We start from the raw sequence: 57671 nt of genomic DNA on the forward strand, positions 1-57671 counted from the left end.
GTGACCACTTAAAAAGGGAGAAACCCTGTACTTTGAAAAAAGCACAGGGTTTCTCGACAATCTGAGCGCTCCGAAATTTTCGGAGCGCTTTTCCTTCTTTAATGCATCGATCATGTTTTACTTCTTACTTTCGCGCTGGAATATAACATGGCGGAGTTTAGCTCCTTCTTGCCGGAATTAATGTGAACCAATTCGAATCCCCATTAAATACACCGTATACTGTGTATACAGGCTGATAGAAGTTTTTCGTGTCATATATGAACAAAAGCTCAATTCCTGTTATATCCAGTTGGTCACCCTTTTTAATAACGAGTTGATCCTGCGTTAATATTGCATTTCTTTTGATTTGAGGAAATTCACCATTCTGGATACGCTCATATACCTCTGCAGGAGACAGTATATCTACTTCCTTAATAAATTGATTCTCCTGTAGCCCATTATTTATCGAATAGATACTGCCATCTTGTTTAAGACCGAGTAACAGTTCTCCAGTCCAGTAATTTTCGTTTACCCCCGCTTTATCCGGAAGGGACCATTGAAATTCTCCGTCCTCCAATGTTGTTAAATCGGCGTCTTGGGGAAGTAGGCCAAGATCGGCCATCATGGTTTTCGCCTTTGCGAGCATCGGTTCTTGGTCAGCGAATGATATATTACGCTCTGGTATATCATTATCCTCAGTTAACGACCAGTTTCCCTCTTTGGATTGATAGAATGTAAATGGTGTTCCTGATTTGTCTTCCAATAGAACCTCACGATCGCCATCCCGATCCTTAACCTTCAACTCAGATAATCCTAATTTCTGCTGCAGCAGCGCTTCTACTCCATCCCGTTGTGTGATTTTCTTGTATACGGGGGCGACTGCAGGGGCTGAACTTGGCTCAAGGGATGTTGTCAAATGAACATCTGTCATATTCCATTTGGTATATGAGTTTATAGCCAGATTGCCGAACTCCTGTTGGGAATACACAATGTTCATACCGACAAAAAACAAACCCATGATAAGAGGTATGGAAAGGTTTCCCAGTAGACTTTTCATTCCGACTTTTTTGTTATGAACAATGGAAGCTACCAGTCTGTATAACTGGTATCCCATAATACCACCAAGCGTGTTGTTCATGATATCAGCAAGCTCAAACAGTCCTGCGCCTGAAAGCGTCTGATAGGTTTCAATAAAGAGCGTAGAACTCACAACGACAAGAAGAAGCCACTTGAATGCTTTGAATTTTCGGCTGATGAAGGGCAGCAATATTCCCATCGGGATAAACATGATGATATTAAATATACCGTTCTGAAGATCACGTAAGGAATACTTGTTCCATGCTTCAACATAATCGCTGAATGGGTGGAGATTCATCTGCAAGAAATGAGAATTGCCGCGGCCGAACATAGTTAACTCGAGCACAAAAACAACATATCCGATGAACAATGCACCAAGAAAAAGCTTTTTCATGTGAATCCGCGGCTTTCCCTTTGATTGTTGTTTTCTATAATAAAGGTAATAATAGAGCCCTATTAGAACGAATTCGATCCCGATAATTAATATGACCGGCAGCATTAAAAAACGTAGATTCGTATAGATTGCATCGATCCCCAAGACGAGGTCCTCCTTATGACTTTATTCTAATGATGGTTGATACTGTCTTTCCTTGCAGCTACAAGTCAGAGCCGGTCACTTTTATATACTCTCCTGCTTTAACGCATCGATAATGTTTTCCTTTTTTACTTTCGCGCTGGAATATAGCATGGCAGAACCGACAATGACAAATACGGCGGCAATGACAGATAGAATACTCATCCAGGGAAGGACGAATCCGTAGCTAAATTTGTTCGCAAATGCCATATAGATCAAATACATCACGACGAAGCTGATAGGAAGCCCGAACAGCAGCGATTTGGTACCATAAAAAACACTTTCGTAGTTCATCATTTTCGCAAAGCCTTTTGGCGTCATTCCAACGGATTTCAGCATCGCAAATTCCCGCTTTCTAAGAGCGATGCTCGTTGAGATCGTATTAAATATATTCGCAATCGAAATCACTGAAATTAATACGATAAAGCCATAAGAAAAGACGGACATTAAGAGTATCATCTGTTCTTCCTGTTTTCTGGATTGGTACAAATTATACACATACAGATTAGGCTCTTTCATTTCTTCGATTTCCTGCTGCGTTTTCAGCGGGTCCGCACTTTTCAGATAGAGAAAGGTTTGAACGAACTCCCCGCTCTTATCATCTGACAGTTGATTCATGACTCGTTCCGAGACGACGATATTTAACCCGCCTGTTCCGACTAAGTTCATCCCCATCGGAGATCGATCCGTCAACGCCACAATGTACACTTTACTTACATCCGTCTCTTTTTCCGTATCCTCATGGATCGTTGTCAAATCGAGACTTTGCCCGACATTCGCATGAATAGCCTTCGTTTGGACGTATTTTCCCGTATCCATATCTTTATAATCGATGGTATCGATCACGATGGCGGCGGGATGATTCGGATCCGTCAGTAACTCGTAATCTGCTCCGACTGCTTTGGCATAAGCCTGCAGGTTCGAATCGTTTAATGCAGCGATTTTAATATCATAAGGATATTTCCCGTCCTTCAGCATACTCTTATCCTTCTTGACCGCCTCCTGCAATTCATCGGCGATGGACGCTTCTTCGATCCAAGCATTCCTATACAACTCATGAATCACGCTGTATTCCGATACATCCGAAAGGGATGCAATGGATTGAACCAACCGATCGTCTATTCTTTTTCCATTGCCGTAAGATAGTTCAATATCATAGTTGACGCCTTCCTGCGACATGGCCAAGGTTTGTTTCAGATTACCGGTAAAAAATGATACCGTTAGAAACAAAACGATGCTGATCACGAGCGAAAATACGGTGGCATGGTATCTCCGCTTGTTCCTTTTTAAGTTTTTCAATCCGATCTCCGCTTCGATTCCGAAGAACTTTCGAATCCATTTCGACGTTTCCACGCTTTTGCCCGTAAGCTTCACATCGGTTGTTTGACGAATCGCATCCATAGCGGAAATCCGGGATGCTTTAACGGCCGGGTAATACGTTGAAATGAAAATCGTCAACATTGAAACAGCACAGGCAATTAAAAGCGATAACGGCGTGACGATTACCGTTAGCCTTTCAGTAATTCCTAAAGCCCCTTGAATTATAGCGTTAATGAACTGAAAGGTAATACCGATCCCGGCAAGACCGCATAGGATTCCAACCGGAATGCTGATCAAGCCAATAATGACACCCTCAAAAAACACCGAATTTCTCTTCTGCCTTTTCGTAGCCCCCACGCTTGCAAGCATCCCTAAATGGCGGGAACGTTCCGAGACGGAAATCGCAAAAGCATTATAGATGAGCGAAACCGAGCCGATCATAATGACCGCCATAAGGATCACCGATAATGAGAACATCGTGCTGTACGAGGCTTCGCTTTTAGAGACGCCATAATAATGAAGCAAATCGTGATGGTATTGGACCGTTTCGATATGGTTGTTCTCTGCCAGGTTTTCCGCATGAGCGAACAAGGACTGATTGACTTTTTGCAAGACTACAGCCGCATTGACTCGATCGTTTGCCCCGATGAGGTTTTCATCGACATAGCTAATGGTTGTATACCCTGGGGCCCACGCCGGTTCCCATACGGGATGCTTGATGAAACCTACGACCGTGTAATCCCTTGTCGTTATATGTTGCAGCGTTTCGTTCTTTTCGTTATCTACGATACGCAGCGATTCGGTTTGACCCAGCGGTTGATCATTCCCTACCTCGAATCGTTTGCCGACACGAAGAGTGAGACGATCCCCGATTTCATATTTTACCTTGGCGTTTGTTGCAACGGCTTCAGAAATCACAACTTCCTTGTCTGTTTGCGGCAGACGCCCCTTGCTCAATTCAATTGGAAATTGCGCTAAACCTTGTGCATCATATTCCTTGATGAACAAATACGGCTTATTTGTATTTTGTCCCCCTTCTAATGGGGCATAGCCAAGATCGTTTGTAATCGCAAGGTTCTTGGTTGCGTCATCGTTTTTTATCGCTGCAAGCTGTTCCTTGTTTACATCTTGGTATAGGACATGCCATTCCCCTTCATCCGCAATGGTTTGCCTTTTCATTAAATCCAAGTAAGAAAAACCAAGCGTTGCAACAGCCGTCACCATGGAAACTGACAAAATGACACCCAGGATGGTTACAAGCGTTCGTCTCTTGTTTTGTCTCAAATGTCTGACGGTGAGTTTATTGACAATATTCAAGGGCGAATCACCTCGTCTTTGGCAATCCTTCCGTCCTCAATCGAAATGACCCTGTCAGCTTGCAAAGCGATTCGTTCGTCATGCGTGATCACGATCAATGTCTGGTGATAGGTTTTATTCAACATTTGTAATAAGTCGATGATCTCGCTGCTATTCTTGCTGTCCAAATTCCCGGTGGGCTCGTCCGCCAGCATAATGGCAGGATTACTAATGAGCGCTCTGCCGATCGACACCCTTTGCTGTTGTCCGCCTGATAATTGATTGGGTAGATGGTTTAAACGATGTTGCAGATTCAGAGTCTTCACGAGACCATCCAACTGCTTCTTATCTACCTTTTGGTTATCAAGCAAGAGCGGGAGCGTAATATTCTCTTCCACCGTCAGGACGGGAATCAGATTAAAAAACTGGTAGATCAGGCCGATTTGTCTGCGCCTGAAGATGGCCAGCTGCGTTTCATCCAAGTTATACATATCCGTATCCTCTACGAGGACTTTGCCGCTCGTCGGCCGATCCACACCGCCCAGCATATGCAGCAGCGTGGATTTCCCCGATCCGGACGGGCCGATGATCGCGACAAATTCACCTTTTCGAACCGAAAAGGAAACATCGTCAAGTGCCTTTACCGCCGATTCGCCTTTACCGTATATTTTAGACAGATGATCTATTTTTAAAATTTCCAATGTAAACCCTCCATCTCTTTGCTGATGGATATCATTCTATCTGACCAAAATGACTTTCAAGTGACTGCGAAGATGACAATTTAGTCACTTACGATTAAATTACTTGTTTATAAAACTTAATTCGAAACTGCGTACCCTTGTCGCTGCTGCTCGTCACATCGATCACTCCGTTCTGACTAGCAATAATGCTGTAAGCCATCGCAAGACCAATGCCGATGCTCCCCTCGCTGGCATTTTTCCCTTTATAAAAACGTTTAAAAATATAAGGTAAATCTTCTTTTGGAATTCCTTTTCCATTATCAGCAATGATAATTTCCGTAAATAGCGCGTTTTCGGAAAAGGAAATGGCGATGACTCCGCCTTCCTGCGTGTGCTCCACGCCGTTTTTCAAAATATTGATGACCGCTTCAGCAGTCCAATTGAAATCACCGACAAAAGAGACGTTGTCATCGCCCTTGATGCAAACCGTTTGTTCCTTAATATCCATCGGAATCAAAACCGGTTCAAGTGCCTTTTGTATTAGCTTTTTTACCTCTATTTGATCTTTTTTGAACTGGATTGTCTTTGCCTCGATTTTCGATAGCTTTAATAAGGAAGAAACAAGCCAATCGATTCGTTCAAGCTGAATACGAATATTACGGGTGAACTCCGTTCTTTTCGCTGAAGGTAGGTCAGGTTTGCTTAATAAATCCGCCATCACCGTCATGGAGGTAAGCGGCGTTTTAAGCTGATGAGAGATATCGGAAATCGCATCCGTTAGCCCCGTTTTGTCTCGCTCCAGAAGCGATCGCTGCTCTGATAGCATGAGCGTCACTTTATAAATATCATTCTTTAAAATGCTAAGTTCGCCTTCTTGATTATCGCGAGCGTCAAGTGAATAATTGCCGCTGCTAATTTCACGTAAATAGACGGACAGCTTTTCAAGTTCGCGATATCTCCATCTCGTGAATAATAGACTGCTTCCAATAAGTAAAATAGACATGATGAAAACGAGCACCGCAGCAGCAGACGAAATGAAAGCAGCGGCAACGAGCGCCGTTAAACTGATGGAACCCATAATAAACAATAAAATCTGAATCTCTCGATTGCGCAGCATCTAATCACCAACCTTATATCCTAAACCGCGTACCGTCTTGATCATCGTGGGATGCTGCGGATCATCCTCCAGCTTTTCCCTTAGCCTTTTGATATATACTGTTAGCGTATTGTCGTTCACGAAGTCACCTGCCGCGTCCCAAATCTGCTCTAACATCTGATTTCTTGAGAGAACTTGTCCAATATGGTTGCCAAAGATCAACAATAAGCGATACTCCAAAGCGGTCAATGATATTTCGGCGCCGTTTTTGTACACTTTTCCTTCTAGCGTATTCATTCGGACATTGTCAATGTTAATAATCGCTTGGGTCTGAGACGGCTTATGGTATCTCCGCAAGACGGACTTGATCCGCGAGAGAAGCTCGCGAATACGAAAAGGCTTTGTAATATAATCATCGGCTCCCATGTCAAGCCCCATCACGACATTGACCTCATCGTCGATCGCCGTTAAAAAAATGACCGGAATATCTCGTCGCTCTTTCACCATTTTGCACAATTCATAACCGCTTCCATCCGGAAGCGATAAATCAAACAAGCATAAAGCGAATTGATCTATATCTTCAGTCAGCACTTTTTTTGCAGATGCGACGTCATGGCAAAGAACGGTAGAAAATTGATCTTGCTCCAGCGAATATTCCAGACCGGACGCGATCGTTTTATCATCTTCCACTAACAATATTTTCATCTGCAGATCATCTTTACGAACGACCATGAGAGAATAAGCCTCCTACATTTAAATGTCCGCTAGTTCAAGATTAGCGGTCGTCAGGCATTTTCAAAGTATACCCAACATTAACACGTTATCAGGAATCCATGCAAAAAGCGATGGAATTGAAACCAGCCATATCATGAACCGACCTTATGCTGATGTCTGACAAGGAAGAAATTAGCATATAAAAAAACGCTAAGCCAGTCAAGATTGAAGGCTTAGCGTTTATATTCGTTCAAAGTGTGTTTCCAAGATCAAAGCAAGATGCTTACCCAAGAACCAAACGATCATCCGACAGCTTATGGCCGCTAATCTGCTCAAATTCCCCGAGCAGCTGCTCGACCGTCAGGGATTTCTTGCGCTCTTCGTCCACATCCAGAATGATGCGCCCCTTATCCATCATAATGAGGCGATTGCCGAGACGGATGGCTTGCTCCATATTATGCGTGACCATAAGGGTGGTCAGCTTCATATCCCGTACGATCTCATCGGTTATTCGGGTGATCAGCTCCGCACGCGCCGGATCGAGCGCTGCCGTATGCTCATCCAGCAGCAGGATTTGCGGCTGCGTGAAGGTCGCCATCAGCAAACTAAGCGCTTGACGCTCCCCGCCCGACAGCATCCCTACTTTGGCTCTGAGCCGATCCTCAAGTCCAATGCCGAGCCGTGCTAAATGCTTACGGAAGTTGGAGCGCTTGCCAGCTGTAACGCCAATGCTTAGCCCACGAGACTGACCGCGGCGATGAGCCATCGCGAGATTCTCTTCAATGGTCATATGCGGCGCGGTTCCCGCCATCGGGTCCTGAAATACCCGGCCGATCCAGCGGCTGCGACGAAATTCCGGCAGATGACCGATCGAAGTGCCGTCAATGCGCACTTCACCCGCGTCCGGCTTCATTACCCCGGAAATGATATTCATCAGCGTGGATTTTCCTGCACCATTACTTCCGATAACCGTTACGAAATCCCCCGGCTTCAAATGAAGATTGACATCCATCAAGGCAATCTTCTCATCCACCGTCCCCGGGTTAAACAGCTTGGACACATGGTTCATTTCCAGCATCAGAGCGCACCTCCTTTGGTCTTCCCTTGCGTAGCTAACAGTTCGGTTGAGCGCCTCCGTGCCTGTGAACGCTGTTTCATCGCCCGATTGATGGTCGGAACCACAAGAGCGAAAATGACGATGATCGCGGTGATAAATTTCAAATCCGACGCTTCCAGCCATGGAATCTCATAAGCAGCGGCAACAACAATCCGATAGATAATCGAACCGCAGACCACTGCCAGCGTCGTCCGGAATACCGAACCGGTCCCAAGGACGGCTTCGCCAATGATAACGGAAGCCAAACCGATCACAATCATCCCGATACCGGAGCCGATGTCCGCAAAACTGGATTGCTGGGCAACAACGGCACCGGATAAAGCTACCAGTCCGTTCGAGATGCTGAGTCCCAGAATGGTTGTTGTGTCCGTGTTCGCACCAAAGCTGCGGATCATCCGCTTGTTATCGCCTGTCGCCCGCAGCGCAAGGCCAAGATCCGTGCGGAAGAATGCATCCAGCAGCAGCTTTCCGATAATAACGATTACCAACATAATATAGATCGGATCAATAGTTCCGAAGATAATTTTTTCCTGGCTTAGTGAGATGTTAGGCTTGCCCATAATTCTCATATTAATCGAGTACAGCGCAATCATCATAATAATACCGGAGAGCAAGCCATTGATCTTACCCTTGGTGTGCAGCAAGCCTGTACAGATACCGGCTAACGTCCCTCCGGCAAATGCAGCCAGCGTAGCAAGCCATGGATTTACGCCGTTTGTGATCAGAATCGCTGCAATCGCTGCGCCTGTCGTAAAACTTCCATCCACTGTCAAATCCGGAAAATCCAATATTCGGAACGTGATATATACACCGAGTGCCATCAGCGCATACAGCAGCCCCAATTCAATCGGACCATCCAGCTTCATCACAAAATCCAGCATGTCTTTGACCTCCTTAAGGATTAAGCAAGGCGCGGGCTGTTATCTCCGCGCCTTACAGTTACTCAATGATGTTGTTGTCCGGGTCTTTGACTTCCTGTTTCATGGCGTCGGTCACTTCAATTCCATATTCAGCCGCAACTTTCGTGTTCAAGATCAGATCCAGCTTATCCGGCTTCGTGATTTCCATGTCCCCCGGATTCTTGCCGTCCTTCAGGATCTCTACAGCCATCTGTCCCACTTGATATCCATGATCGTAGTACTTGAATCCAACCGTTGCAAAAGCTCCCTTCTCCACCGTATCGCGGTCACTGGAGAAGAACGGTATTTTATTTTTTTGTGCTGTCTGAATAATTGTCTCGACTCCACTTACTACAGTATTATCTAGCGTGATATAAAAGGCATCGACTTTACCGACTAGCGATTCCGCTGCTTGCTTCACTTCCGAAGTATTAGTAACGGCAGCTTTCACAAGCTCGATTCCGTGCTCCGAAAGTACCTCTTCAGCCGTCTTGGCCATAACAACCGCATTCGCTTCTCCTTCATCTAAGACCAAACCAATTCTCTTAACATTTGGAAAATGATTACTAACAAAATTCATCAACTCTTTGGTTGCTTCCGGGTTCGTATCGGATGCCCCGGTGATGTTGCCTCCTGGTTTCTTCAAATCGCTGACCAGCTTTGCATCGAGCGGATCTGTCACCGCTGCGAACAAGACCGGCTTCTCCTTCACATTCTGTGCCACAGCCTGTGCCGAATCCGTTGCAATTGCGATCACCAGATCCGATTTCGTATCCTTCAACTTCTGTCCGATCGACAAATTGTTCGCCGGATCGCCTTGCGCATTGTTGTAATCAATTTTCAGCGTTTTGTCATCCTCCGAGATTCCAGCGTCCTTCAGAGCTGCCAGAATGCCTTCCCGCGTTGCATCCAAGGATGGATGTTCCACAATCTGCGAAATAGCAATACTATACGATTTCTTCTCCGCTTCTCCGCCGCTGCCCGTTTGAGTCGTACCGCTGCCTTCCGGCTTGTCCCCGCATCCTACCGCTGTAACCAGCAAGGCGGAGAGTGTAAGTGATAACCACATTTTTCTCTTCATCATGATTCCCCTCTCATTTGTTAACCGCTTCGTTCTTAAACCATAATTTTCTACATAAAGCGACAACGCTTCCCCGCTTTCATCGAAGAAAGCATTAAAGTCAAAAAATAGGTTGTTCCTATTGAACAACGGTCTATTATGAACATTTTATATGTACCCAATTGTTTTCGTCAATCAAGATTTTATAAAGTTTATAATGGTTTACATAAAGAACATCCCCGGATGTCACACGCTTCCGGGGATGTCAACCAAACGAAGTATTTATTTATATAGTAGAAAAAATCCGGAACGTCTACAAAATGGATCGACCCTGCATCGTCGCTAACCACGCTTCTGCCATGAGCGCATGACCTGCCGGGGAAGGATGTACACCGTCAGATGCCCAATAACCCATCTCAATCTTGGAGCTGGCTGCAGCAAAAATGCCGTCGAGCGGGACGTACAACGTCTCAAATTCTCGCGATAATTCGCGAACGGCCTGAATTTTAGGATCCAGATCCTCTCGCCATTCCTTTTTCGCTTCCGTAACAGGCAGCAAGAACGGCTCCATAAGAATGAAATTCGCACCGGTTAACTCGCGGGTTTGGATAAGCAGCTCACGATACCCTTCATAGTAGGCTTCCACGGACGTTGCTTCCCCGCGGTTATACTTCCTGCCGGTCTCATTAATACCGACCAGGATGGATACCCATGTCGGATCCAGATTAATGCAATCTTCCTCCCAGCGCCCCCGCAGATCGACGACCCGGTTACCGCTGATTCCGCGGTTTAAAAAACGCAGCCTTTTCAAAGGCAGCTCCATGCTTAGCCGGGCAGCAGCCATCAGCGCATATCCGTTCCCCAAACTGTCCGACTCCTCGTAATTTCGACCGCAATCGGTAATACTGTCGCCCTGAAACAATACGAGTGCATTTTGTTCGATATGTACCATGCTGTTCAACGCCTCCAATAATGAAAGTGTTCTCCTGCTCACCCCTTCATCATAACCGCTTTCATGTGTTCATGAAACCCCTTAAATTCACATTTCATGGCAAACTTTCTATACATTTAAGTTGACTATGTGGAATGAATTCACTACAATTCTATAGGTACACGTATGGCTGAATATATAAAAAGAACAGGTGATTAAATCATGTCAGAGCAACAGAACTATCAGATCCTTCTCTATTATAAATTTGTTCAAATCCCGGACCCTGAAGCGTTCAAAGACGAGCATCTGCAATACTGCAAAGATCTCGGACTCAAAGGACGGATTTTGGTTGCCTCAGAAGGCATCAATGGCACGGTATCCGGTACAATTGAACAAACCGAACAATATATGCAGGATATGCACGCCAACCCGCTCTTTGCGGACATGGTGTTTAAGATTGACCCTTCCGAAGGGCACGCATTCAAAAAGATGTTTGTTCGTCATCGCGAAGAACTCGTTACCTTCCGGGTGGAAGATGAGCTCGACCCTAACGAGATCAGCGGAACCCGCTTAGCACCGCAAGAATTCTATGAATACTTGCAGCGTGATGATGTGATCGTCATCGACGGCCGGAATGACTACGAATACGATATTGGTCACTTCCGCAATGCGATACGTCCAGAGGTTCAATCCTTCCGAGAGTTTCCGGATTGGATTCGCGAGAACCTGAGCGAGCACAAGGATAAAACCATCCTGACTTACTGCACAGGAGGCATTCGCTGCGAGAAGCTGACCGGCTTCATGCTGAAGGAAGGCTTCAAGGACGTTGCCCAGCTTGAGGGCGGCATTGTCACCTACGGTAAAGACCCTGAAGTACAGGGCCGTCTGTTCGACGGGAAATGTTATGTATTTGATGAGCGTATTGCCGTGCCGATCAATCAAACGGACGAGGATGTCATCGTTGGTAAATGCCACCATTGCGGAAAACCCGAAGACCGGTATATCAACTGCGATAATGACGCTTGCCACCTGCAGCATGTATGCTGCGAAGATTGTGAGGAGCTTCATCATGGCTGCTGTTCCGCGGAGTGTGAAGAGATTGTTGCTGCAAGCCACAATGCTTCCTAAGCCAACCCACCATAAATAGTTATAACTAAACGAAAGGGCAAAGTGCGAACTACTCGCACCTTGCCCTTTTATACATACGATCTATACGATCTCCTCTGCATTCAAACAATAGGAGCGACTCGCCCCTATCGTTCCATTAAATTTTGAATGATAGAGTTAATTTGCGAGAGATTGTTTCTCTAACCAGTTACTTTAACTATTATGTTATCAAACAATTTCTCTTCAATATAAATATTGATTTTCCATATTCCCGCTGAAGGAAAATTCAATGTAGAGGGCAAAACTGCATTTCCTGCAGGAGATTTTTGTGTTCTCAATTTACTTTCAAACAATTCAATTTCTTCTTTAGTTTGCTGTTCAATTGCAGAAAATTTAACTGTGCCATTTAATTCATCCGCTTCACCCCAAAAGTACCATAGATATTTTTTAGGCTTATTCACAACAAAATTCGATACATTTTCAGTGTAGGTAAAGACAACTCGGTTTTCTTTCCCAATTACGGTACGAGTAATCGGGCTACCCTTATTATCTTTAATTGTTATAGCGAACTTTTTACTCAATTCCCAATCCTCATGTTCAGGTTGTGTAGAGGCGGGCAGTTTTTGTTGTGCACACCCCGAACAGATTAATATCATAAGGCAACAAAGATACAAAGTCACCCTCATGTTGGTTCTCCCTCCATGAATTAGAAGATTAATTGTACTATAAACAATAATCGGTACAGTTTTCACTGCACCGAAAGGATGAAATGGACTATTAGGAAAATCAAAAATAGCATTGAAGAAATACCATTAGCGAATTTGAAAAATCCATTCTTCTTCTTATACAGGCTCTTGATTTTCTCCATTTCAAGCTCTGTTCTGTTTATAGAAAAAAGTATAGTAGGTACCGCCCGGGAAAACCCATAAACTAGTCCAAAGAGCATGCCGAATGTAGGATCCTTAAAAAGACCAACATAAATGTATACTAAATAAAAAGTCATATAGGGTAAATAAGTAAAAATACCAGCACCCAGAATACTTCCCCAAACCCACATATTTCTTACTGAGGATCCGCTAACCCAAGTAGCGGGGATTTGCCATTTTCTTTGAGGGACTTTTAAATTTATAATCTTATAGTCATGCATCATATATAGTCCCACAATTATTATCATGAATACCATTTTTAAAGTATACGGCAGCCATGAGAAAACTACGAAAATCAATAAAGTATACAAGAAACCTGCTAAAGCTCCTGATAAAGAAGATGCAGTCAAATAATTTATCCAACATTTTATTCTTGTTTTGTAATTCTCCTCACCGAGGAGACTGACCTCCAGGGTCACATTTAATCCTCAGTTGGTACTTACTTTAGTTACACCCGCTACAGATGCTAGGAGTGCTAATAAAATTATCTCAACCAGCTCTAAATGCATTTTTTATATCTCCTTTTTTTCCTTTACTATCTTACTGTTACAGCACAACCACAATCATTTACATTTGCTGTGTATACATCTGGATTACTGTTTGGAGTGCAATCGCAGCAAGCAATTGCCCCCCAACTATAACCAACACACCAGCATCCGGTGGATCCCCAATATGCGTATGTTGTTTTATAACCAGTCGGGCATTTGGAAGATTGTGAGCTTTGGCATCCTGAACAGGTTTTCCTGTTTGGGAAATTACATGCTGTTTCATATTCCCAGGCCTCACACCAGGTTGAGGATCCGTCGGCAAATGCAGGTCGTGCCGAAAACGAAACAAATGATAAGAACGCAGTAGAAAGAACTGTTTTTAAGAACGTAGATCGAGTAACTCTTCTTTCTAAATTTTCAGCAATGATTTTTGTAAATCTATCCACCGACTCGAATAATTTAAGCATTTACTTCACGGTCCTTTCAAATAGATTTATTCCTTCAACTGACTCTGATTTTCCTTCAAGAGACGATATCAGCCCAATAATGTGTTCCATTCCGTTACACAACCCTTTACCTTTAACCGTTCCTTTTTCATCTAAAATAAAAGCAAATGGTGTTACTCTAACTTTGCATAAGGTTAACACCGCTCTCTCCTCATCTAATAGCAATTCACCACTTAAGGATTTATTTTCTAAAACTCTAGAAAATCCACTTCTGTCACCAAGACCCACAAATAGAAAATTAATTTTTTCATTATATTTCATGAAGGCTTTATTCCATTCAGGTATTAATTCTTGACACGGTTTGCAGCCCGGTGAAATAAATGTAATCAACGTTGGTTTTCCATAGAAAGATTCAATTGAAATCTGTTCATTGGAAAAGTACGATTTCCCTGAAAATTCAGGTATTTTATCACCAATTGATATACCATCTCTGGTAATTGCTTCACGTGAACTTAAGTAGACTGAACCAAACTGCCTAAAAATAAGAAATATAGTGAACATCATAAATATAACGGCAATCCATAAAAGCAAATTAGAATAGAATAATATCTCCATATATCCTCCCGTATTATGTTTCTAAAAGCTTTATGTTTTTCCTGTATTCATTCCATATTATTTGTGAAAGCAAGTAAATTAGCACTAAAACCACACTAAACATTAACGAAGTTGCAGAAAAATTTGAGTTATACAAAATCGATAAAATTATTGCTAAAACATTTAATACGATTAATGCGCCAATTCTATATATACTAAAAAGATCCACTTTACTGTCTAAAAAGTTTCCGAAGCAAGAGCAAGTAATTACTCTTTTGGATTTAATGACCTTTGAAACCGCGATAAAAAAGCTTACCAGCATTAATAAAGTAAGAGATAATCCATAGTAGGAGCTTTTATGAAAAAAAATCATGACGGATGACACTAACTCTATAAACGGCAGCGAATATCCATAGAAACGAGAGAGATTCCTTGGTACTACGTTATACTCAATGACACCATTCACAAAATTTTTCAAATTAGACAGTTTAGTTATGGATGAGATTAAGAAAATTAAGATAAGAGTTAATTTCATTACATTAGTCAAAAACTCGAGCATCAAAAGCTCCCCTTCTCTTTTCATCTTCAGTCTTCACCATCTTTTTGTTGTTTACCTGTCACCCCCTCCTTAAATTCTTTCACAGCTGATCCTAAAGACCTTCCCATCATGGGTAAATTTTTTGCACCAAACACAATAAATGCCAATACCAATAAAATGATGATCCCTGGAACGCCAATTTGGTTAAACATACCTGTGTCAGCCTCCTCTTAATTTTTCTGTTTTCTTCTCCATAACACCGCAAATAACCAATCCAATTTCAAAAATAGATATCAGTAAGATAATTGCAGTTATGTCGGAAATGAAATCAGGTGGTGTGAGGATAACAGCGACTATACAAAAGATTGGATATAGAATCTTTCGAAGCTTCTTAAGTGTATTGGAGGATATAACTCCAAGTTGTGTTAACAAAACCATAAGAGCGGGAATTTCCAAAACTAATCCTGCCAGTAAACAGATCATAAACACAAATTGGAAATAATCGGAGAAGTTATACATGGTATTCATACTAAGTTCTTCAGTAACTCCAAGAAAAAAAGAAAATAATAATGGTGTGAGGAAATAGTATCCTAGAACTACCCCTAATAAAAAGAGTATCGATACAACAGAGGAAAATACTAACAGTATTTTTTTGAGTTTATTATTAATCGTAGGTTTTATGAATAAATAAATTTGCATGATTAATATGGGAAATGAAATGCACACACTTTGAAGCAGCATGGTCTTTGCGTAAATGGATACAGATTCAGTAACCTTAAACACGTTGAGCTCAATTTCATAATGTAAAGCGGACGATTTTAACAAATTTACAAAATAAGGAGCGGTAAAATAAGTAACGATTAAACAAAAGATAAATGCAGTAGCAAAATAAAATATCCTTCTACGAAGTTCATAAAAATGTTCGAGAAAATTCATCGTAGTGTTGCCATCAACCGATTGCTCTTCAAACACTCTTACTTTTTCGATTTCATTTGACATCACGATCTCCTAAGTGTTTCGAGTCGAGGAAACATTATTCTAAATTGAATAATACATATTTATTTACACTACTTGGTTTTAATTACATGAGAATATAAAATAAATGAATTCTCAGTAATCCTGGTTGTCTCCCTTCACTTTGAAGAAGCATAAATATGTAGGTCCTTTTGAATCCCCTCCTTATATAACATTCTGGTTTAACATTAAGATAAAGTTTCCGAAATTAAGTTATTGATTCCAATTATTTACTTGGTATTATTTATTATAAGTAATCAAAAAAATGTTTGGAATAGGACTTCCGACTTAATCCATTTTTTACATAGGAGCCTGCTTTCAAAATGGCCTACATTATGCTTATAAAACACTACATATAAAAGTTCTCAAAGTAAAAAAGCGCAGGGCTACTTCCTTTTAAGGGAAGTGAACGACGAGTAATCCTTGCTATCCGTTTTGTTTGTTAAAATAATACTCTTCAAAATTTCATCCTTGTATGTGAATAAATGTAATTATATAATGAAGGTCTAATTGGTAATTCGGGGCTGGCTGAGGTACTGGTGTCCTTCTAGGTCTTCAAAACCTTTTGGGAGACGTCTCGCGTCTCCGGTGGGTTCGATTCCCACACAGTCTCGCCATATACAATTCATTTTTATTACATGATCCACTGTCTTTTATCGTTCTCTCTACGAGTAATTTGTAAATAATCTAACAACTCGAGAAACATAATCAGTTTTTTTCTTGAACCATTCAAAATGCCCTTTGCATCCTGTATACAAAATGCTTGATTGTTTGTTTTAACATATAACAATCTTAATTCTTCCTCAAAAGTTTGATGATGGATTAGATGCTTATCATCTAATCGATAGGCAAGTTTGCTGTTAACAACATAATGAGTCAATTCAATATGAAGCTGTTCGGGTATACTTGCACCTCCCAAGTATTCACTCCATTCCAAAACTTCCAACTTATCATATTCTAATTTCTCCAACGCTTTTTCAAATCTAGAATTCCATTCCTCAGGTACATGAGGTGCGAACTCAGGTATATGAATAAAATGATTCCTTCTCAACAATAACCCTTCTTCTATTTCCTTGTTAATCACTATTTCACCTAACTTTTTAGGGATATTTCGTTGTAGTACTTGAATACATTCAGCTTTACTTATTCCAATACGGAGGGGAAATGATTTATGGTATTTCTGTATTTCCATTTTAACCTGTGATCTAACATTATCGTAAACCATACTAGACGTAAATAGATTGGGTTCGATAACAAAAATTTGATGACTTTGAATCATTCCCTCCAATATTTCATTTAATTTATCTCCGTATAATGATATCAATTTACTTAATTCGTTTGTGCTTAACATTTTATGTATTGCCAATGCGTCTAATATCCTGTCTTCCGGGCTTGCTTCTTTTTTATGTAACAGTTTTTCGATCGTTTTTTGACCATATCGATATTTTTCACTTGATGCACTAATAATCCATCCTCCACCTATCGTTTCGACAGGCGAAGGTCGTCTTACAATAAAACGATCTCCACGTTTAACAACAATCGGTTTCTTCAATAAGATTTGGCACAGAACTTCAGAGTTATTATGTAATTCATTGCGATCGAAGAAGACAATATTTCCCGAGGTTTCATTTGTACCAGAGTAAAAATTAATAGTAGTACGTTGTTTTACAGGGTATTCAAGACCCTTTACTGTCTTAAGTGTAACATCAATCATGTTGCTAATTTCAAAGTCCGTTGATGAAACGATAACGTCTCCCCTTCTTATTTTTTGTTTTTGAACCCCGCCAATGTTAATAGCTGCTCTCTGACCTGCCGTAGCTTTGTTCTTAACCTTGTTATGTATTTGAACTTCCTTAGCCTTTACTGGAATATGTTGAGGAAGTATGGTAAGAGAATCCCCACTTTCTAGAGTACCTTCATAAATCGTACCTCTTACAACTACTCCCTGACCATGAATTGTAAAAACTTGATCAATAGGCAGCCTCAAAATTCCATTTGAAATTCGTAGTGGGATCTTTTTTAACTTCTGAACAAGCATGTACTTAAGATTATCCAATCCCTCTCCACTTATGCTCTCCACATATAAAATTTCAACACCTTCAAATAAGGATCCTTCTACTGCCGATTTTATATCTTCTTCTATTATTTCTAAAAATTCATATTCCACCCGATTTATTTTGGTCACAACAATAATTCCATGTTCTATCCCCAAGAGAGTTAGAATTTCGATATGTTCTTTAGTTTGGGGCATAACACCTTCATCTGCCGCGACAACTAAAATGACAAGATCTATACCAGCAACCCCAGCAATCATTTTCCGAATAAATTTTTCATGCCCTGGGACATCAATGATTGATGTTTCGAATCCGTATAATGAGAGTGGCGCATATCCGAGTTCAATGGAAATATTCCGCTCTTTTTCAACGATCAGACGGTCAGTATCAATATTAGTTAATGCCTTTGTTAATGTCGTCTTACCGTGGTTGATATGACCAGCGATTCCAATTGTATAATACCGATGCGTCATAGTTATCACCTTTGCAGATTAATTGTTTTTTATTTAAATATACGGTTTATCCCTTCCGCTACAAGTTCAATTTCGTCATTCTGTATCGTTCTGGCATCTAATAAAAGAGTGTTTTTTTGAATACGGGCGATGATTGGCGGATTACACTTTCGCAACTTCCGCTCTAACCATTGCACTTCAAACTTATCAGACCCCAGTGAGATTGCGAACGATGGCAATTTTACTTCAGGCATCGTCCCACCACCAATTTCCGAATAAACTTGAACGACTTCGACATATGATTTAACTTCGTCCGTTAGTAAGCAATAAAGTTCTTCCGCCTTTATTTTAATAACCTGTGGAGAAGCTAGAATATCTCGAAGTGTTGGCAGTTCTTTTACAACCAATTCCTCATTAAGATAGAGTAAGAGAGTGGATTCTAGAGCCGACAGAGTCAATTTATCAGGTCGTAAGGCTCTAGCAAGTGGATTTTTTTTTAGTCTATTTATCAACTCATGTGATCCAATGATAATACCCGCTTGAGGGCCTCCTAAAAGTTTATCGCCACTAAAGCTAATGAGATCTACTTTTTTTTCAACAACCTCTTTAATAGAAGGTTCGTTTCCTATACCATGTTTTTTCAAATCGTATAACACGCCGCTACCAAGATCTTCGTATACAGGAATATTATACTTATTCCCTAGCTTGACCAGATCCTTAGTATCTACTGACTGTGTATATCCATTAATTACAAAATTACTTTTGTGGACTTTAAGTAATAGAGCAGTATTTTCATTTATTGCTCCTTCATAGTCATGTGTATGAGTGCGGTTTGTAGTACCGACTTCGTTAAGAATTGCTCCACTTTCTTTCATTATGTCAGAAATTCGAAATGATCCACCGATTTCGATTATTTCTCCTCTGGATACAACTACCTCTCTTTTTGCAGCGAGCACTAGCAGGATTAGAAATACAGCTGAAGCATTGTTATTAACAACCATGGCTGACTCTGCACCAGTCAAAGTCTTAATAATATGTTCGACTATGTCGTGTCTCGATCCACGTGTTCCGGTTTCAAGATTGTACTCTAGATTTGAATAACTTCCAGCTATTTTCATCAAATGCTTGTTTACTGCAACCGGAAGTAAAGACCGTCCTAAATTAGTATGTAGAACAATTCCCGTCGCATTAATTACTGGTATCATATTAGGATTTAAACTCTGTGAAATAAATGTTCTAAGATCCTTAATCAATTCTTCTTCCGATAAAACGTTTACACTTCCTAACACACTTTCACTTCTCAATTTCTCAAGATATTGTTTAATTAATAAAGTTACATAGTTAGTAGATACAGAGTAATCCTTTATTGTGCTCTTGATGTCAGGATTTTTTAATATATTTGTCACTGAGGGAATTGAACGAAGCTTCATGTGATTCTCCTTTACTACAGGGATAATATACTCTACATTGAATTCCCATGATATTACAGTATAAGCATTATTTATTGTTCGAGCAACCTCTAGAGACGTTTAATTAAAAATTTCCTGTTTAATAGGAAGACAATAGATTCCGGAGCATCATAAATCAAAAGTCTAATATTAAAAATGTAGAAGTTCAGTTAGCACCTCGAACAAGCAGTTGAAAGCCTCGTGATTCAGGAAAGCAACTAATTGCTTTCATAAAAAATCCCTTTCAGCTAACAAGGTTACGTCCATCAAAATCAGATGTACTAAAACTCTTGCCTACCAAAAGGGAGGATATCTAAATACTATATTAGTGTCTCGTTAATTTATTCCTCAAGGAAAACAGCCAGTTCAGCTTCGATAGCAGCTTTGATCTTCTCGACGCATTCTTCCGTCGTTGCCGCGAATACACGTTTACCATTCACCAGTGCATATGGCCGCAGCTTGCACAGACCGCAAAGATTCATGCAATCGGCCCGCAGGACAGCGATTTCGGGATACAATTCCTCAAGATGCTCAAGTTCCAAAGCACTCATCAAGTTGCTGTCGCATATTTCCACAACAACAATCCCCATCCCCATCTTTATCACCACTATTCCATTTGACAATATGTTCATTCATTATGAGGAAAACGCCCGGTTTTGTCAAATCGGTCTTCGTGGAAGATCAATGAATGAGGGATTCCGCTCCGTCGATATAGATTTCCGTACCGGTAATATGGGAAGCGTCATCGGATGCAAGAAATGCTACAAGCTGAGCAACCTGTGCAGGTTGCCCCGGTCCATCCGCCAATGGCTGGTCCCCTTCCGGATATTCAATCGGGATCGTCACCTCGTCGAGTTCTGGCTTCGCGATCGTGCTCTCATCGATGTTAGTTGCAATCGCGCCGGGGCAGATGGCGTTCACCCGGATTTTATAACGTGCGAGCTCCAGAGCCGCCATCTTCATGAAAGCAACCTGTCCGGCCTTCGTGGTGCTGTATGCAGAGAAACCAAAACCGGTAAACACCCGATTACCGTTAATGGAGCTGGTAATGATGATGCTGCCGCCACGCTCCTTCAAATATGGAATCGCATATTTTACCGTGGCAAACGTTCCTCTTAGATTGGTATTGATCGTAGCATCCCATTCATCAAGCTCCATGATCTCGATCGGAGCCTTGGTCCCATTGATCCCGGCATTGGCAAACACGATATCCATCTTTCCCCACTTCTCGGCAGCTTGGCTAAAGCAATCCTTCAGCGATTCCGCTTTGGAAATATCGCAGTTGCCGGTCAGTGCTTCGCCGCCGCCTTGCTCAATCGTTTGCTTCACCTTCTCTACGCGTTCACGATCAATATCGATCAACAGCAGTTTAGCTCCTTGCTCCGCCAAAAGAAGGGCTGCGGCCTGGCCGATTCCGGAACCAGCACCGGTAACGATGGCTACTTTACCATCCAAACGTTGATTTGTTGACATTGCCACAACCTCCTCGTTTAAGTTTTCCTGATTATAGATAACCCAACGAGTCGGTGTCTGAATCTTGGCTGCCTAAAGCTGGAACACCGCTGGTTTTACACATACCGGTTTGGATTGCGAGACCGTATATCCTGTAAAGGCAAGCTTACCGTCTTCCGGATTCACATTAAATAGTACAAGGTTATTCCCGTCTCTATTAGCGACAACCAGGAACTTGCCCCCAGGCATCAGCGTAAAGTGACGCGGGTGACCACCTTCTGTCGAAATATATTGAACCGGGCTTAAGCGACCGGTATCTTCATGCACGGAGAATACCACAATGCTGTCATGTCCGCGATTGGACCCGTATACCGTTTTGCCATCCGCCGACACGGCAATCTCGGCGCAGTAACTCTCTCCGTCAAAATCCGCAGGAAGTGTCGATATCGTTTCCAGTATTTCTAAACGACCTTCGTTCGGGATGTAACGAAGCACCGTGACGCTGGAATTCAACTCGTTGATGACATAAGCGTAAGCACCGCTTGGGTGGAACGCCAGATGACGAGGGCCTACACCTGCTTCCAGCTGGGTTTCGCCATGAAAGCTCAATTCTTGGGTATTCTCATTTACCGTATAAGCGAGAATTTTGTCCAGTCCCAAGTCCTGTACGAACACGTATTTACCATCCGGACTGTAAAACGCCGAATGCGCTCTGGATTGCTGATCTTCGCGTACAGACACGAGATCCGCATGTTTCTTCTCATCCAGCAGTTCACCGGCTTGTCCATCCTTACCGATCGGATGAAGGCCTACCAAGCCTCCATGATAACTCGAAACAATCAGATACTTACTCGCTTCATCACGCTGGATATGGCAAGTCGAGCTGCTCACACTGCGAACACGGTTCCGTTCGGTCAGCTTGCCGGCCATAGGGTCAATCTCAAAGCTGATGATCTCGCCAGCCTTACCGCCATCCTCTGAAATTTCGCCAATGGCATATAAACGTCTGGCTTCCGGGTCCACGTTCAGGAAGGTCGGATTCTTAATACCGGATACCTCTTCAAGCAGCTTCAGTTCGCCGCTATCCTCGTTAAATTCATATACGCATACTCCGCTTTGGTTGTCTTCCGCATACGCACCTGTAAACAGCAGCGTACGCTGTGATGGATTCGCCATAATGTCTATCTCTCCTCTCATTTATCTATACTTATCATGTTTTATGTAGTGTACTTTCAGTTACCATGTTAACTTCAACCCCAATGAAAATCAAATGACTTGACGTCTGATGCCTGTTTGTCTTTTGTCATACCGGGTATGTATGTATTATATCGACTGAAGGAGGTATTCCCATGAAACAACCGAACAGCGAGGAAGTACGCAATCAGCAGAATACGGAGAATGACTCTCAGGAACAAAGGGACAAGGTGAAGAAACATCAGGATGTGGAGCCTCAGGCTGAGAATTGGAATCCTCGGGATCTTCCGGATCCAAACGATAAAAAATCTCAATCATAATCGTTTATATAAGAAGGCCGCATGGCAATGTCCATGCGGCCTTCAGGCTGTCGAGAACCCCTCTGTTTTTTGCAGGTGGTAAGTTTTTTCTTAATAGTCTCAAAACTAGGGGCCTCAGATCGTATTAAATCTATTATTGTATTAAAAGATGAGTTTCCCCCATATAAAAAATCAAGTGTCGAAAAGTCCCCTGGACTTTCTCGAAACTCTGAAGACAGTCACTAAAGACTGTCTTATTTGTCTATAAAACTCTCAGCCTAATTATATAGGATTAGCTAGCTGTGGCAAGAAAGTAGATAATAATAAACAAAGCAACAACTCCTAAGATAATCCACAAAGCTTTATTGTTCTTCATTTCACCCATCAACTCCTCCACGCAAAATATTAAAATGTTTGAATTTACCAAATAAAAGGTAATATATACCATAAAGGCACCAGCATATAACATATATACCCATAGGAGGACAGATTTATGAGGTTCGGGTTCGCTATTGCCGATTGCGCGGGCTGCAAAACGTCAAGGAACAAGCCTTGATGACAGCAGACGCGCAGTACATGGAGAAGATGGCGATCCACCTGGATCACCAGGAAAAACGGGGGAGTCCCCTTCCTCTCATCGATTGATTTCTACCTGAATGCAAAAAAGAAACCCATGGTCGTAAAATGACCTGGGTTTCTGGATACTTTGAAGGCCTCATGGTTATATCCATGCGGCCTTCTTATTTATGCACATCTCTGGGCGGATATTAACCTTCCAATAGCAGCGACTCTGGATCTTCAAGGAGCTCTTTAACCGTAACCAGGAAGCGAACCGCTTCGGAACCATCAACGATCCGATGATCATAAGACAGTGCGATGTACATCATAGGACGATTCTCCATACGCTCTGCATCAATGGCTACCGGACGAAGCTGGATTTTGTGCATGCCGAGGATACCCACCTGAGGCGTATTCAGGATCGGCGTAGACAACAGCGAGCCGAACACGCCGCCATTCGTAATCGTAAATGTACCGCCTTGCAGCTCAGACAAGGACAGGGCATTATTACGAGCTTTCGCAGCAAGATTGCCGATTTCCTTCTCAATCTCGGCAAAGCCAAGACGATCTGCATCGCGAACGACTGGAACAACAAGTCCTTCTTTCGCGGATACCGCGATACCGATATCATAGAATTTCTTCACAACAATATCATCGCCATCGATCTCGGCATTAAGATGCGGGAATCTCTTCAACGCACCCACAACCGCTTTGGTGAAGAAGGACATGAAGCCGAGGCCTACGTCATGCTTCTCTTGGAAAGCTTGCTTACGACGCTTACGAACATCCAGGATCGCTGTCATATCTACTTCATTAAAGGTAGTCAGCATGGCAGCCGTATGCTGCGCTTCGACCAAACGATTCGCAATCGTTTGACGACGACGAGACATACGAGTGCGTTCTACCGGCTTTCCATACTCAGCAGCCGGAGCCTGTGCTGCCGGAGCAGCTGTGGAAGCTGCAGGCTTGCTTGGTGCTGCAGGCTGCTTGGCTTCATTATGATTCTTCACATCATCATGGTAAATCCGACCGATCGGGTCGCGGCCCTGTACCTGGTCCAGATCAATCCCGCGTTCACGAGCCAGTTTGCGTGCGGATGGCGATGCAGTCAGACCCGCTCCTTCCTCGTTCTGAGCCGGTACCGGAGCTTGCGGCTTCGGTGCTTCTGCCGCGGGTGCCGGAGCAGTCTCCGTTTGCGCGGATGCAGGAGCTTCAACAGCCTTCGGTGCCGGTGCGCTTGCAACGCCTTCCTGTGGAGAAATTTGACCGAGCACTTCACCGATCGTTACATTCTCCCCTTCTTGACGAAGGATTTTTTCCACAACGCCTTCAGACTCTGCGCTAATTTCAAGATTAACCTTATCCGTTTCTAACTCGAGCAGCACATCACCGATGTTAACGCTATCCCCTTCTTTAACGTGCCATTTGAATATTGTTCCTTCGGTGATGGATTCGCCCATAGCTGGTACAGTAATTTCGCTCACAGCCGCTACCTCCCCAATGAGATCTGTTGATTTATAGTTTTACGATTAAGGGCAAAAGAAATGATGGTCTGTTGCTCATAAGCATGAACATCCTGATAGCCGCTAGCAGGGCTCGAACGCTCAGGACGTCCGCTGTAACGGACCTCTGTGCCTTTAGGTGCAATTTCACGAATTCTTGGTTCCATGAAGCTCCAGCTGCCCATGTTCTGAGGTTCTTCCTGAACCCACAGAATCTCTTTCAGGTTCGGATACTTCTGCATCACACGGGAAATTTCTTCTTTCGGGAATGGATACAGCTGTTCCACACGAAGAATATGAAGCCAGGACTGATCCTGATCCTTCTGCTTATCCAGTGCGTCCTCTAAATCGATTGCAACTTTCCCCGAGCAAAGAACAAGGCGTTCCACCTTCTTCGGTGATTGACCAAGACCCGGCTGCTCCATCACTTTCTGGAAACCGCCCTCACTGAACGCGTTCACAGGCGATGCCACGCGCGGATTACGAATCAAGCTCTTCGGAGCCATGATCACCAGCGGTCTGGCATCTTCCGTTTCGGTCAAGGAAGCCTGTTTGCGCAGCAGATGGAAATACTGGGCAGCGGAAGTCAGATTCGCAACCGTCCAGTTATCTTCACCACTCAGCTGGAGGAAGCGTTCCAGTCTTGCACTGGAGTGCTCAGGACCATTCCCTTCATACCCGTGAGGTAACAGCATGACCAAGCTGGACTTCTGTCTCCACTTCGAGCGGCCGGCTGTGATGAACTGGTCAATGATAACCTGGGCACAGTTAACGAAATCGCCATACTGCGCTTCCCAGATAACCAAAGTCTCAGGAGAGTACACGTTGTAGCCATATTCAAATCCAACAACGGCTGCTTCAGTCAACGGGCTGTTATGGATCGCGAACGAAGCCTTAGCTTGCGGCAACCGGTGCAGCGGGCAGAAGGTCTCTCCATTAACCGCATCGTGAAGCACGAGGTTACGATGGGCAAATGTTGCACGCTCGGCATCCTGTCCCGTAATCCGGATTGGCTTGCCGTCTGCAAGAATCGTAGCGAAAGCCAGCGTTTCGGCATGGCCCCAGTCCACCTTCTCGCCTTCGTCGAGCGAATTGCTGCGCCGCTCAAGAATACGTTGAAGCTTCGGATATACCGTAAAGCCTTCCGGCCACTGCAGGAGCTCGCGATTAATCCCGCGCAGCACTTGTGCAGATACATTCGTAGCTACTTCCGTCTTGGATTTACCGTCGGTCGCGTTCAGACCAAGCAGGATCTGATCAACAGGATCCTTCGACTTCACGCTCTCGTAGGAATTCTTCAAGACCTCCAGAACGCTATTCTTCAAACCGTCCACTTGTTCTTGGGTCAGAATGTTTCCATCCACCAGTTTCTTCATATAAATCGTGCTGACAGTTGGATGGTTCTTCACCTTCTGATAAATAAGCGGCTGGGTGGTTTCCGGATCATCAGTTTCGTTATGGCCATATTTCCGGTAGCCAACAAGGTCAATCAGAATGCTCTTCTTGAACTTGTTCCGATAATCGCTTGCAAGACGAGCAACCGCGATACATGCTTCCGGATCATCGGCATTCACGTGGATAATCGGAATTTCATATCCTTTCGCCAAATCACTCGCATAATGAGTCGATCTGGAATCCTTGCCTTCTGTCGTAAATCCGATACGGTTGTTCACGATAATGTGAATCGATCCACCCGTACGGAACGCTGGCAGTTTATTAAAGTTCAGGGTTTCCGGAACGATCCCTTCGCCAGGGAACGCGGAATCACCATGAATCTGAATGCTCAGCGCTTTGTTTACATCCTGCTTCGGATATCCCGCTTCACTGCGATCCTCCTGAGCAGCACGAGCAAAGCCCTCTACCACCGGATTGACATATTCCAGGTGACTCGGGTTGTTCGCAAGGGTAATCCGAACCTGTCGTGCTTCATCCTTCTTCAAATAACGGTCCGCACCCAAATGATACTTCACGTCACCTGTCCAGCCGTAGTTAATGCCCATGGAGCCTTCGGATGGAACGAGATGTTTATTCGGAGAGTGCATGAACTCCGAGAAAATCTTACTGTAATCCTTGCCCAGTACATGAGCCAGGACGTTCAAGCGACCACGGTGTGCCATCCCTACGAGGATGGAGTTGACATCCACCTCGGCCATTTGGCGAACGATTTCGTCAAGCAGCGGTACGAGTGCTTCGTTGCCCTCAACCGAGAAGCGCTTCGCACCTACGAATGTGCGGTGCAGGAACTCCTCGAATTGCTCGGCCTCAAGCAGCTTCTTCAAAAGCCCCCTGCGCTCTTCTACGCTCATGGCGGACAAATAACGTCCCGATTCGGCCTGCTCGTTGAGCCATTTGCGTTCTTCTTCATCGTGAACGTGGCTAAATTCATAGGCAATGGAGCCTGTATATAGTTGTAACAGCCGCTGGATTGCCTCTAAGCCATTCTTGATATCGCTAGGAGCCTCCTCCCAGACGATCTCTGCAGGCAGGGCTGCCAAATCCGCTTGGCTGAGTTGGTAGCTTTCTGGTTGAAGCAGACGTGTGTCAGCTTCGTTTCCAATTCCAATTGGATCAATGTCGGCGGCCAGATGACCATAGGTTCTAATGTTCCATACCAGTTTGCCGGCAGCTACCCCTTTTTTCAGTAATTGCGGGTCATAGCTAACACCTTGTCCCTGCGAATCCGCTTTCTTTTCATTGTTTTCCAAAGATGGAGGCGGTCCCCAGCTGGCGAACAGCTCACGGTATCCTGGCTCCACAGATTGCGGGTCTTGCAAAAACTTCTCATACTGATCTTGAATGTACCCCAAGTTCGGACCATGATATTTCTGCCAAGGTCCCTCTGTCATTCTGTCAAGGGTCTTCATCGCTGACTCCCTCCGTCAGATTATTTTGATTGCTCAAGGACGGAATTTCTAATTTTACATTCTGCATACTACATTTTACATTAAATAAACGTTTTCTTACGATTACATTATAATACACTTGGCCTCAATACCGAAAATACCCTTTATATATAATAATGATCTCAGAAACAGATGAATTTGCGTCAATTTTTTGACGATTTGTCCATTAAGCCACCAATTCTTTGTATAGGTTTCCAATTAAAGTCATTTATCCGAAAAAACATCCACTTCCAGCCAGTCCATCTGCCGCAGCGGTTCAGGTCCGGTATCCATGCCCAGCAGCTGGAGAAGCTGTTTGGCATTGTCGGAAGCATCTCCTCCCGAATTGTTATTGAATATAATCCAGCATTGCTTCGACTTCTCAAGCAATTTCTCTATCCATACCTTCCACTGTTCCAATTCCTCTAAGCTGTAACGGTATAAATACCGCACCTCGCGCCAGTTGGGCTGACCGCTGGAGTGCCACCCTTCGGCGTTACGACCATGCATCCGGATCATCACAGCCTCTGTACCCGATGTCTCAAGCACGACCGGAACGGATCCAATGCCCGCTTGCGGCTCGTCGGCGATGCTGTGAATCCAGCCCTCGCTTCGCATAAACTCAAGAGTCTTCTCCCGAAACTCTGGCGCATACCAGCTCTGATGCCGAAATTCCAAAGCTACGGGTACATCCTTCATCCACTCCCGCGTACGCTTCAGAATGTCCACATGTTTGCGTTCGCACCCGAACCAGGGCGGGTATTGAAACAGAACGGTCCTTAATTTGTCCGCAGCGCGCAATTCCTCAACTGATGTGAGCAAATGATCAAACATCGCTTTGACGCTAGGGTATCTGTCCTTACCCTGGCCGCGTGCATGACCTGTCATGCCTTGATAAGCCTTTACAATAAAACCAAAGTGGTCTGGGACGGCAGCTGCCCACTTATTCATTTGTTCCGGTGACGGTATGGCATAGAACGAATTGTCCATCTCCACGATGGGAAAATGTCGGCTGTACATTTCCAGCCTGTCTGCGGCCCTCGCCCCTTCATCATACAGCTTGTCATGATCTCCCCATCCGGACAGACCCACCTGAATCACATGCTCATTCTTTTCTTCCTTTAACATAACAATCCTCTCATCCACATGATTTACCATATCGGGGACTTCTATTAATTAACCGCATACGGGAAATTTCAAAAGCAGGCAACCCCTTACTGTTTTTACCAACTGCTTTCATCACAATCACTTCTGATCATAAAAAATATGATGTGCCTCCAGCATTCCGTTCACGATGTGTATCCTTCCATAGGAATACCGGGGCTGCCGTCTTTTGTCCGTGGCGGAACCGGGATTGAACAGCAGCACCCCTTGCACATGTTCTTTAAACGGTATATGAGAGTGGCCGAACAAGATGCAATCCACCTCCGTGTCCGCAAAAGCTTTTCTTGCGCGGGAGGGGGTTGTTCCTCCCTGTCCGTGCCCATGCACAATACCGATGCGTTTGCCTTCGATTTCGACCAGCTTCTTGTAACCTAGCCGTTCTATGATCCGCTCGTCATCAACATTCCCGGCTACTCCTTCCACCGGAGCATATTGATTAAGCTGTTCATAGAGCTCCCAATTAGACCAGTCACCAGCATGAAGAATAAGATCCGAATGCCTCACATCTTCAAGGAGCGAGGCTGGGCAGCTCTTTCGCTTTTCTTGGCATATGGGTGTCTGACAATACCGTAATCCGAAATGGAAAACTCATCTTGATCGACCCCTTCTTCATCATATTAAATGCTGAGATACCTGCTGTCTGACACTAACCTATATCCTACCAAATAAACGAATTCAAATAAAACCGCGCAGGTGAGCTGCGCGGTTTGTGGGTCTGTTTCAGACAGAAAAAATTTCCAATCATAAGTTTTAGTTTGTCCGGGTGCTGAATAGAATGTACGAGCATGAAGGTACAAGCTTTCATATCCATGTTCATGACGAGAGGTGGAAGTCAATGAGTATTTTTATTAGCTACATGATTCTGGGACTTTCTCTTTCAGCCCCCGTAGGCCCGGTCAATGCAGCACAGCTCGATAAGGGGATTAAGAAAGGGTTTTGGCATGCATGGTTGTTCGGAATCGGTGCGGTCCTGGCAGATATCCTTTATATGATCCTGGTCTACCTGGGCGTTGTTCACTTTCTGAATACGCCGTTCATGCAGACCTTTCTGTGGCTGTTCGGTGCCTTTGTTCTTATCTATTCGGGGCTTGAAAGCATCCTGAATGCCAATAAAGTGACGATCAGTCAAGAAAACAATGAAGATTCGTTATGGAAAAGCATGCTCTCCGGGTTTCTCTTGTCCGTCTCCAATCCGATGACGATCCTGTTCTGGCTCGGAATCTACGGCTCTATTCTCGTTAAAACCGCAGCGGACGACGGATCCGCCAATCTGTTTCTCTACAGCGTGGCCGTCATCGCCGGGGTTGTGCTATGGGATTTGTTCATGGCTGCGCTCGGCAGTGTATTCCGCCGATATTTGAGCAATAGAGCGCTCTCCCTGATCTCCATAATTTCCGGCATCTCGTTAATCGTCTTTGGCGTTTATTTTGGAATTCGGGCTCTTGCGCTGCTATATCCGCTCATATTCTAACGGGCCGGCTTCGGGCGAAACTTGGGTTTGTCCGCCTCCCTGACGTGGCCTTGACCGGATTTTTTCCACACGGAGCGCATGCATAGGACAACCAGACCGATTACCACGATAAACCCAAGACTGATCCAGAGCCCCGGGCGACTCATAGGGTGCAGTGCGGTTCCACTGACGGCAGCCGCGATCAAGAGCATCCCGATGTATCTTTTGATCTTGCCCCAAACCGTAAGCTCTATGAGTCGACCTGCCGATATGAGAATGAAGAACCAATTATACAGCAGCATAAGTCCTGCACCCGTGGTCAAATACTCATAAATCTTGCCTGGCATGAGCAGAGACAACACAATGGATACAATCAATCCGATAGCTGTAAGGGAAAGTGCATATATGGGCGTATCCCGCTTAAACTTTTTCCTGGAAAACAGTTTGGGAGCGTCCTTATCTTCGGATAAGGTAACCAGCATCGTGGTCACAGCATACAACGAGGCAACCATGGTCGAGAAACCGGCTATAATCAAGACAGCATTAAATATATGCGGGATAAAAGGAAGGTGGTAGGAGCTTAGCGCCACAACAAAGGGACTTTTGGTCGTGGAGAATTGATTCCAGGCCACCATGATCACGGCCATGCCAATAGAAAGAACGTATACGATGGAGAGCAGCAGAATCATCACTCTACCCGCTTTGGGCGCTTCCTTCGGATTCTTCAAGCGAATCGCCATGACCCCCATGACTTCAATTCCGCCGAAGGCATAAAACGCAAAAATCAGGGACGACCACATGCCTATGCCGCCTGCCGGAAAAAATGCGTTTATGCTGCCCGGAACGTGCAGCTTCGACCCTCCTTTTAACCACCCCATCAAGGCGGCAGTAGCAATGATGAGAAACATGACAATCGCGGCAACCTTAATGACAGCCAATACATTCTCCAGCCGGTCGAAGCCTTTGTTGCCGATCCAGATGACAAACAGTCCCAATACGGCATAACCTGACGCAAATATCCACATCGGAACACCAGGAAACCAGAAGCGAGAGAAAATCGCCAGCGCTGTCATCTGGCTCCCCATGATCAACACTTCGGAGCACCAGTACATCCACCCTGTAGAGAAGCCTGCCCATCGGCCATAGGCTTTTTTGGCATAGGTCCGGAACGAGCCCTTCTGCGGGTCCTCGGCCGTCATCCGTGACAGCACATCAAACACAAAGAAGGTGGCTGTCGCCGCTAATATAATAGAAAGAAGAAAAGCCGGTCCTCCAAGCCGAATACCTAAAGCGGATCCGAGAAAATACCCTGTGCCGATCGTTGATGCAACTCCCAGCAGCGATAGCTGCCACCATCTCAAGTTCCCTGCCTCCGTCCTCGCCCCTTTGTTCACGGTTCTGTCCTCCAGATTATTGTTATGGGTTCGTTCAAAACTTTCCTTATTATGAAGGGAACCTCCGTGATTTATGTACCGCCTATCTCAACCTAAAAATGCCTTTTAGCAAAAGAGAAGCCATGGAATTATGCTCATATCCAGTCTGTGGCTGGGTTCTCTCGCATATTTTGGTTGTTCCCCGAGAACTCTAAACGGTAGAAAGCTGTATTGGGGGATCACACATGTCAGGAACTCGCGGTATTCCAACGAATCAGGCATTTATGATTATGATGCTTACGGCCGGCTTGACCAATCATGTCATGATCATACCTGTGCTTCTGGAGAAATCCGGACGGGATGCCTGGATCACCATTATCGTGTCGGCCGTATTATTCCTGCCCTGGATTCTGCTTATTTACGGGATCATCCAAAAAATCGGCAATCGTTCCATCACGCAGGCACTTGACGAAAGCAGTGGTAAAGGTGCTCGAATATTGGCGATGAGTTTGTCCGGTTTATATTTTTTCGCTTTTGCCTTTTATACCTTAAAGGAAGTTATCGATTGGACAAAGTCGACCTATATGATCCAAACCCCTGTCATTGCCACCGCATTGGTACTCTTAGTGTTATGTATTGTCAGCGCTAATCACGGCATAAAGACCATTGGCGTTTCCGCCGGAATATTGCTTCCTTTTGTCGTATTACTGGGGATATTCGTATCCTTGGCCAATCTGAAAGTGAAAAACTACAATTATTTGCTGCCCGTCCTTGAGGACGGCTTCCAGCCGGTTCTAAGCGGAATCCCCGTCATGTTCGGTGGACTGTCCCAATTTATATTGATTTTATTCTTACGCCCCCACCTTCAGAAAAAGCCCAGTTTTGTTACGATCCTGCTCATCCATCTGGTTCTGATCTTCCTGACGTTTGGACCCACCGTTGGCGGCATTGCCGAATTTGGACCTGAAGAAATGGGGCTCCAACGGTACCCGGCTTATGAACAGTGGCGTCTCGTAAAGCTGGGCAAATTCGTAGAGCATGTCGACTTTTTGTCGATTTTCCAATGGCTCAGCGGAGCTTATGTCTCCATATCCATCTCGATTTTTTTGCTCTGTGAAACCATTCTTCCCAAGTCCAAGCAAAGCGTAGGCATATTAGCCGTTTCAACGCTGCTTATTATTATGTGCGCTTCACCGATCAGCAATCCCAAAATGTATTATGCAATGGCAGACTATTTTTTGCCCATATCCGCCGCTTATATTACCATCTTAAGCCTCCTGTTGTTCTTTTTGATCCATAAACCATCCCAACAACAGAACTCACATTCATCGAAAGGAGAATCCCAGCAATGAATATAACGGAACAGCAACTCCGAGATCGTTATGCCGATTCCGATGACATCTATATTACGACATATCCTGGTGAAGAAGGCGATATGCTGCCATGGGCGATTATGGTTTACAACCCGATGATGTGCGATTCTCAACTGATGTCCAAAATCTTTTTGCCTGTTATTAGCAAGGAATGGAATATATCCGTTTCTCAGAAGCATCCGTTTGATCCCGACCATCTGGAATATTATCTTACTCTTGACACATCCGAGGCTAATGTGGAATCGGTTGATGATATTGTATATTCAGGTTATGTTGCGTTGTATTTTCCTAAGGACAATAAGCTATATTCTTATAGCGCATCCAAAAGCATTGGGCGTTCGCCGGAGGAAAGTGCCGCAGAGACCTCGATCAAAGGTCCTCGTGACGGGTTCGTCGAGGAATTGGATATCAATGTATCGCTCATTCGCAAACGGCTAAAATCACCCGGACTCGTATATTCCTCCTTCAAGCTGGGTGACAAGAGCAAAACCACTGTCGGCATCATGTACTTAAAAGACAAGGTGATCCCAGAGACCGTCACAGCCATCGTGGATAAGCTAAATGATTTCTCCGGCGACTCACCCGTAGGCATGGGCGAGCTCGCTGAGCACCTAACGCCGTATCGATTCACGGTGCTTCCCATGTTCGATTATACGGGAAGGACCGATCTTGCTTATGACTCTTTAACTCGCGGCCGATTGGTCATTATTATGCAGGGAAGTCCCGTAGTATTAATTGCACCTGCCAGTTTTATGCAGCTCCTGTTTGCCGCAGAGGATCCGCAGATGCCGTTTTATTTCGTTATCCCATGGAGAATTCTCAGACTGGTTGGGTTCCTGATTTCCGTTTTCCTTCCGGGATTTTATATTACCTTGCTGTCCTTTCATCAGGATCAAATCCCTTTCCCGCTGCTCGCCACGGTCGCGAACACGCGGCTTGGACTTCCTATTCCAACCGGGTTTGAAATGCTGATCATCCTGTTTCTACTTACCCTACTGCGGGAAGCCGGTATGCAGATGCCTTCACCAATCGCGTCAACCATTACGGTCGTTTCCGGTATCATCATTGGTGACGCCGCGATTCGGGGTGGTTTTTTCTCCCCAACGATGACGGTGATCGGCGCACTGGCTTTTGTTGCCGGGTCAACCCACTCCAATCAGGATTTTGTTGTGACCCAGACGATTTTTCGTTTTTTTGTCCTTACCCTTTCCTCGGTATTCGGGTTATTCGGTTTTTTCATATCGGTATTCTTGATCGTTCAGTATGCAGCCCACCATAATCCATATGGACAGCCGTATCTCGCCCCCTTCTCGCCTTTTTCCTTATCCAAAATCATTGGCAATCTCATGCGATTTCCGGGTAAACGAAAAAAGGGTGGAGCCCTATGAAGCGTGTATGGATACTCGCATGTATAGGATCTTTGCTGATCTCAGGCTGCTGGGACAACAAAGAAGTGCAGGATATCAACTACATCACGGCTTTGGGCGTCGATTATAAGAACGACAAGTATATCATCTATGTGCAGATGCTGGACTTCGCAACGATTGCCAAACAAGAAAGCAGCAAGCCAACTGAGAAAGCGCCGATTTGGGTCGGCCGAGGAACCGGCACCACTTTGGCTGAAGCCCTAATCGATTTGTATACATCGAATCAGCAGCGGGTCTCTTGGGGCCATGTCACGGCTTTGGTGCTTACGGAAGCGGTGTTAAAACCTAAGCAGTTGTCCCAAGTGTTCGACCTGACCAACCGTTCGCAGGAAATCCGTTATACGAAATGGATCTATGGCACCAAGGACAATATGGAGGACCTCTTTACGGTATCGCCGTTCTTTCAGCTCTCACCTCTGCACTCGCTGCTTCATGAACCCAGAGAAAGCTATGTCCAATTCTCGTTTATACGTCCGATTCAATTCGTGAACTTTATTCGTCTCTACCGGGAGAAAGCCGCTACCGTCGTATTGCCCTCGCTCCATATTTCAAATCAGAACTGGTCGGAAAATCTGAAGCAGCATCCGATTTTAGAAGTGAACGGCGGTTTTCTGATCAAGAACAAGGAATTGATGGGTTGGCTCAAACGATCCGATCTGTTGGGTACACGCTGGCTAGCCTCGCCTCAAACCCATGCTGCAGTCATTGTTCAGGCGGACGACGAAGCCGTCGGGAGCATACGGCTGGAGAAGCCCCAATCATCCATTGAAGTTATCCGTAAACCAAACGATGCGTCATATCGAATCAAGCTTAACGTAATCGGGACGGTGCAGAATATGTATAAGAAGGTGGGAATTAAGGAGATGAAGCGGTTAACCGAAGATACCCTGCGAAAAGAAATGCATAATACCTTCCATAAAGCTGCATTGATACACGCGGATCCCTACGAGCTATGTCTCCAATTGTACCGAACCGATCCGAAGCTCTGGAAGAAATTAGTGGAACAGAAAAAGGAGATCTACGATGAAACGTCGCTTGAACTTGAGGTTGACGTCAACCTGCGATACTGGGGACAGCGCAGAAGCTTGAACCGATAAACGTCCGTCATTGACCAGCTGCTTTTGCCCGAAATGTGAAAACTACAAAAGAAGCAGACCTTTATCGGCCTGCTTCTTTTTTGTTGTTCCTTTATTTTTTCATAATATCCTTGATCTCGTCTTTAATGGATTCCGCCTGCGGTCCGAATACAACCTGAACCGCACCTTGACCCAGACGCATGACACCAGATGCTCCTAACTTTTTCAACTCCGAATCCTTAACAGCCTTCTCGTCCTTAACAACCAGACGAAGGCGAGTGATACAAGCATCGACGCTGACAATGTTATCTTCTCCGCCGATGTTTTGCAGAACCTTGGCCGCCTTGGACTCTTTGGAAGCTGCGCCGGATGGTGACTGAGCATCTGTTCCAACATCGTCAGAAACGGTATCCACGTCGTCGTCCTCCTCGCGTCCAGGTGTTTTCAAGTTCAGCTTGACAATGAGGATTCTAAACAGCAGATAGTACACGACACCGAAAGCCAAACCTACCGGTAGGAGCAGCCAAGCATTGGTAGACAGCTTCAGATTCACCAGGTAATCGATCAGGCCCGCCGAGAACGAGAAGCCCAAATGCACATCCAGGACATACATGATCAATCCGGAAAGGCCTGTCAAAATCGCATGCACCAAATACAACACCGGAGCAATGAACATGAACGCGAATTCAAGCGGTTCGGTGATCCCCGTCAGGAACGATGCCACTGCCGAACCGATAAAGATGGAGCCGACGAGCTTGCGTTTGGACGGCTTGGCGGTATGCATAAAGGCCAGCGCCGCAGCCGGCATCGCAAACATCATGATTGGGAAGAAACCGGACATGAACATACCAGCCGTCGGGTCTCCCGCAAAGAAACGCCACAGGTCGCCGTGAACAACTTCGCCCGCGGTATTGGTGTAATCGCCGATCTGAAACCATGCGATGGAGTTTAATACGTGGTGAAGACCGAGAGGGATCAGTAAGCGGTTGGCCATACCGAAAATGAACGATCCGATGCCTCCAAGGCCGACAACCCAGTTGCCGAAGACGGAAATGCCATCCTGGATTGGGCTCCAAATCATACCGATCAGAACCGCAAGCACCATCGTGGAGGCTGCTGTGATAATCGGAACGAAGCGTTTACCCGCAAAGAAGCCCAGCCAATCCGGCATTTTAATCTTGTGGAATTTATTATACAGGTAAGCGGACCACATACCGACAAAGAGACCGCCAAGAACTCCCATATTCAGCTTCACGTCATCCGGTATAAACGGCATTTGCAGCGGTACTTGTTCCAGCACTCTTGTAAGCACCATGTACCCAATAAGAGCAGATAGAGCCGCAACGGCGTCTCCGGCGAACCCGATTGCAACGCCGATCGCAAAGATAAACGGCAGATTATCCAGAATCGCAAGGGCACCAGAGGTCATGAACGGAGTTACATATTGATTTAGAAAAGCGCCTAGGGCACCCAAAGGTATATCTTTTTGATAGTCGATCATTCCAAGCCCCTGCAAGATACCTGCCGCAGGCAAGGTGGCCACCGGCAGCATAAGGGACTTGCCCAGCTTTTGCAATTTAGCCAGCATGTCAATCATCCTTTCAAACTTCAATAATTTAGCTTTTCAATGAAATCGTTTACATAATGCGTCGAATGAATAACCATTTCTTCCCTTCCATTCGGGAACAAAAAGACCTCAGAAAATCCTCCTCCTTGCGAGTTCTTGTATTCATCATTTTAAGGTGGTATGGATCCGGCTATCATGGGTACCAGGAGTCCATTAATCAAACCTCTACCGAAGGCTCTTCTCAGAGAGCGACCGTGTCCTAGAGGTAAGTATTCTTGCGATATAGAATTCCGTCAGCCCCGCTGAACCTTGACTATACCAACAAAAAAAGCCAAGAAGAACGGTGACTATAAAAAATATAGTCCGATTCTTCTTGGCTCATGCCCATGTTTATGGTAACACGCCTTAAAACGTATTCATTTGATGTTGTTATCTTAATTCACGTCTTCCTGTTTTGTCAATAACCAATATTTAAATCAATCGCCTATAGAATTGAACTATTTCAATTCTATGGTCAGGACAGGATCCTGGCCGGACACGACATTACCGGTCTGACCGTCAACCTTGGAAGCCACCTCATCGGCATTGGTCACAATAACCGGGGTAATCGTCGGATAACCTGCGGCTTGGATTGCAGCCATGTCGAATTCGATGAGCGTCTGACCCGACTTCACCTGATCACCCGCTTGAACATGGCTTGTGAAACCTTCGCCTTTCAAGCCAACTGTATTAATCCCGATGTGGAATAAATATTGCAGACCGGTCACCGGATCCTCCAGCATCACGGCATGTTTGGACTTGATGACATGCGCAACCGTCCCGTCAAATGGCGCAATTAATTTGCCCTCGGACGGCTCGATGGCTATGCCTTTGCCCATATGACCAGCAGCAAATGCCTCATCGGGCACTTGCGATAAAGGCACGGCTTTACCCGACAATGGTGCTGTAAGCTGAATGGCAGTAGCTGTTTTTTTCTTTTTCCAACGATCAAACATATTAAGATTCCTCCCTGGGTTGATTCTTTTGCTGTAGCCGGCCTGTGAAGAGCCGATATAGATGCATCGCTAGAAAGCAAACCTCCGCTTCAGGTACTTTCTTGCCGAGTTCTTTCTCCATCATGCCTGCAAGGCGCGTAGCCAGACCATATTCATTCGTGAACTTGGAGCGGATCTGGTCCGCAAATGGATTATCCACATGGATTTCTTGATTCAACATACGGTCTACCGAGAACCTCAAATGCATCAGAAGACGGACGTAATCCATGCTTCCCCGGTCAAAAGCGACCTGCCGTTCCTCTTCAATATACCTTACCAGGTTTCCCACCACATTCGATGCCTTGACCAGATGGCCAACGGGCACATGGCTGACAGCCGAATACACATGGTAGGTTAAGAAGCCGATCTCATCCTCCGGAACTTCGATATCGAAGGCCTGGCCGATCAATTCCGCTGCCTTGGCTGCGATATCATATTCTTTTGGGAAGCTGATCCGGGTTTCTTCAAGGAAAGGATTAATAATATCCATGCCTTTACGGATTCTGTATATCGTAAACTGGATATGGCTTGGAAGTGCCAGGTACACCTTGTCATTTAGTGTGCCCGGAAATTCCTGTCCAATGAGATTGAGTATCTGATCTGTAATCTCCATCACCAATGGATCAAATTCTTCCAGCAGATGGTGAGCTTGACTCCACTGCTCCCGATCCTCCAGCCTGAAGAGTTTCTCAATCCGCTTGTCGTCCGAAGCGATCGTTCCGCCTGCTTTGGCGCCGAAGCCAATCCCTTTACCCAGGATGACGTATTCCGATTCTTTCTTACCGCCGGTAACCATCACGACATTGTTACCAATAACACGTACGACTGTAAACAACTCGATCCCGCTCATAAACTTCCCCCTTTCCTTTAAGTTTAATCAGAGAAACGGCGAAGGATTCATATCCGAAGAAATGCTCATATCGATCCCCAAAACATTAAAAAAGCCAAGAAAAGACCCCATGTGAAAGCTGTCTCTTCTTGGCTCATGCCCTCTTAAGGTAACACGCCGTCTTATGTTCCTGCTATGAATCCATCATAAAACAATTGGCTCGCATTCGTCAACATACGACATTATGACAATATTCGAAGCTGCCGCCACAGGTAAATATACGATCGCTTCCCTTAATTCCCAATCCATTTCTGAAGCGTATGGATCACTTCTTGGATATGAATGGGTTTGTGCAGATATCCATTCGCGCCGTCTGCAAGAAACTGATCCGTATCCCTCATTGTGTTGGAGCTCATCACGATAATGGGAAGCTCCGCCCATTCCGGGTTCTCGCGAATCCGCTTCATCGTTTCGACTCCGTCCATTTCCGGCATGACCATATCCAGCAGCACCGCATCGATGGTTTGATGTTTGTATAACATCTCCAAGCATTCGAATCCGTTCTGGGCTGTATGCACGGTCATTTGGAGTTTCTCCAGCACATTGGTCAAACCGTACACATTCCGAATATCATCATCTACAATCAATACGGTTTTGTACTCCAATCGGCTAGATACTTCCATGTCGAACGCCTCCATTCGGAGATCACTCCAACTGGCGTTGCTCGAAGTGGCAGCCGCTTCAGGCAGCATAAACAGACTTTCGCTGGTGCCATATTCCGTAACAAGCGGTAAATATAAAACAAACGTGCTCCCGATTCCTTCCTCGCTCTCCACGGTAATATACCCACCAAGCAATTTCGCCAAATGCAGCGATATGGATAAGCCGAGACCTGTCCCCCCAAACTTTCTGGCCGTAGCCTCTTCGCCTTGCTGGAACGCTTCGAAGATCGGTTGAAGATGCTCTGCTGCAATCCCGATGCCGGTATCTTCAACGAAAAAAGCAATGACGTCGCCACTGATCACAAAATCCGAGGTCACAATCGAATTCATCTTCTTCACCCGTAGTTTAACACTACCGCTCTCGGTAAACTTAATTGCATTTGAGAGCAAATTACGCAGAATTTGATGGAGCCGCATCCCATCACTGTACATCAGGTCAGGCAAGTCGTCGGCCATCTCAATATCAAATTCCAGATTTTTGGATTCTGCGCTTTTGGAGAAATAACCTTCCATCAGTTCTGGCAGCTCCGTCAAGTTTACCAAGTCCATTTCGATTTGCATCTTTCCGGCCTCGACCTTGGACAGATCCAGAATATCATTGATTAAATTCAGCAATTCACTGCCTGAATTATGGATGACAGAAGCGTAATGCTGTTCTTCCTCCGTCAGGTTCCCCTGCTTGTTCTCAGCTAAAATCTGGGAAAGAATTAACATGCTGTTCAGTGGTGTCCGCAGTTCATGGGACATATTCGCCAGAAATTGAGATTTGTACTTCGAACTCTTCTCCAGCTCTTTCGCGTATTTTTCCAATTCGCTGGCTGCGATTAATGCGGCCTCCTTCTGGGCCCCCAATCGTTCGTTCAGCATATGCATCTCCACGGAATGGGTTTGCAGCTCCTCGGTCTGCGCCTGTAGTTCTTCGGTCTGACTCTGAAGCTCCTCATTCAGCGTTTGGGATTCATGATACAATTGCTGGATTTCCATTTTACTCTGGATCGAGTTCAATGTTACCCCAAGCTGAAAATTCAGTTGTTCAATCAGCTGAATTTCCAAGTCATCGAAGGGCTTGAACTTGGCCAATTCAATGACACCAAGAACTTGTCCTTCAAACATAACGGGCGCTAGCAGCAGCGTGGTTGGCTCAGCATCACCCAGCCCCGATTCAATCCGCACATAGTTAGGTGGTATATCGTCCAGAATAATCATTCGCTGCTCCAGCATGCATTGTCCCACCAAACCTTCGCCTGGCAGGAAACGATCTCTGACCTTGTTCCAAGGCTCACCATCCGGATCGGCAAAAGCAGCTGCCTTTACGAGTTCCGATCCACCCCGGTTAATAAAAACGGCACCGTACGGCAGTTTCATGATCAAAGCCAGCTTATGAATGAAAAACTGTACGGCCGTTTCCACACGATCTGACGATTGAAGAAGCGTCGACATAACCGAAATGTGATCCTTAGCCCAGTTCTGTCTGCCGACCTGTGCAAGGAGTTCGTTGGTTGTGTCCGCCAACTGGCGGACCTCATCATTGGATCGCACATGAATCCGTTGGGAGAGGTTACCACCTCTGACAATATCGGAGATGATATGAGTTACCTGCGTGATCGGCTTTACAATGCTCTTCGATATCACCCAAGCTCCACATATGGTAATCAGCGCTGCCCCAGCCCAAAGGAGATACATCGTATACAATAAATGGGTGTTGCTTTCTTTCATCTCTTCAATCCTGCTGGTTGTCAGCTCGCGTTCCTTGCTTCTAAACGAGAGGAACAGCTCATGAATGGAGTTCATGGCTTGCTGGCCGGGATCATTAATAAAGAAATGAAGGGCCTCCTCATCCTGCCCTAGCTGCTTCAATTGAACGGCAGGCTGACCGGCGTTGGTAATCCACTCCTTGATATTCTCCTTAATATTCTCCAGATGATTGGCTTGCTCCGAATTATCGCTAACAAGCTTGTACAGCTTGTTATAGTTAATCTGCCAAGACGACAGCGCTTGGTTGAAAGGTTCAAGGTAGGTATCATCCCCCGTTATCACATAACCCCTCTGACCCGTTTCCATTTCAAGTAAATTCTTCTCGATTTCGTGCGTGAGATTATGTACTTCGATATCATGCTTCTCTATAAAATCCGCCTCTTCCTGCAGAGAAGAAATGCGGTCTGATACAATCCAGAGAAAAGCTCCAAGACATAATAATATCATTAAATATCCAACTACAATCTTGCTGCGGATGTTGAATTTCAGGTTGTTAGACAAATGGCTAACCTCCCTTGTCATCTATCAGTCTAAGTCTGCTCCTATTCTCATAGTAATTGTTATGAAAATGGTTTACAAGCAAAACCAGTTTTGATGACATCAATGATTCTTTAGTCGTAGGCAGTCAGATTTATAAACGTATGAGCATATATTATAGAGGAACACGCTTGTACGACATAATAGGATCTCAATCTCAAAAAGGAGGAGTAACTCGTATGATAACCTTTAAAGCGCTTGCGGGGATCCTGCATTGACGGGGCATGTTTATCATTCCAGGCAACAGGCTGAGCGTATAACCGGCCTCGGAGTTGCGAATGTGTCGTCACTGGAGCTGCCCCTTCTGCAAGGTATGATGATGTCAGAAATTCACCTTGAACGAGGTAAGGGCCTCTCTCCCCATAGCCACCCGGACACGGGCGAATTGTGCTATGTCATTCAGGGAGAAATCAGCTATTCCCTGATTGATCCGGATACTCATCAGAACCTCGTATATCAGATCGTACCAGGTCAGGTGGTACACGCCCCCATTGATTGGTGTCACTGGATAACAGCGCTAACCCCTGGAACGATCTTGCTATTGGTCTATAACACTGAGCGTCCGCACCAAATGGACATTGCGTCGGTCTGGGCTTATATGCTCATGGGAGCAGAAGCGTTGCCATGTGATGATACGAACAAGAAACCTCTCTCGGAGGCGCTCATTACACCCGTCCCGCTACATAAAAAGATGGAGAGTGACGCCTCGGATAAGCCTCTGCCTGCGCCACCCTTACTCATAACCGGGCGCCCAAACAACAAAACCACACGCAGCCGGTGATCGGCCAAGTGTGGTTATTGTTATTGGGACGCTTCTTATGTAATGATTTCGCTCGCAACGATATTGCATCAATCAATATAAAATCTTTGTTCAGGGCGGATCTGCTTCTTAAGGGTATGCAAGTCGGCTTCCAGCTTCGCCACCGTCTCTTCAATCTCTTCCGGGTTTAGTGCCGGGCGTTCTGCCTCTGGCTTAACGCCAGCCCTGAGATCGCGAATGGTGATTTGCTGCTCCTGCCATTTATCCATAAGATCGGAGATGGTGGCATAAAACCGCTCATAATCTTGAATCACTTCGTCCAGAAAGGAATCCACTTCCTCCTGATCATAACCCCGTAGTTTATTCGAAAAATTCTTTTCATGGATAGACAAAGCGTCCAGTTGAATGCCTAGTTGCTTAAATAGCTTTTTCTGTTTATCCAATCGGCGTTTCATGTGTTCATCCATAATGATTTACCTCCAAATATTGGCGCAGCCCTACTTTTTTAGCCTTCTCTCTCTATCTTTGTTTATATCACATTAAGCACAGGGATTAAAACACTCCGGGGCTTTTTTGGAGAATGTTCCAAAAACGATGGGCTGCCATTCCCATAATTCATGTGATTGTTACCAATCCATTTCGGGTATTGATTTTACATAAGAAGCTTTATTGTGTACTTAGCGAAAGAGAGGAGCGACTTATCTATGACAACGATGACAAAACAACAATACAGTGAACTTAAACGACGGTTGCTCAGTGATAAAGAACGATTGGAAGAGCAATTGGAGTCACGCGATGAAACCAACCTTCGGGACTCTACGGGAGAGCTGAGCGCAGCCGATAATCATCCCGCAGACGTAGGGACCGAGGTTTTCGAACGCGGACGGGACCTGGCCATTCAGGAAACGCTCGATCATGAATTGGAGCAGATTATGTCTGCCTTGCAGCGAATGGACCAGGGCGAATACGGTACCTGTGCCAAGTGCGGCCTAGAAATTCCGTACGAGCGGCTGGAAGCTTTGCCTTATACGGCCTATTGTCTCGAACATACGCCGCGGAAAGATATCAACGACAACCGGCCGGTTGAAGAGGATGTCATGACCCCGCCCCCTTCCGGAGCTGGCGTCAACCGTCAAGCTGCCGACGGTAAATTTGATGACGCTGGCGCGTGGGATGCCGTAGAAGATTACGGAACGTCCACCTCTCCCGGCATGTCCATTAAACCTGGACAAGACGATTATAAGAAGAAGGTATGAACCGATCCAGTAAAATAGAAGGGAAAGCTGGTACCTGCACGTTAGGTACCAGCTTGTTTTCCGTGATCAAGATTCTTTATGAGTCCGAACATTCGAAGCAAAAAACTCATATTCGTCGTAACCTTCACCGCGTTTCTTTTTATAGGGGGTCAACATTTTATCCAGTTCAACAAAAAATTCACGCGCTTCTTCCTCGCTCATATACAAGGTTGTATTGGTCAGCATGGACGTCGTTTCGCCCTCTTGACTCATATTTTTGAAGAAACGGTCTCTATTCTGGTCAAACAACTCCGATAATAGTTTGTTCGTCTCGGTTCGAATTAATTCCTTGATCACCGGCTCCTCGGAATTTGCTCCGCGTTTGATCTTTACCGTACCGACAAAAGGTTCATAATACTTAGCAATGATGCCGTTGATCTCTTTCGTGGAAACGATCTTGACCATTCCGATTCGCTCCAGCTTCTTCATATGATAATGAACTTTAGCAGGCACATCCCCGATATTGTCCGCGACTTCCTTTACTGTTGCCGGACGGTCCATCTTATTCAATACATTCAAAATCTGGAGCCGATATGGATCTGAATATATTTTGATCTCTTCCAGTGTAGTCAGTTCCTTCGTTTCCACACCGTACACCTCAGCTTCATGTTATTTTTCACTTCTTTTCATTATAGGCCGAGAGTGTCGAAATTACAAAATGCGAAGGATTTAAATGGCACGGAAACTCTTCTTCCGAATGAGGAATATGACGGGCAGTATCATGACGATTCCCATGATCGAATACAGAATGGGAGGAGAGTAATGCTCCGCTACAACTCCGGTAATCAAGCTTCCCACAGGAATGGCAGCCGTGCACGCCACCGCCATAAGGGCACCTATTCTGCCGAGCATATGCCTAGGCGTTACTTCCATCAGATACGTCGAGATAGGGGCATTCAGCATGGAGACGGCGAAACCGGCAATGAACATACAGACCGCTGCAGACTCCACGCGCCATGCCGGCAGATGTCCTGGAATCCCTAACGCAAAATAACCGATTCCGAGCAGGACAGATCCTGACATGATCAACGTGCTTTTTTTGAAGCTCTTCCCGTAACGTCCAATCCATAGCCCGCTGCAAATCATACCGATCAGGAGGCCCGTTCCTAAAACGCTCAGACCTCCGGGTCCGGCACCCAAGGTCTCTTTGACGTAGACCGGCTGCAGTACGTTCAGGGGGGCCAAACAGAAATTATTGATCATGGCGAGCACGGTTGTTATAAGGAGCAGCGTATGCTGCTTCACAAAAAGAAGAGCCTCTTTAATATCGCCGAACACCGTTTTATTCATCTCAGTCTCTGGCCGTGCGGAGGTTTCCTTGGCTTCAGCCTGTTCGGCTGCCTCCGGATTCGGCATAAAAGCGATAATAGCTGCTGCAATAAGAAACGTTATAGCATCAATCAAGATCGTCCCGGAAATTCCGATCAGAGCAATAAGGGCACCGGCGATGGATAAACCGATTAATTCAGCGCTCCGACTTACGGAAGTTGAGAAAGAATTGCCTGCCAGCAGTTTATCCTTGGGAAGCAGCCGGGGAACGATGGAGGTCTCGGCGGGTCTGGAGAAGCATTCCAGAGTTGAATTTAGAAACGTGAACAGGAACAAATGCCAGACTTCAAGAGAACCTACAGCGTACAGAAAGGCCGTTAGCGAAACCACAATGCCGCGACTGAGATAGGTTAAAGCAAGGACGAGTTTCTTCGGCCAGCGATCGACATAGGTGCCGGTAAACAAACTGAAAAGCAACCCGGGCAGAAAATTAAAGGCGAACAATGTACCCATTAATAGTTCAGAACCTGTGAGCATATAGACCATCCAGCTGTAAGCGATGGAATCCAGGGAATCTCCGAATCGGGTAATAGCCTGGGCAGATAAATAAATCAAGTACGGGCGAATTTTCAAAAGCTGACCAAAGCCTTGCTTTTCCAGAACAGCGGCATTTTGCATGGTTTCCTTCTCCTCTTCGTTAAATGGATAATAACATTAAACTTTTTCAGTCCATTAAAATAATATTTACGTTAAAATTATTTTATCGTTAAGTTTATTTTAATGATTTTGAAGAGAAATGCAATAGGTAAAAAAAAATAAATCGCCAACACGGCGATTTATTGAGTCTAACGATTATTTTGACAGCGTTATCTTCTTTATTTAATAACCACTCGCGATGAGGATCTGGCTGCTTGAAGGCACGCTTCAATGGCTCTGATATTGCTGATGGCATCTTCCGGACCATATGGGAGCTGCGTTCCGTCCATCACGGCCGCTGCCATTGCATCCGCTTGCAGTGCAAAGTGGTTGTAGATCCCTACCTTCTCCTCACGGGACCCCTTGGCCGTATGAACGCAGATCTGGGCCATGTCCTCCATCCGCTCCCATCCAAAGGCAGAAGGAAGCTCAATCCTGCCCTCCGTTCCTGCGATCTCTAAAGAGCATCTGGAATATGTCCACATCCCGCACTCAAATGTAAGCCCCAGTCCATCGTCAAATTCCACCATCCCGTGGACCATCATGTCCACACCGTCATGCTCCTCAGAGAAAAAAGCATGGGCCGTTACAGCCTTGGGTTCCTGACCATAAATCATGCGCGCCGCTGAGATGGGATAGCATCCCACGTCATAGATTGAACCTCCGCCCATATCCTTGCTGTAACGAACATTGCTTTTATCCTCCGCATTGTTAAAGGTAAACGATCCGTGAATTCCGCGCAGCTGGCCGATTTCGCCGCTTTCGATGATTTCGCGAACACGCGCGTGTTTCGGATGATATCGGTACATAAAGGCTTCCGCGAACAGCACGTTGTGTGCTTTAGCAGCCTCAGCCATCTCACGGACATCCGCTTCGGTCAGGGCTGCCGGTTTCTCGCATAAGATATGTTTGCCGGCCTGTGCCGCTTTGATGGTCCAAGGTTTATGAAGGTGATTCGGTAAAGGAATATATACCGCATCAATGTCGGGGTCTTCCAGGAGCTCGTCATAAGATCCGTAGTATTTCCCGATATGATATCGATCCGCGAGCTCGCTTGCTTTGTCTGCATTGCGGCTAGCGACCGCCCCGACTTCACAGCGTTCCGATTTCAATATGCCTGGTATCATTGAATTTCTTGCAATCCGAGCAGTGCTCATAATTCCAAAGCGCAATTTCTTGCTCACGAGGTCATTCCTCCTTTGGCTGCATTCCGTTCAGATGTTTTTTTAAAAATTATCGTTGACCGCTTTATGAAGAATCCCCAAACACCGATCCAAATCTGTTTTAACCTGTTTTTTGTAGAGTTTAGCTTTCTCGGCACCGTCATCGGTAAAATGATAAAGAACGATTTCTTGAAAATCGACCCGCGGATCATTCCCTTTCAGCTGCTTGGTACGGTATAATACACCCTCTTGCACCAACTCATGCAGAGCCCGGTAAATTTCGCTTTGCGGCGGTGAATACCCATGGCTCTTGAATTCTTGCCGCAGTTCTTCCAGCATCTGATATCCATATCCGCGCTGCTGCTCCACCATGGTAATGAGATATACTTTGATAAAAGCACGCTGGGCGATCATAAATGCCATCTGGACGCCTCCTCCTTCACGAGCTACTTGTCCCATAATATACCTAATTATAACCCACAGTTTCCCAGTTTGCACAATAGGAAGCATCCCCCTCTTTTTAAACCAAGAAGGCATAGATTGAAACGTGGTTGGGTGTTGGATGAAGAAGAATGATGCAAGAGCGTCAGTGTTTATACTGTTGTGAATTTTTCATATGATGAAATTATATGCTATGCGGTTTTTCATCTGCTGTTTTTTGGGTGGTTGGTGGATCGAAGGATTAAAAAACCCACCCTCGGCGGGTGGGTTTAATTCTTCACATCCCGGTGGATGTGCCGGGGTCTGGACGCGATTTGCCGTATGGGCGAACCTTGCGATATTTTCTTGCTCCTGCGATTCCGACAAGCCACTTCCCGAACGGCAGCTTGGCGAGCAGGCGAGTGGCACCATAAGCCACGCCTACGCTGATGATCCATGATGAGAGTATCCGCACCAGAGGGTGCATGCTGATCAGCAAAGATTCATCGACTGCATAGCTTATACGCAGTGTCAATAGATGAATCAGGTAAGCACCATACGAATAGAGCCCAATGGAGGTCAGAAGCGCATTCGCTCCCGCTCCGGCATGACGACATATCCAACCAGCCACATCGTACATGACCAATATAGAGCTAATCAGGAAAAGTGCCATCATCGGGCGAAGCAGCGATAAGGAATAGAACGTGATCGCGCCATTCGCGGCGGAACGGATCTCATTAACGGCCTGGATGAGCATCCATCCGAACAAAAATGCGAAGACGAGCCATATGGCCGGCCGTGCCTTTTGCAGCCATTTTTTCCAAGCGTCATGGTATAAACCGGCCGCCGCCCCCAGCGCAAAATAGAAGAAATAATAGAGTGCATTCCGATCTGCGTAGGTTGTGAACAGCTCACTCCATACCGGGATATTCAGGCTTCCCATCCATTGGCCAATATCATTGATAATTCCTGTTAAACCCACGTACAATAGCCCGGATAAGATCAATATCGTAAGCTGCGTCTGCCAGCCCCATCGCTTCTTTATTCCTAATATAGCGGAGCGGAACAGCGGGTACAGCAAATAGAATTGAAACAGCATAATGATGTACCAAAAATGCGAGCTCGATTTCCCGGTTAACCATACTTCCCCAAGATACTTCCAATCCTCAATTACAGCAGGATTAAATTTATGATTGATCAATAAAGTAATCAAGGTCCATACCGCAAACGGAACGTAGATATCACCAAAACGCCTCTTGATGAACTTTCCGTAATGCAGTTGACCTTTATCGTTATAAAACAGCACCATGCCAGTAATAAAAATAAAGACGGGCACAGCAAATTTCGTCGCCATCAGAAGAACTGCCATCATCAAACCATCGCCTGTCGTCATTCCCGGCGCGACAGAATAGTGCGCGATGGAGTGCTGTAAGACTACAGCCAGGAAAGCAATTCCCCGCAAGCGCTCAATTTCCGGTATTCTTTCTTTGGGCATACAGCTCCCCCTTCGTCTGACTTCGTGTGAACACTCCTCATTGTAAGGGACACTGCCCTTGATCGGGTAATCCAATTATTTACTGTTCCTGAGGTTAAGGACCCTCGAATGAAGGTCCCCTTTGGAATAGGTGATAAACAGCCATAGGTTATGTATGATAAAAAGACAGACCGCGATTGATATCAATATAAAACCCGGTTCCAATGAGAACCGGGTTTGTTTCCTTACAGCAGCGTAGTGCCTCGCGGCGGAAGCATATCGTCCCGATCCAGATCAACCGCTCCGGCACGACCCTCGTTTCTATAATCATAATCGCGGAATATATCGTAGATACCTGTATTTTCTTGATCAGCGTCAACCAGTACCAGAATCCGTCCTTGCTCTATATAGGACTCGTACTCTTTCGCCTCATCTTCCGGGATGCCAAGGCCGATAAAACCACCGACGAGCCCCCCGGCTCCCGCACCCACTGCTGCGCCGGTAAGCGTCGCTGCAATAGGTCCTGCGGCAAGAATCGGACCGATGCCGGGAATAGCCAAAGCCCCAAGTCCTGCCAGCAAACCTGCCGTACCCCCAAGTATGCCGCCTGTTGCTGCGCCTGCAGCTACTCCTTCTGGCGCCATCGTTCCCGTCTGTTCAGCAATCATGTCTGCTTCGCGTTTATCCTTCGCTATAATGGAAATGGCATCATTCGGAATCCCATGCCGCTGAAGCTGCTCAATGGCTTGAGCCGCTTCCTGTTCCGAACGGAATACTCCAACAATTTTCTTCTCCATGATAAACCCTCCTCATCGGTGGTCGTTCATATTTAACATTACCCGACGGAAGGTGAAATTAAACGTGACGCTGCTCTGTTAAGCCTTGGGCCGAGTCCGATGGGTTGCAGTTGCCTCCATGGGATCATCAGGCCAATAATGTTTAGGATATCTTCCCTTTAAGTCTTTTTTCACATCGAAATAGCCGCTGCGCCAGAAACTGGATAGATCCGAGGTTACCTGAACGGGCCTTTGTGCAGGTGACAACAAATGCAAGGTCAACGCAACCCGTCCATTGGCAATTCGCGGCGTATCCTGAAGTCCGAATATTTCCTGCAGGCGAACAGCCAGGAACGGTTGTTCAGGGTCACTGTAGTTAATTGGGATCAAGGACCCGCTCGGCACCCTGATATGAGTTGGCGCTTCCTTCTGAAGCTGCTGCTTTTGCTCCCAGCTAAGCATATGCTCCAAGAGCGTTCCCGGAGCAAGACGTCTCATATCATTTCGATTCCGCAGCCCTTCCAAATAAGGGAGCAGCCACTCCTCCGCCTGATTCATCAGGCCTTCGTCCGAAACATCAGGCCAGTTCCCCTCGGGATCATGTCGGAACATAAAAGCCAGCCGCTCTCTCAGCTGCAATGCTGCCTTGCTCCACTGTAACAATCCAAGGCCCTCTTGCCTGATCCCTTGCAGCAAGGCTAGCGCTATTTCCTCTCCAGTTGGATTCGAATAGGCTTGCTCCTTGATCACGATCGCTCCAAGCATCTGCTTTTGTCTCGCCCTGATGCTGCCGATAGCAGCATCCCATACGACCTCTTTATGCTGTTCCATCTCGCCATGATAATACTTATCAAGCCATAATTCATCCATTTCAGAGGCAAGCTGAATATTCCCGTCCGCGCCTTGATCATCAACTGCAGCGACCACAATATACGGGGCACGGCTCATAGGTTGTACCGACACCAATTTCACGCCTCTGCCGCTTCGCATAAGGAACCCGGTTCCTCCCCTGTTCTTTGCGATCCGATCCGGGTAGGCGAATGACAGCAATAGTCCACAGAGGTTCAGATCCCCGCTTACTGTATATGTGATATTTAGCTGTGTATGCAGTTTCCTAATCTCTTGTTTCATCCGCTGCAGTACGGCTTCATTGGACATATCTTGTTCGGCGAACCGCTGCCCACCTTGTTCATACGCGAGAAGCCGCTCCACGCGCGAACGCATATCCTGATCCCTTAAGGCTTCACCTCTGCTCATGATATCACGCTCCTGAAGCAGTACAGCCATTCGGATGGACAGCGATGCCTCCCCTAGTTCTTGTGCCTTCAGCAGCATGTGAGCCAGCCTTGGATGAAGCCCGAGAAGCGCCATCTCACGGCCATGCTGTGTAATACTGCCCGAATCATCCAGAGCCGACAGCTGCTTCAATAACGTTTGCCCTTGCGTAAGAGCTGGTCGAGGCGGCACATCAAGCCAGGCAAGCTGATCCGGGTCGCGCGTCCCCCATACTGCCAATTCCAAGGCCAGCGGCGTCAGATCGGATTCACGGATCGCCGGAATGGTGCTTTCCGGCAGATGGCGATGCTCTTCCTCACTCCATAAGCGATAACATACACCGGCAGATACTCGTCCTGCCCTTCCCCTCCTCTGATCCGCGGATGCCCGGGATAACCGTCTCGTAATCAATTGCGGCAGTCCCGTTCTCGGCGAGAACACCTCCGTCCGCATATAACCGCTGTCAATAACGGACTTAATCCCCTCGATGGTAATACTGCTCTCGGCAATGCTTGTGGAGAGTACAATTTTACGCCTGCCATTCGAATCGCGTCTGATTGCTTCATCCTGCTTCTCTATGGGAAGCGCGCTGTATAACTCTCGAATGACGACATCTTCGCTTAAACCCATTCTTAATAATTCGTTAGCGGTTCTCCTGATTTCACGGGCGCCCGGCAAAAATACTAGGATATCGCCTTCCTGTTCGGAGAGTGCCCGGATGATGGCACTTGCAGCACCTTTATGTAACTCTTCGAGAGAGAATGAGCGCAAATAGTGAGTAGACACTGGAAAAGCACGCCCTTCGCTAACGATGACCGGTGCATCGCCAAGAAGCTTAGCGACTGGTTCTGCCTCAAGGGTAGCAGACATGATGAGCAGCCTTAAGTCTTCCCGCAGCACCGACTGGGATTCCATCGCAAAAGCCAGGCCGGTATCGGCCTGCAAATTTCGTTCATGAAATTCGTCGAATATAATCATACCAATGTCGGTTAATTCCGGATCATCCTGCAGCATGCGCGTCATGATGCCTTCCGTCACAACTTCGATCCGCGTGTTCTGCCCGATCTTGCTGTCCATTCGGACGCGGTATCCGATCGTCTCACCAACTGCCTCTCCTAAAGAGGATGCCATGTAACTCGCGGCCGAGCGGGCTGCGATCCTTCTGGGCTCCAGCATGATGATCCTCTTGCCTTCCAGCCAGGGTTCATTCAGAAATGCTAAGGGCACCTGGGTCGTCTTGCCTGCACCCGGTTCAGCGATCAAAACCGCATGGGTCCCAGTAGATAAAGCCATTTTCAATTGTGGAAGTATTCGGTGAATCGGTAATTCAGTCATGGATACATCTCCGTTATCCTATTAAATATCAATATAATCCCTTAATTATATAAAACACCCGATGTTCGTCAAGGGGAGCTCCTTGTTCGCCACGGCTGGAAAGTATCGATATAATTGCGCTACAATATGAATATCATTCCCAAGTAAACATCAAGATTCATGGAGTCAAGAAGGTGAACTGTATGGAGCAGCATGCCACATTTCGCGGTCGCTTTGCCCCTACGCCATCAGGCAAAATGCACATCGGCAATGCGTTGACCGCTTTACTTGGATGGCTGCAAATAAGGAGTATGAACGGCCAATATATACTCCGAATAGAAGATATCGATGTCCAGCGTTCCCGACAGGAGCTTGCCGTCGAGATTATGAGAGATCTGGAATGGCTCGGTTTGGATTGGGATGAAGGTCCTGGTATGGCCGGAGCCTATGGACCTTATCATCAGGCGGCACGCCAAGCGCTGTACGAGCGGGAAATCACCAAGCTGAAGGAATCGAATAAACTATACCCCTGCTATTGCAGTCGGGCCGATATCACGGCTGCAGCCAGCGCACCGCACGGCATTGCATCGGAAGGCCTCCGCTACCCGGGAACTTGCAGAGATTTAACTCGGGAGGAAGCGGTGCTTAGAGAGCTTCATAAGAAACCTTCGCTGCGGATGAAGGTACCGCAAACGATCGTTTCCTTTGTTGATGGCATCGCCGGAGAGCAGTCCTATCGGCTATCCGATGGAGGAGACTTTGTGGTTCGCAGGGCAGACGATATGATCTCATATCAACTCGCGGTAGTCGTGGATGATGCATTAATGGGCATAACCCATGTACTCCGAGGAGCCGATCTACTGGACTCCACCCCACGTCAGCTTCTGTTATACCAAGCATTAGGCTACCACCCGCCACAGTTTGCGCACACCCCGCTGATGGTGGATGCGGAAGGCAGAAGGCTCGCCAAGAGAACCCGCGGACTTAGCCTCTCATTTCTTCGCGGCCAGGGCGTGATGCCCGAACGCATCATCGGCTGGCTGGCTTGGACCGTCGGCCTTCTGGATCATCCGGAATCCGTTCGCCCTGCGGATCTAATTCCTGTTTTTGACTTATCGAAAGTATCCTCTGCCCCGATAAAAATGACGGATCATGTCAAAAATCAGCTGTTTGAATCCTAAGTACAGCTCACCGAAATAAGGGATTCATTGAGCATTATTCAAATTACGTTCCTTCGCATCCCGACAAACAATCAGCGCCAGCACTATCATTCTCGAAAAGAGAAGAAAGGCTGGCGCTGTTCTGTTATTCCTCATGAGTTAATCGTTCCCTGACCTTGGACTCATACTGTGTAAACGCGCTACTACCGCTAAGGCCCCGCTGTTCCATCAGCAATTGCAGTCTTAAATGCTTTTCATTCAGCTTGCGTTGAAGCTGCTCCTGCTCACCCTCGTTTTGGGCTGCACCGAGTAGGTCATACAGCTGAACGCATTCCTTGCGAAGTGTAACTTCTTCAGGAACATAACCCGCGTTTTTCATGATGCGGTAGGACATTCTCAGATCCTCCGGAATGTGCGAAAGATCGTCGATCGGAAGTTTCTTCCCGGCAAAAGGCAAATGATCGAGCTCTCCGTTACGGATCGCTTCTTCGATCTTCTGCTCAGCCAATCTGGAAAAGATGCTCATTATTATCCAGCCTCCTCCTTTTCCCTTCGTCCTCCTCATCATATAGCAGCGCTGTTTATATTCCAAGTTCTAAATGCAGGGAACCTTTGGGGGTTCAACTGATCTCATTTACAACAGCGATTCGGCTCCATCTATGAATATTTGCGCCCCTGTAATATGTCTCGACTGATCGGAAGCGAGAAACGCCACCAAATCCGCGACCTCTTCAGGCGTACCCGGACCGTCAGACAGCGGCTGGCTCCCCTCCGGATATTCCACCGGAATCACGATCTCCTCCAGATCGCCCTGCTTCTTCGTGCTTTGATCAATGTTGGTAGAAATTGCGCCGGGGCAGATTACATTAACCCTGATCTTGAATTTTGCCAGCTCCAGCGCAGCCATCTTCGCAAAAGCCACCTGTCCCGCTTTGGTTGTGCTGTAAGCGCTCATCCCAAAGTTGGAGAAGGTTCGAGTGCCATTGACGGAGCTGGTAATGATAATGCTGCCCTGTCCCCGTTTCTTCAGGTGCGGAATCGCATATTTGACCGTCAGAAACGTACCGTTCAAATTCACTTTCAGCGTCTTGGTCCATTCCTCCAGCTTCATTTCATCAATTGGCGTCATCACGCCATTAATCCCTGCATTGGCGAATACGATATCCACGCCGCCAAAAATCTCCACCGTTTCGAGGACCGCCTTCTCCACCCGGTCAGGATCTGTGGTATCCACGTCAAAAGCTCTGGCAGAACCCTCCCGAATCGAGTTGATCTCCAATTCCGCTTGATTCGTTCGGTCATCCAAGAGATCAAATAAGGCAACATTTGCGCCTTCCTTCGCCAGCTGAATCGCCGCTGCCTTTCCGATGCCTGATCCGGCTCCGGTAATGATCGCTGTTCTCCCATGAAAACGTCCGTGTCCTTCATTCATTATCAACACGCTCCTTTTAATCGTCATCCGTTATGCATTCATCTGTCACAAGATTACCCAAAAGGAGTTGTTTTATAATCATGATTTCTAATTTTTTGCACAAAAAAGCCGGACCCTTGGGTCCGACTCAGCGTTTATCATACCATAACCTTCTTGGGAACCTACCATATTATCTCCAGAAACGAAGCATCATCTTCCAGACCGTCCGTATGGCGAGCATTCATTAATACTTGCACCTGCTCATCGGGAATCGGCTCCTTCATCGGGTCCAGATCGTTGAGCCCATCGCTGTATAGCTGAAGCCGATATTCGGTCTCCGGGTCTAATTTACACGAGAACACATGAGGACTGCCTCCGATCGGTCCACTTCGGGAAGACCAGCGTTCCGACGTTCGGAAACGATCTCCGAATACCGAGGTGATCTCGTCTTCCTTGCGCCACAAGCGTACCCTGGAATCACCCTGCCAGGCGAGCCACAGCCTTCCTTTGCGACGAAAACCCGAAGAGAGCTCTATGCGACCGCAAATATACATGGCTTCGCTTCCCTTGCGCTGCTTCTCTTCCAGTACTTCACGAAGCAGCTTTGGCGTTTCGGAACTCAGCGAATGAGTCCGCATTTCCCGATCGGCTTCATGGGTAAGTGCCTTCAGTTTGCGTTCAAGCGATGCGCTCGTGAGTTCCTCCACCGTTTCCAGCCAGTTCATTAACCCCTGACCCAGCAGACGTGAAGCCACATCGCCTCGATAACTCAATCCGACACCATCACACAGTACAAAATGGCACACATCTTCATTCATCTTTAACGCAATGAAATCCTGACCCATCTCGGAGAGCATGACAGATTCTGCCGCTCTGCCATACGCATAACGACATGTGAACAAATCTTTAATCTTCGTAATCGGTTCTTCCACGGTCTGCTTGCTCTCGTAATAAAACGATGCTGCTTGAGCCTTCCGCTTACGAATTCCCAACGATTCCATGCTTCTCGCGTATGATCGCTTCATCTTTGTGACCTCTTACCTTACCGGCGTGGCAGCTGACATCTGAAACCCGATGGACACCAGCTCAGAGCAAGTGCCTGGAAGCATCATCAAGGCTCCCGGGCTCAGTTGATAATCCGCCTCAAGCAGCATTTCTCGATAGCTTTCGGGAAGAACGGAAGACATCATTTTAAGTTTGCGTGCATGTTCATCCTCAAGCGATGTATCAGCCAATATCCCCTTCCATCGGCGCGGTTCGGATATCGGCTGGCTCATCAGATGATCGGAAATGAAAATATTCTCCACGAGCACGTTGCCGTCCGGAACGCTCATGCTCATGATGCGGCGAGCAATCGGTTCCGGATCCTCTCCCGTGGCCACACCGTCCGTCATATGACACACAAGCGGCGCAGGGCAATCCTGCATATTCGGAATCTCCGATTGCAGAATTTTCTCGGCTTGAAGGAAGGCTTTCGCCGAATCGGAGAACCGTTTAGGCGTTAAGTCCGGAAGCGAGCCGATCGCCGCAATTTCGTCAATGCCCTTGATCCCGTTTAACAAATCATAGACATCATCGCTGTATGCAAGGATGGCGATCCGGTACCTCGGCGTCAGCCGATTCCCTTTGGTGGAGCGAAACACCATTTGCCGAATGGCCAAGGACAATGCTTCGTATACGACGTCGATCCGCCTGCGGTCCTCCATCAGCATATTCATAGACGCGCTGATATCAATCAGATATATAATGAGCGCTGGCGTGCGCTGTGATGCTTGAATGGTATAGTTCATCGTGAATTAACATTCACCCCTGCATTTTCGTCATGTTTACTTCTTTATAGTTTTGGTATCCAGTGGCTGTCGTTACTTATGAATTCCTGCAGATTATTAAGGCGGCTGCTCATTTTACCAACCGTCTTATAATAGGCCTTATCCTTGTTATACAGCTCTATGAACTCACGTGCGGCATTCTTAGCGCGGTCTTTGTTACCGGCTACCTGCGCATTATACGCCTTATTATATAGGGCAACCAGTTCTACAACGTTTTGAGAACGCTGCTTCTGAAGCATTGCGGCTTGGGCCTCTTGGGCAGCTCTGGCTTTCGCCTGACGCTCTGCCTCCGCCTTGGCAGCCGCTGCTTCCTGGGCCGCCTTTTTCTTCTTCTCTTCCATTTGAGCTAAGTACGCCTCATACTTGACTTGATTATCATATTTTTCTTGCAATGACTGCTTCTTTTTCTTTTCTTCTAGCGATGCCAGGTAAGCTTCATACTTCGCCTGCTTCTCATACTTTGCCTGAAGCTCGGCTTTCTCCTGTTCCTTCAATGCCTGCTCAGCTGCTTCAGCCTTCTTGGCCTCTTCTGTCTTCAAGCGCTCCTCTTCCGCTTTCTTAGCCTCTGCTTCTTTCTGAGCCGCCTCTTCCTGCTGCTTCCGCGCTTCTTCCTCTTGCTTGCGGGCAGCTGCTTCTTTCTCCTGCGCTTGCTGCTCGGCTAATCGCTGGGCATCCAACTGACGACTCTCTGCCTTCTCCGCCAAAATCTGGTTCACCGTAATGGCAGAACCTGCCAATATGACGATAGCCGCAGCGGTCGAGAGCATGAATTTACGGGATAACAATAGTGCTTTAATGCCTTTGTTGGATGATTCTTCAGCCGGA

General features: G+C 46.0%; 51 protein-coding genes, 1 tRNA gene and 1 pseudogene (1 of these 53 running past the window's edge). 10 read left to right on the forward strand and 43 right to left on the reverse strand.

Going from position 1 to position 57671, the window contains the following annotated elements; all coding sequences use genetic code 11:
* Positions 1-157: 157 nt before the first annotated feature.
* From CRG97_RS20255 to CRG97_RS20295, 9 genes are all read right to left on the reverse strand, one after another.
* Entirely contained in the window at positions 158-1594 is a 1437-nt protein-coding gene (locus CRG97_RS20255) for a VanZ family protein (RefSeq protein ID WP_098746749.1), read from the reverse strand.
* A gap of 81 nt (positions 1595-1675) precedes the next feature.
* Entirely contained in the window at positions 1676-4267 is a 2592-nt protein-coding gene (locus CRG97_RS20260) for an ABC transporter permease (RefSeq protein WP_098746752.1), read from the reverse strand.
* Positions 4264-4947, reverse strand: a complete 684-nt coding sequence (locus CRG97_RS20265) for an ABC transporter ATP-binding protein (protein WP_076322079.1) — start codon at positions 4945-4947, stop codon at positions 4264-4266. Before CRG97_RS20265 ends, CRG97_RS20260 begins: the two co-directional genes overlap by 4 nt.
* A 94-nt stretch (positions 4948-5041) precedes the next feature.
* Positions 5042-6043 (reverse strand): sensor histidine kinase, encoded by a 1002-nt coding sequence (locus CRG97_RS20270; RefSeq protein ID WP_098746754.1) that lies wholly within the window; start codon positions 6041-6043, stop codon positions 5042-5044.
* Complete coding sequence (locus tag CRG97_RS20275; protein ID WP_098747405.1) at positions 6044-6727, reverse strand: response regulator transcription factor; 684 nt, start codon at positions 6725-6727, stop codon at positions 6044-6046.
* Positions 6728-7019: 292 nt separating this feature from the next.
* Positions 7020-7814 (reverse strand): ABC transporter ATP-binding protein, encoded by a 795-nt coding sequence (locus CRG97_RS20280; protein ID WP_098746757.1) that lies wholly within the window; start codon positions 7812-7814, stop codon positions 7020-7022.
* The gene (locus CRG97_RS20285) at positions 7814-8734 is read right to left on the reverse strand and encodes an ABC transporter permease (RefSeq protein ID WP_098746760.1); all 921 of its coding nucleotides are present in this window, start codon (positions 8732-8734) and stop codon (positions 7814-7816) included. The genes CRG97_RS20280 and CRG97_RS20285 overlap by 1 nt, the downstream gene beginning before the upstream one ends.
* A gap of 58 nt (positions 8735-8792) precedes the next feature.
* The gene (locus tag CRG97_RS20290) at positions 8793-9833 is read right to left on the reverse strand and encodes an ABC transporter substrate-binding protein (RefSeq protein ID WP_098746763.1); all 1041 of its coding nucleotides are present in this window, start codon (positions 9831-9833) and stop codon (positions 8793-8795) included.
* A 292-nt stretch (positions 9834-10125) separates the two neighbouring features.
* The gene (locus CRG97_RS20295; protein WP_098747406.1) at positions 10126-10764 is read right to left on the reverse strand and encodes an SGNH/GDSL hydrolase family protein; all 639 of its coding nucleotides are present in this window, start codon (positions 10762-10764) and stop codon (positions 10126-10128) included.
* A 201-nt stretch (positions 10765-10965) separates the two neighbouring features.
* Here CRG97_RS20295 and trhO point away from each other — a divergent pair, with 201 nt between their 5' ends.
* Positions 10966-11871, forward strand: coding sequence for an oxygen-dependent tRNA uridine(34) hydroxylase TrhO (gene trhO, locus CRG97_RS20300; RefSeq protein WP_098746765.1), 906 nt, complete (start codon positions 10966-10968; stop codon positions 11869-11871).
* Between the two features lie 179 nt (positions 11872-12050).
* Here the strand turns inward: trhO and CRG97_RS20305 are convergent, their stop codons facing one another.
* The 7 genes from CRG97_RS20305 to tatC form a co-directional block, all read right to left on the reverse strand.
* Positions 12051-12536, reverse strand: a complete 486-nt coding sequence (locus CRG97_RS20305; protein ID WP_098746768.1) for a DUF4871 domain-containing protein — start codon at positions 12534-12536, stop codon at positions 12051-12053.
* A gap of 62 nt (positions 12537-12598) precedes the next feature.
* Complete coding sequence (locus tag CRG97_RS20310; RefSeq protein ID WP_153047510.1) at positions 12599-13195, reverse strand: hypothetical protein; 597 nt, start codon at positions 13193-13195, stop codon at positions 12599-12601.
* Between the two features lie 148 nt (positions 13196-13343).
* A complete protein-coding gene (locus tag CRG97_RS20315; RefSeq protein ID WP_098746774.1) occupies positions 13344-13547 on the reverse strand; it encodes a hypothetical protein in 204 nt (67 codons plus the stop codon).
* A 184-nt stretch (positions 13548-13731) separates the two neighbouring features.
* Positions 13732-14325: a TlpA family protein disulfide reductase gene (locus CRG97_RS20320; protein ID WP_098746777.1), complete on the reverse strand. Its 594-nt coding sequence runs from the start codon at positions 14323-14325 to the stop codon at positions 13732-13734.
* A gap of 13 nt (positions 14326-14338) precedes the next feature.
* Complete coding sequence (locus CRG97_RS34280) at positions 14339-14887, reverse strand: MauE/DoxX family redox-associated membrane protein (protein WP_098746780.1); 549 nt, start codon at positions 14885-14887, stop codon at positions 14339-14341.
* Between the two features lie 2 nt (positions 14888-14889).
* Positions 14890-15054, reverse strand: coding sequence for a twin-arginine translocase TatA/TatE family subunit (locus CRG97_RS20330; protein ID WP_098746783.1), 165 nt, complete (start codon positions 15052-15054; stop codon positions 14890-14892).
* Positions 15055-15061: 7 nt separating this feature from the next.
* Positions 15062-15841 (reverse strand): twin-arginine translocase subunit TatC, encoded by a 780-nt coding sequence (gene tatC / locus CRG97_RS20335; protein ID WP_098746786.1) that lies wholly within the window; start codon positions 15839-15841, stop codon positions 15062-15064.
* A 535-nt stretch (positions 15842-16376) separates the two neighbouring features.
* Between tatC and CRG97_RS33030 the strand changes: the two genes are divergently transcribed.
* Positions 16377-16473, forward strand: a tRNA-Sec gene (locus tag CRG97_RS33030).
* 17 nt (positions 16474-16490) lie between these two features.
* On the opposite strand, the gene selB is transcribed toward CRG97_RS33030, so the two are convergent.
* From selB to CRG97_RS20360, 5 genes are all read right to left on the reverse strand, one after another.
* Positions 16491-18383 carry a selenocysteine-specific translation elongation factor gene (selB, locus tag CRG97_RS20340; RefSeq protein WP_098746789.1) on the reverse strand — a complete coding sequence of 631 codons (1893 nt, stop codon included), beginning with the start codon at positions 18381-18383 and terminating at the stop codon, positions 16491-16493.
* Positions 18384-18412: 29 nt separating this feature from the next.
* On the reverse strand, positions 18413-19792 hold the full coding sequence (gene selA, locus CRG97_RS20345) for an L-seryl-tRNA(Sec) selenium transferase (RefSeq protein WP_098746792.1): 1380 nt from the start codon (positions 19790-19792) through the stop codon (positions 18413-18415).
* Positions 19793-20151: 359 nt separating this feature from the next.
* Entirely contained in the window at positions 20152-20400 is a 249-nt protein-coding gene (locus CRG97_RS20350) for a YuzB family protein (protein ID WP_098747407.1), read from the reverse strand.
* 91 nt (positions 20401-20491) lie between these two features.
* Positions 20492-21283, reverse strand: coding sequence for an SDR family oxidoreductase (locus CRG97_RS20355; protein WP_098746794.1), 792 nt, complete (start codon positions 21281-21283; stop codon positions 20492-20494).
* A gap of 72 nt (positions 21284-21355) precedes the next feature.
* Positions 21356-22438 carry a lactonase family protein gene (locus CRG97_RS20360; protein ID WP_098746797.1) on the reverse strand — a complete coding sequence of 361 codons (1083 nt, stop codon included), beginning with the start codon at positions 22436-22438 and terminating at the stop codon, positions 21356-21358.
* 173 nt (positions 22439-22611) lie between these two features.
* On the opposite strand from CRG97_RS20360, the gene CRG97_RS33335 reads away from it, so the two are divergent.
* On the forward strand, positions 22612-22776 hold the full coding sequence (locus tag CRG97_RS33335; RefSeq protein WP_202618974.1) for a hypothetical protein: 165 nt from the start codon (positions 22612-22614) through the stop codon (positions 22774-22776).
* A 746-nt stretch (positions 22777-23522) separates the two neighbouring features.
* Here the strand turns inward: CRG97_RS33335 and odhB are convergent.
* From odhB to CRG97_RS20380, 4 genes and pseudogenes are all read right to left on the reverse strand, one after another.
* A complete protein-coding gene (odhB, locus tag CRG97_RS20365; protein WP_098746799.1) occupies positions 23523-24797 on the reverse strand; it encodes a 2-oxoglutarate dehydrogenase complex dihydrolipoyllysine-residue succinyltransferase in 1275 nt (424 codons plus the stop codon).
* A 5-nt stretch (positions 24798-24802) separates the two neighbouring features.
* Positions 24803-27679 carry a 2-oxoglutarate dehydrogenase E1 component gene (locus CRG97_RS20370; RefSeq protein WP_098746802.1) on the reverse strand — a complete coding sequence of 959 codons (2877 nt, stop codon included), beginning with the start codon at positions 27677-27679 and terminating at the stop codon, positions 24803-24805.
* Positions 27680-27922: 243 nt separating this feature from the next.
* On the reverse strand, positions 27923-28825 hold the full coding sequence (locus CRG97_RS20375; RefSeq protein ID WP_237566518.1) for a DUF72 domain-containing protein: 903 nt from the start codon (positions 28823-28825) through the stop codon (positions 27923-27925).
* A gap of 117 nt (positions 28826-28942) precedes the next feature.
* A pseudogene (locus CRG97_RS20380) lies at positions 28943-29453 on the reverse strand (metallophosphoesterase family protein).
* Positions 29454-29696: 243 nt separating this feature from the next.
* Between CRG97_RS20380 and CRG97_RS20385 the strand changes: the two are divergent.
* Positions 29697-30332: a LysE family transporter gene (locus CRG97_RS20385; RefSeq protein WP_098746808.1), complete on the forward strand. Its 636-nt coding sequence runs from the start codon at positions 29697-29699 to the stop codon at positions 30330-30332.
* Here CRG97_RS20385 and CRG97_RS20390 read toward each other — a convergent pair.
* Entirely contained in the window at positions 30329-31705 is a 1377-nt protein-coding gene (locus tag CRG97_RS20390; RefSeq protein ID WP_098746811.1) for an amino acid permease, read from the reverse strand. The genes CRG97_RS20385 and CRG97_RS20390 overlap by 4 nt on opposite strands.
* Positions 31706-31929: 224 nt before the next feature.
* On the opposite strand from CRG97_RS20390, the gene CRG97_RS20395 reads away from it, so the two are divergent.
* The 3 genes from CRG97_RS20395 to CRG97_RS20405 are packed head-to-tail and all read left to right on the forward strand — an operon-like array spanning position 31930 to position 35581.
* Positions 31930-33036, forward strand: coding sequence for a GerAB/ArcD/ProY family transporter (locus tag CRG97_RS20395; protein ID WP_098746813.1), 1107 nt, complete (start codon positions 31930-31932; stop codon positions 33034-33036).
* Positions 33033-34445, forward strand: a complete 1413-nt coding sequence (locus tag CRG97_RS20400) for a spore germination protein (protein ID WP_098746815.1) — start codon at positions 33033-33035, stop codon at positions 34443-34445. Before CRG97_RS20395 ends, CRG97_RS20400 begins: the two co-directional genes overlap by 4 nt.
* Complete coding sequence (locus tag CRG97_RS20405) at positions 34442-35581, forward strand: Ger(x)C family spore germination protein (RefSeq protein WP_098746817.1); 1140 nt, start codon at positions 34442-34444, stop codon at positions 35579-35581. The genes CRG97_RS20400 and CRG97_RS20405 overlap by 4 nt, the downstream gene beginning before the upstream one ends.
* A 91-nt stretch (positions 35582-35672) precedes the next feature.
* On the opposite strand, the gene nagE is transcribed toward CRG97_RS20405, so the two are convergent.
* The 4 genes from nagE to CRG97_RS20425 all read right to left on the reverse strand — a co-directional run bounded on the left by nagE (position 35673) and on the right by CRG97_RS20425 (position 41968).
* The gene (nagE, locus tag CRG97_RS20410) at positions 35673-37148 is read right to left on the reverse strand and encodes an N-acetylglucosamine-specific PTS transporter subunit IIBC (RefSeq protein ID WP_098746820.1); all 1476 of its coding nucleotides are present in this window, start codon (positions 37146-37148) and stop codon (positions 35673-35675) included.
* 476 nt (positions 37149-37624) lie between these two features.
* Positions 37625-38122 (reverse strand): PTS sugar transporter subunit IIA, encoded by a 498-nt coding sequence (locus tag CRG97_RS20415; protein ID WP_098746822.1) that lies wholly within the window; start codon positions 38120-38122, stop codon positions 37625-37627.
* Position 38123: 1 nt separating this feature from the next.
* Complete coding sequence (locus CRG97_RS20420; RefSeq protein ID WP_098746824.1) at positions 38124-39011, reverse strand: BglG family transcription antiterminator; 888 nt, start codon at positions 39009-39011, stop codon at positions 38124-38126.
* Between the two features lie 272 nt (positions 39012-39283).
* Entirely contained in the window at positions 39284-41968 is a 2685-nt protein-coding gene (locus CRG97_RS20425) for a CHASE3 domain-containing protein (RefSeq protein WP_098746826.1), read from the reverse strand.
* 250 nt (positions 41969-42218) lie between these two features.
* Between CRG97_RS20425 and CRG97_RS20430 the strand changes: the two genes are divergently transcribed.
* Positions 42219-42785 carry a cupin domain-containing protein gene (locus CRG97_RS20430; RefSeq protein ID WP_237566519.1) on the forward strand — a complete coding sequence of 189 codons (567 nt, stop codon included), beginning with the start codon at positions 42219-42221 and terminating at the stop codon, positions 42783-42785.
* Between the two features lie 68 nt (positions 42786-42853).
* Here CRG97_RS20430 and CRG97_RS20435 read toward each other — a convergent pair whose 3' ends face one another.
* Complete coding sequence (locus tag CRG97_RS20435) at positions 42854-43231, reverse strand: DivIVA domain-containing protein (protein WP_098746829.1); 378 nt, start codon at positions 43229-43231, stop codon at positions 42854-42856.
* Between the two features lie 237 nt (positions 43232-43468).
* On the opposite strand from CRG97_RS20435, the gene CRG97_RS20440 reads away from it, so the two are divergent.
* A complete protein-coding gene (locus tag CRG97_RS20440; RefSeq protein ID WP_098746832.1) occupies positions 43469-44020 on the forward strand; it encodes a TraR/DksA C4-type zinc finger protein in 552 nt (183 codons plus the stop codon).
* Positions 44021-44086: 66 nt separating this feature from the next.
* Here the strand turns inward: CRG97_RS20440 and CRG97_RS20445 are convergent, their stop codons facing one another.
* The 7 genes from CRG97_RS20445 to hrpB form a co-directional block, all read right to left on the reverse strand.
* Entirely contained in the window at positions 44087-44647 is a 561-nt protein-coding gene (locus CRG97_RS20445) for a winged helix-turn-helix domain-containing protein (RefSeq protein WP_098746835.1), read from the reverse strand.
* Positions 44648-44728: 81 nt separating this feature from the next.
* Complete coding sequence (locus tag CRG97_RS20450; protein ID WP_098746838.1) at positions 44729-46006, reverse strand: MFS transporter; 1278 nt, start codon at positions 46004-46006, stop codon at positions 44729-44731.
* 197 nt (positions 46007-46203) lie between these two features.
* A complete protein-coding gene (locus CRG97_RS20455; RefSeq protein ID WP_098746841.1) occupies positions 46204-47208 on the reverse strand; it encodes a Gfo/Idh/MocA family protein in 1005 nt (334 codons plus the stop codon).
* A gap of 42 nt (positions 47209-47250) precedes the next feature.
* On the reverse strand, positions 47251-47610 hold the full coding sequence (locus CRG97_RS20460; RefSeq protein WP_071220214.1) for a replication termination protein: 360 nt from the start codon (positions 47608-47610) through the stop codon (positions 47251-47253).
* Between the two features lie 295 nt (positions 47611-47905).
* Positions 47906-49102, reverse strand: a complete 1197-nt coding sequence (locus CRG97_RS20465; protein WP_098746843.1) for an acyltransferase — start codon at positions 49100-49102, stop codon at positions 47906-47908.
* 224 nt (positions 49103-49326) lie between these two features.
* On the reverse strand, positions 49327-49878 hold the full coding sequence (locus tag CRG97_RS20470; protein ID WP_098746846.1) for a general stress protein: 552 nt from the start codon (positions 49876-49878) through the stop codon (positions 49327-49329).
* Between the two features lie 78 nt (positions 49879-49956).
* Positions 49957-52467 carry an ATP-dependent helicase HrpB gene (gene hrpB, locus CRG97_RS20475; protein WP_098746849.1) on the reverse strand — a complete coding sequence of 837 codons (2511 nt, stop codon included), beginning with the start codon at positions 52465-52467 and terminating at the stop codon, positions 49957-49959.
* A 182-nt stretch (positions 52468-52649) separates the two neighbouring features.
* Here hrpB and gluQRS point away from each other — a divergent pair, with 182 nt between their 5' ends.
* On the forward strand, positions 52650-53627 hold the full coding sequence (gluQRS, locus tag CRG97_RS20480; RefSeq protein ID WP_098746852.1) for a tRNA glutamyl-Q(34) synthetase GluQRS: 978 nt from the start codon (positions 52650-52652) through the stop codon (positions 53625-53627).
* 124 nt (positions 53628-53751) lie between these two features.
* On the opposite strand, the gene CRG97_RS20485 is transcribed toward gluQRS, so the two are convergent.
* The 5 genes from CRG97_RS20485 to CRG97_RS20505 form a co-directional block, all read right to left on the reverse strand.
* Entirely contained in the window at positions 53752-54132 is a 381-nt protein-coding gene (locus CRG97_RS20485) for a DnaJ family domain-containing protein (protein ID WP_098746855.1), read from the reverse strand.
* Between the two features lie 108 nt (positions 54133-54240).
* Positions 54241-55038: an SDR family oxidoreductase gene (locus tag CRG97_RS20490; RefSeq protein WP_098746857.1), complete on the reverse strand. Its 798-nt coding sequence runs from the start codon at positions 55036-55038 to the stop codon at positions 54241-54243.
* 161 nt (positions 55039-55199) lie between these two features.
* Entirely contained in the window at positions 55200-56042 is an 843-nt protein-coding gene (locus CRG97_RS20495) for a hypothetical protein (protein WP_098746860.1), read from the reverse strand.
* A 12-nt stretch (positions 56043-56054) separates the two neighbouring features.
* Entirely contained in the window at positions 56055-56807 is a 753-nt protein-coding gene (locus CRG97_RS20500; protein WP_098746862.1) for a vWA domain-containing protein, read from the reverse strand.
* Between the two features lie 44 nt (positions 56808-56851).
* Positions 56852-57671 carry the final stretch of a protein kinase family protein gene (locus CRG97_RS20505; RefSeq protein ID WP_098747409.1) on the reverse strand. The gene runs 1250 nt beyond the window's last position, so only the last 820 of its 2070 coding nucleotides appear in the window; its start codon lies beyond the right edge, outside the window; the stop codon is at positions 56852-56854.

This window comes from Paenibacillus sp. EZ-K15, assembly GCF_002573715.1.
GTDB lineage: Bacteria > Bacillota > Bacilli > Paenibacillales > Paenibacillaceae > Paenibacillus_AQ.

Coding starts and splice junctions, on each gene's coding strand:
- CRG97_RS20270 (WP_098746754.1), bottom strand. CDS start 6,043: ATGCTGCGCAATCGAGAGATTCAGATTTTATTGTTTATTATGGGTTCC.
- CRG97_RS20275 (WP_098747405.1), bottom strand. CDS start 6,727: ATGAAAATATTGTTAGTGGAAGATGATAAAACGATCGCGTCCGGTCTG.
- CRG97_RS20280 (WP_098746757.1), bottom strand. CDS start 7,814: ATGCTGGAAATGAACCATGTGTCCAAGCTGTTTAACCCGGGGACGGTG.
- CRG97_RS20285 (WP_098746760.1), bottom strand. CDS start 8,734: ATGCTGGATTTTGTGATGAAGCTGGATGGTCCGATTGAATTGGGGCTG.
- CRG97_RS20290 (WP_098746763.1), bottom strand. CDS start 9,833: ATGAAGAGAAAAATGTGGTTATCACTTACACTCTCCGCCTTGCTGGTT.
- CRG97_RS20295 (WP_098747406.1), bottom strand. CDS start 10,764: ATGGTACATATCGAACAAAATGCACTCGTATTGTTTCAGGGCGACAGT.
- trhO (WP_098746765.1), top strand. CDS start 10,966: ATGTCAGAGCAACAGAACTATCAGATCCTTCTCTATTATAAATTTGTT.
- CRG97_RS20305 (WP_098746768.1), bottom strand. CDS start 12,536: ATGAGGGTGACTTTGTATCTTTGTTGCCTTATGATATTAATCTGTTCG.
- CRG97_RS20315 (WP_098746774.1), bottom strand. CDS start 13,547: ATGAAACAGCATGTAATTTCCCAAACAGGAAAACCTGTTCAGGATGCC.
- CRG97_RS20320 (WP_098746777.1), bottom strand. CDS start 14,325: ATGGAGATATTATTCTATTCTAATTTGCTTTTATGGATTGCCGTTATA.
- CRG97_RS34280 (WP_098746780.1), bottom strand. CDS start 14,887: ATGAAAAGAGAAGGGGAGCTTTTGATGCTCGAGTTTTTGACTAATGTA.
- CRG97_RS20330 (WP_098746783.1), bottom strand. CDS start 15,054: ATGTTTAACCAAATTGGCGTTCCAGGGATCATCATTTTATTGGTATTG.
- tatC (WP_098746786.1), bottom strand. CDS start 15,841: ATGTCAAATGAAATCGAAAAAGTAAGAGTGTTTGAAGAGCAATCGGTT.
- selB (WP_098746789.1), bottom strand. CDS start 18,383: ATGACGCATCGGTATTATACAATTGGAATCGCTGGTCATATCAACCAC.
- selA (WP_098746792.1), bottom strand. CDS start 19,792: ATGAAGCTTCGTTCAATTCCCTCAGTGACAAATATATTAAAAAATCCT.
- CRG97_RS20350 (WP_098747407.1), bottom strand. CDS start 20,400: ATGGGGATTGTTGTTGTGGAAATATGCGACAGCAACTTGATGAGTGCT.
- CRG97_RS20355 (WP_098746794.1), bottom strand. CDS start 21,283: ATGTCAACAAATCAACGTTTGGATGGTAAAGTAGCCATCGTTACCGGT.
- CRG97_RS20360 (WP_098746797.1), bottom strand. CDS start 22,438: ATGGCGAATCCATCACAGCGTACGCTGCTGTTTACAGGTGCGTATGCG.
- CRG97_RS33335 (WP_202618974.1), top strand. CDS start 22,612: ATGAAACAACCGAACAGCGAGGAAGTACGCAATCAGCAGAATACGGAG.
- CRG97_RS20370 (WP_098746802.1), bottom strand. CDS start 27,679: ATGAAGACCCTTGACAGAATGACAGAGGGACCTTGGCAGAAATATCAT.
- CRG97_RS20375 (WP_237566518.1), bottom strand. CDS start 28,825: ATGTTAAAGGAAGAAAAGAATGAGCATGTGATTCAGGTGGGTCTGTCC.
- CRG97_RS20385 (WP_098746808.1), top strand. CDS start 29,697: ATGAGTATTTTTATTAGCTACATGATTCTGGGACTTTCTCTTTCAGCC.
- CRG97_RS20395 (WP_098746813.1), top strand. CDS start 31,930: ATGTCAGGAACTCGCGGTATTCCAACGAATCAGGCATTTATGATTATG.
- CRG97_RS20400 (WP_098746815.1), top strand. CDS start 33,033: ATGAATATAACGGAACAGCAACTCCGAGATCGTTATGCCGATTCCGAT.
- CRG97_RS20405 (WP_098746817.1), top strand. CDS start 34,442: ATGAAGCGTGTATGGATACTCGCATGTATAGGATCTTTGCTGATCTCA.
- nagE (WP_098746820.1), bottom strand. CDS start 37,148: ATGCTGGCTAAATTGCAAAAGCTGGGCAAGTCCCTTATGCTGCCGGTG.
- CRG97_RS20415 (WP_098746822.1), bottom strand. CDS start 38,122: ATGTTTGATCGTTGGAAAAAGAAAAAAACAGCTACTGCCATTCAGCTT.
- CRG97_RS20420 (WP_098746824.1), bottom strand. CDS start 39,011: ATGAGCGGGATCGAGTTGTTTACAGTCGTACGTGTTATTGGTAACAAT.
- CRG97_RS20435 (WP_098746829.1), bottom strand. CDS start 43,231: ATGGATGAACACATGAAACGCCGATTGGATAAACAGAAAAAGCTATTT.
- CRG97_RS20440 (WP_098746832.1), top strand. CDS start 43,469: ATGACAACGATGACAAAACAACAATACAGTGAACTTAAACGACGGTTG.
- CRG97_RS20450 (WP_098746838.1), bottom strand. CDS start 46,006: ATGCAAAATGCCGCTGTTCTGGAAAAGCAAGGCTTTGGTCAGCTTTTG.
- CRG97_RS20460 (WP_071220214.1), bottom strand. CDS start 47,610: ATGGCATTTATGATCGCCCAGCGTGCTTTTATCAAAGTATATCTCATT.
- CRG97_RS20465 (WP_098746843.1), bottom strand. CDS start 49,102: ATGCCCAAAGAAAGAATACCGGAAATTGAGCGCTTGCGGGGAATTGCT.
- CRG97_RS20470 (WP_098746846.1), bottom strand. CDS start 49,878: ATGGAGAAGAAAATTGTTGGAGTATTCCGTTCGGAACAGGAAGCGGCT.
- hrpB (WP_098746849.1), bottom strand. CDS start 52,467: ATGACTGAATTACCGATTCACCGAATACTTCCACAATTGAAAATGGCT.
- gluQRS (WP_098746852.1), top strand. CDS start 52,650: ATGGAGCAGCATGCCACATTTCGCGGTCGCTTTGCCCCTACGCCATCA.
- CRG97_RS20485 (WP_098746855.1), bottom strand. CDS start 54,132: ATGAGCATCTTTTCCAGATTGGCTGAGCAGAAGATCGAAGAAGCGATC.
- CRG97_RS20490 (WP_098746857.1), bottom strand. CDS start 55,038: ATGAATGAAGGACACGGACGTTTTCATGGGAGAACAGCGATCATTACC.
- CRG97_RS20495 (WP_098746860.1), bottom strand. CDS start 56,042: ATGAAGCGATCATACGCGAGAAGCATGGAATCGTTGGGAATTCGTAAG.
- CRG97_RS20500 (WP_098746862.1), bottom strand. CDS start 56,807: ATGAACTATACCATTCAAGCATCACAGCGCACGCCAGCGCTCATTATA.